45 protein-coding genes are annotated in these 49457 nt (G+C 61.0%); 24 read left to right on the top strand and 21 right to left on the bottom strand.

What is annotated here, in order from left to right; genetic code table 11:
* The coding region (locus PLU72_09660; GenBank protein HOT28445.1) for a hypothetical protein at window positions 1–228 on the top strand (228 nt) is incomplete at its 5' end.
* Between the two features lie 64 nt (window positions 229–292).
* On the opposite strand, the gene speA is transcribed toward PLU72_09660, so the two are convergent.
* The 6 genes from speA to PLU72_09690 form a co-directional block, all read right to left on the bottom strand.
* Window positions 293–2200 carry a biosynthetic arginine decarboxylase gene (gene speA / locus PLU72_09665; protein HOT28446.1) on the bottom strand — a complete coding sequence of 636 codons (1908 nt, stop codon included), beginning with the start codon at window positions 2198–2200 and terminating at the stop codon, window positions 293–295.
* A 309-nt stretch (window positions 2201–2509) separates the two neighbouring features.
* The gene (locus PLU72_09670) at window positions 2510–2914 is read right to left on the bottom strand and encodes a hypothetical protein (GenBank protein HOT28447.1); all 405 of its coding nucleotides are present in this window, start codon (window positions 2912–2914) and stop codon (window positions 2510–2512) included.
* 43 nt (window positions 2915–2957) lie between these two features.
* Entirely contained in the window at window positions 2958–4010 is a 1053-nt protein-coding gene (locus PLU72_09675) for a YitT family protein (protein HOT28448.1), read from the bottom strand.
* 14 nt (window positions 4011–4024) lie between these two features.
* Window positions 4025–6511: an AAA family ATPase gene (locus tag PLU72_09680; GenBank protein ID HOT28449.1), complete on the bottom strand. Its 2487-nt coding sequence runs from the start codon at window positions 6509–6511 to the stop codon at window positions 4025–4027.
* A 97-nt stretch (window positions 6512–6608) separates the two neighbouring features.
* Entirely contained in the window at window positions 6609–6821 is a 213-nt protein-coding gene (locus tag PLU72_09685; protein ID HOT28450.1) for a hypothetical protein, read from the bottom strand.
* 1 nt (window position 6822) lies between these two features.
* On the bottom strand, window positions 6823–10239 hold the full coding sequence (locus tag PLU72_09690; protein ID HOT28451.1) for a protein kinase: 3417 nt from the start codon (window positions 10237–10239) through the stop codon (window positions 6823–6825).
* A gap of 184 nt (window positions 10240–10423) precedes the next feature.
* Between PLU72_09690 and PLU72_09695 the strand changes: the two genes are divergently transcribed.
* Entirely contained in the window at window positions 10424–11050 is a 627-nt protein-coding gene (locus PLU72_09695) for a hypothetical protein (GenBank protein ID HOT28452.1), read from the top strand.
* A 15-nt stretch (window positions 11051–11065) separates the two neighbouring features.
* Here the strand turns inward: PLU72_09695 and PLU72_09700 are convergent, their stop codons facing one another.
* Genes PLU72_09700 through PLU72_09710 form a run of 3 tightly spaced genes read right to left on the bottom strand, consistent with a single transcriptional unit; the run spans window position 11066 to window position 13978 of the window.
* Complete coding sequence (locus PLU72_09700; protein HOT28453.1) at window positions 11066–12244, bottom strand: ankyrin repeat domain-containing protein; 1179 nt, start codon at window positions 12242–12244, stop codon at window positions 11066–11068.
* Window positions 12245–12274: 30 nt separating this feature from the next.
* The gene (locus PLU72_09705) at window positions 12275–13066 is read right to left on the bottom strand and encodes a hypothetical protein (protein HOT28454.1); all 792 of its coding nucleotides are present in this window, start codon (window positions 13064–13066) and stop codon (window positions 12275–12277) included.
* Between the two features lie 6 nt (window positions 13067–13072).
* Window positions 13073–13978: a hypothetical protein gene (locus tag PLU72_09710; protein ID HOT28455.1), complete on the bottom strand. Its 906-nt coding sequence runs from the start codon at window positions 13976–13978 to the stop codon at window positions 13073–13075.
* Window positions 13979–14482: 504 nt separating this feature from the next.
* Between PLU72_09710 and PLU72_09715 the strand changes: the two genes are divergently transcribed.
* Window positions 14483–15748 (top strand): hypothetical protein, encoded by a 1266-nt coding sequence (locus tag PLU72_09715; GenBank protein ID HOT28456.1) that lies wholly within the window; start codon window positions 14483–14485, stop codon window positions 15746–15748.
* Window positions 15749–16124: 376 nt separating this feature from the next.
* Window positions 16125–17048: a reverse transcriptase family protein gene (locus PLU72_09720; GenBank protein ID HOT28457.1), complete on the top strand. Its 924-nt coding sequence runs from the start codon at window positions 16125–16127 to the stop codon at window positions 17046–17048.
* Here the strand turns inward: PLU72_09720 and PLU72_09725 are convergent.
* Together PLU72_09725 and PLU72_09730 are read right to left on the bottom strand one after the other, a co-directional pair.
* Window positions 17045–17878, bottom strand: coding sequence for a creatininase family protein (locus tag PLU72_09725; protein ID HOT28458.1), 834 nt, complete (start codon window positions 17876–17878; stop codon window positions 17045–17047). The genes PLU72_09720 and PLU72_09725 overlap by 4 nt on opposite strands.
* The gene (locus PLU72_09730) at window positions 17875–18213 is read right to left on the bottom strand and encodes a hypothetical protein (protein HOT28459.1); all 339 of its coding nucleotides are present in this window, start codon (window positions 18211–18213) and stop codon (window positions 17875–17877) included. The genes PLU72_09725 and PLU72_09730 overlap by 4 nt, the downstream gene beginning before the upstream one ends.
* Before the next feature lie 296 nt (window positions 18214–18509).
* Between PLU72_09730 and thrC the strand changes: the two genes are divergently transcribed.
* The 16 genes from thrC (at window position 18510) to PLU72_09810 (ending at window position 37286) form a co-directional block, all read left to right on the top strand.
* Window positions 18510–19736 carry a threonine synthase gene (gene thrC, locus PLU72_09735; protein ID HOT28460.1) on the top strand — a complete coding sequence of 409 codons (1227 nt, stop codon included), beginning with the start codon at window positions 18510–18512 and terminating at the stop codon, window positions 19734–19736.
* A gap of 85 nt (window positions 19737–19821) precedes the next feature.
* Entirely contained in the window at window positions 19822–20421 is a 600-nt protein-coding gene (locus tag PLU72_09740) for an ankyrin repeat domain-containing protein (protein HOT28461.1), read from the top strand.
* A gap of 183 nt (window positions 20422–20604) precedes the next feature.
* The gene (gene folD, locus PLU72_09745) at window positions 20605–21516 is read left to right on the top strand and encodes a bifunctional methylenetetrahydrofolate dehydrogenase/methenyltetrahydrofolate cyclohydrolase FolD (protein ID HOT28462.1); all 912 of its coding nucleotides are present in this window, start codon (window positions 20605–20607) and stop codon (window positions 21514–21516) included.
* A 79-nt stretch (window positions 21517–21595) separates the two neighbouring features.
* A complete protein-coding gene (locus PLU72_09750; protein ID HOT28463.1) occupies window positions 21596–22750 on the top strand; it encodes an alanine--glyoxylate aminotransferase family protein in 1155 nt (384 codons plus the stop codon).
* A 17-nt stretch (window positions 22751–22767) separates the two neighbouring features.
* The gene (locus tag PLU72_09755; protein HOT28464.1) at window positions 22768–24432 is read left to right on the top strand and encodes a formate--tetrahydrofolate ligase; all 1665 of its coding nucleotides are present in this window, start codon (window positions 22768–22770) and stop codon (window positions 24430–24432) included.
* An 18-nt stretch (window positions 24433–24450) separates the two neighbouring features.
* Window positions 24451–25539, top strand: a complete 1089-nt coding sequence (gcvT, locus tag PLU72_09760; GenBank protein ID HOT28465.1) for a glycine cleavage system aminomethyltransferase GcvT — start codon at window positions 24451–24453, stop codon at window positions 25537–25539.
* Window positions 25540–25562: 23 nt separating this feature from the next.
* Window positions 25563–26801, top strand: coding sequence for a serine hydroxymethyltransferase (gene glyA / locus PLU72_09765; GenBank protein HOT28466.1), 1239 nt, complete (start codon window positions 25563–25565; stop codon window positions 26799–26801).
* Window positions 26802–26961: 160 nt separating this feature from the next.
* Entirely contained in the window at window positions 26962–27348 is a 387-nt protein-coding gene (gene gcvH / locus PLU72_09770) for a glycine cleavage system protein GcvH (protein ID HOT28467.1), read from the top strand.
* A 62-nt stretch (window positions 27349–27410) separates the two neighbouring features.
* Window positions 27411–28757 carry an aminomethyl-transferring glycine dehydrogenase subunit GcvPA gene (gene gcvPA / locus PLU72_09775; GenBank protein HOT28468.1) on the top strand — a complete coding sequence of 449 codons (1347 nt, stop codon included), beginning with the start codon at window positions 27411–27413 and terminating at the stop codon, window positions 28755–28757.
* A complete protein-coding gene (gene gcvPB / locus PLU72_09780; GenBank protein ID HOT28469.1) occupies window positions 28754–30211 on the top strand; it encodes an aminomethyl-transferring glycine dehydrogenase subunit GcvPB in 1458 nt (485 codons plus the stop codon). Before gcvPA ends, gcvPB begins: the two co-directional genes overlap by 4 nt.
* Window position 30212: 1 nt before the next feature.
* On the top strand, window positions 30213–31688 hold the full coding sequence (locus PLU72_09785) for an HD domain-containing protein (protein HOT28470.1): 1476 nt from the start codon (window positions 30213–30215) through the stop codon (window positions 31686–31688).
* 88 nt (window positions 31689–31776) lie between these two features.
* Window positions 31777–32361: a hypothetical protein gene (locus tag PLU72_09790; protein ID HOT28471.1), complete on the top strand. Its 585-nt coding sequence runs from the start codon at window positions 31777–31779 to the stop codon at window positions 32359–32361.
* A gap of 13 nt (window positions 32362–32374) precedes the next feature.
* A complete protein-coding gene (locus PLU72_09795) occupies window positions 32375–33673 on the top strand; it encodes a 1-acylglycerol-3-phosphate O-acyltransferase (protein ID HOT28472.1) in 1299 nt (432 codons plus the stop codon).
* Between the two features lie 4 nt (window positions 33674–33677).
* A complete protein-coding gene (locus PLU72_09800) occupies window positions 33678–34760 on the top strand; it encodes a hypothetical protein (GenBank protein HOT28473.1) in 1083 nt (360 codons plus the stop codon).
* Window positions 34761–35016: 256 nt separating this feature from the next.
* Window positions 35017–35712: a hypothetical protein gene (locus PLU72_09805; GenBank protein ID HOT28474.1), complete on the top strand. Its 696-nt coding sequence runs from the start codon at window positions 35017–35019 to the stop codon at window positions 35710–35712.
* Window positions 35709–37286 (top strand): PcfJ domain-containing protein, encoded by a 1578-nt coding sequence (locus PLU72_09810; GenBank protein ID HOT28475.1) that lies wholly within the window; start codon window positions 35709–35711, stop codon window positions 37284–37286. The genes PLU72_09805 and PLU72_09810 overlap by 4 nt, the downstream gene beginning before the upstream one ends.
* Window positions 37287–37383: 97 nt before the next feature.
* Here the strand turns inward: PLU72_09810 and PLU72_09815 are convergent, their stop codons facing one another.
* From PLU72_09815 to PLU72_09825, 3 genes are read right to left on the bottom strand one after another with little or no spacing between them, the layout of a single operon-like run.
* Window positions 37384–38364 carry a zinc ribbon domain-containing protein gene (locus tag PLU72_09815; protein ID HOT28476.1) on the bottom strand — a complete coding sequence of 327 codons (981 nt, stop codon included), beginning with the start codon at window positions 38362–38364 and terminating at the stop codon, window positions 37384–37386.
* Window positions 38361–39044, bottom strand: coding sequence for a hypothetical protein (locus PLU72_09820; protein ID HOT28477.1), 684 nt, complete (start codon window positions 39042–39044; stop codon window positions 38361–38363). The genes PLU72_09815 and PLU72_09820 overlap by 4 nt, the downstream gene beginning before the upstream one ends.
* 1 nt (window position 39045) lies before the next feature.
* Window positions 39046–39522: a chemotaxis protein CheW gene (locus PLU72_09825; GenBank protein HOT28478.1), complete on the bottom strand. Its 477-nt coding sequence runs from the start codon at window positions 39520–39522 to the stop codon at window positions 39046–39048.
* A gap of 105 nt (window positions 39523–39627) precedes the next feature.
* Here PLU72_09825 and PLU72_09830 point away from each other — a divergent pair, with 105 nt between their 5' ends.
* The 4 genes from PLU72_09830 to PLU72_09845 all read left to right on the top strand — a co-directional run bounded on the left by PLU72_09830 (window position 39628) and on the right by PLU72_09845 (window position 43126).
* Window positions 39628–40518, top strand: coding sequence for an Hsp33 family molecular chaperone HslO (locus tag PLU72_09830; protein ID HOT28479.1), 891 nt, complete (start codon window positions 39628–39630; stop codon window positions 40516–40518).
* The gene (locus tag PLU72_09835; protein ID HOT28480.1) at window positions 40515–40913 is read left to right on the top strand and encodes a hypothetical protein; all 399 of its coding nucleotides are present in this window, start codon (window positions 40515–40517) and stop codon (window positions 40911–40913) included. Before PLU72_09830 ends, PLU72_09835 begins: the two co-directional genes overlap by 4 nt.
* A 321-nt stretch (window positions 40914–41234) precedes the next feature.
* The gene (locus tag PLU72_09840; protein HOT28481.1) at window positions 41235–41630 is read left to right on the top strand and encodes a hypothetical protein; all 396 of its coding nucleotides are present in this window, start codon (window positions 41235–41237) and stop codon (window positions 41628–41630) included.
* Window positions 41631–42037: 407 nt separating this feature from the next.
* Window positions 42038–43126 carry an alpha/beta fold hydrolase gene (locus PLU72_09845; GenBank protein ID HOT28482.1) on the top strand — a complete coding sequence of 363 codons (1089 nt, stop codon included), beginning with the start codon at window positions 42038–42040 and terminating at the stop codon, window positions 43124–43126.
* 169 nt (window positions 43127–43295) lie between these two features.
* On the opposite strand, the gene PLU72_09850 is transcribed toward PLU72_09845, so the two are convergent.
* The 7 genes from PLU72_09850 to PLU72_09880 form a co-directional block, all read right to left on the bottom strand.
* A complete protein-coding gene (locus tag PLU72_09850; protein HOT28483.1) occupies window positions 43296–45704 on the bottom strand; it encodes a PAS domain S-box protein in 2409 nt (802 codons plus the stop codon).
* 38 nt (window positions 45705–45742) lie between these two features.
* Window positions 45743–46162 carry a cytidine deaminase gene (locus tag PLU72_09855; GenBank protein HOT28484.1) on the bottom strand — a complete coding sequence of 140 codons (420 nt, stop codon included), beginning with the start codon at window positions 46160–46162 and terminating at the stop codon, window positions 45743–45745.
* 127 nt (window positions 46163–46289) lie between these two features.
* Window positions 46290–46682 carry a 30S ribosomal protein S9 gene (gene rpsI, locus PLU72_09860; GenBank protein ID HOT28485.1) on the bottom strand — a complete coding sequence of 131 codons (393 nt, stop codon included), beginning with the start codon at window positions 46680–46682 and terminating at the stop codon, window positions 46290–46292.
* A 14-nt stretch (window positions 46683–46696) separates the two neighbouring features.
* Window positions 46697–47134 (bottom strand): 50S ribosomal protein L13, encoded by a 438-nt coding sequence (rplM, locus tag PLU72_09865; protein HOT28486.1) that lies wholly within the window; start codon window positions 47132–47134, stop codon window positions 46697–46699.
* Window positions 47135–47162: 28 nt separating this feature from the next.
* Window positions 47163–47897, bottom strand: coding sequence for a tRNA pseudouridine(38-40) synthase TruA (gene truA, locus PLU72_09870; protein ID HOT28487.1), 735 nt, complete (start codon window positions 47895–47897; stop codon window positions 47163–47165).
* A 335-nt stretch (window positions 47898–48232) separates the two neighbouring features.
* On the bottom strand, window positions 48233–48502 hold the full coding sequence (locus PLU72_09875; GenBank protein HOT28488.1) for a hypothetical protein: 270 nt from the start codon (window positions 48500–48502) through the stop codon (window positions 48233–48235).
* Window positions 48503–48616: 114 nt separating this feature from the next.
* Complete coding sequence (locus PLU72_09880; protein ID HOT28489.1) at window positions 48617–49390, bottom strand: AraC family transcriptional regulator; 774 nt, start codon at window positions 49388–49390, stop codon at window positions 48617–48619.
* Window positions 49391–49457 lie beyond the last annotated feature (67 nt).

Here is a 49457-nt window from a genome sequence, read left to right on the forward strand (position 1 = left end):
TTCCAATACCGCGAAACCTGGCTCAAGCGCAAGACCCCCTGGGGCAAAACCTACTTCTGGACCTCCATCAAACGCCCTGCGGCCGTTCCGGTCGAGGGTTCCGACTTCTGGGCCATGGAGGAAAACTACATCTCCGTCACCCCCGTTCCTCTCATCCAGAGCGACCGCCGCGACATGCGCGACCTCTCCCGCCTCAAACTGACCTTCGACGGCAAACTCATGAAATGATCCTCTGAAAGAAGACCGGGCCTGGAAAATCTCCGGGCCCGGTCTTCTTTTTATACGGGATGATTTATTCGGGGGCTTCGAGGTAGGTGTAGCCGTAGAGGCCGGAGCGGTAGATGGCCAGGAACTCCTTGCCTTCCTTCACGGTGATCTTGCCCTCCTTGACGGAAGCGCTGACCCAGCTTTCCATCGTGCGGACAAGCTTCTTGGGCACGAACTGGACGTAGTCGAGAACGTCGGCGACGAGCTCGCCGTCGATGACCTTTTCGATCTCGTAGCCGCCGTCGGGGTTGATGACGACGTGGGCGACGTTCGTGTCGCCGAACAGGTTGTGCAGGTCGCCGAGAATCTCCTGGTAGGCGCCGATCATGAAGACGCCGAGATAGTAGGGGTGGCCTTCCTTGATCTGGTGGACCGGCAGGGTGGAGGAGAAGGTGCGGGTGCCGATGAAATGGTCGATCTTGCCGTCAGAGTCGCAGGTGATGTCCTGCAGGGTGGCTTCCTTGGTAGGCTTTTCGTTCAATCGCTGGATCGGCATGATCGGGAACAGTTGATCGATAGCCCAGGCATCCGGCAGCGACTGGAACAGCGAGAAGTTGCAGAAATACTTGTCGGCCAGCATCTTCGGCAGCGGCTTCAGTTCGTCGGGGAGGTGCTTGAGGTCTTTCGACAGCTCCATGACCTCGTAGGCGATGGACCAGTAGAGCCGCTCGACGAGGGCGCGCGTGCGCAGGTCGACCATGCCGAGGCTGAACAGGTCGAGGGCTTCTTCCCGGAGCTGCTGGGCGTCGTGCCACGCCTCGTGCATGTTGCGCTGGTTCAGGTGCTTGTACAGCTCGTGGAGTTCGCGCACGAGCTCGTGGTCCTTCGCGGTGATCTTGTGCGTGTTGCCCTCGAAGGTCGGCGGGCTGCTCGTCTCGAGGACGTTGAACACCAGCACCGAGTGATACGCCGTCAGGGCCCGGCCGGATTCGGTGATCAGCGAAGGGTGGGGGAGGCCGTTCTTGTCGGCGGCGTCCTGCAGAAGGGAAACGGCGTCGTTCGCGTATTCCTGGAGCGCGTAGTTGACGCTGCTGGAGATCGTCGTGTGCGAGCCGTCGTAGTCGACCCCGAGGCCGCCGCCGATGTCGACGAACTCGATATTGCACCCGAGCTTGCGCATCTGGACGTAGAACTGCGCGACCTCGCGGAGGCCTGCCTTGATCTTGCGGATGTTGGTGATCTGGCTGCCGAGGTGGAAATGCAGGAGCTTTGCGCAGTCGAGAAGTTCGGCTTCGGTCAGCAGGGCCAGGGCATCGAGCAGGTCGCTGGGGTAGAGGCCGAACTTGCTCTGGTCGCCGCCCGACTCTTCCCATTTGCCCGAGCCGCTTGAGGAAAGCTTGATCCGGAGGCCGATGTTCGGCTTCAGCTTGAGACGCTTGGCGACGCTGATGATCAGCCTGAGCTCGTTCAGCTTCTCGACGACGATGAAGACCTGCTTGCCCATCTTCTGCGCCAGGAGGGCGAGTTCGATGAAATCCTCGTCCTTGTACCCGTTGCAGACGATCAGCGCGTCCGGGTTGTCCATGATCGCGAGGACGGCGTGGAGTTCGGGCTTCGAGCCCGCCTCGAGGCCGATGCGGAACTTGCGGCCGTGGCGGACGATCTCTTCGACCACCGGTCGCATCTGGTTCACCTTGATAGGGTAAACGGTATAATACTGGCCTTTATAATCATACTCGTTCGCGGCGCGCGAGAAGCAGTTCGAGATGTTCTCGATGCGGTCGTCGAGGATGTCCGGGAAGCGGAGCAGCACCGGCATCGCGACGTCGCGCAGGGACAGTTCGTCGATCACTTCCTTCAGGTCGATCGACGGCCCCTTTTTCTGGCGGGGCGTGACGACGACGTGTCCTTTCGAGTTGATACTGAAATAATTGATCCCCCACCCGTTGATGTTATACAGTTCTGCCGAGTCTTCCGGACGCCATTTGCGCATGGTCTGCCACCTCGTTCGGGAATGGGCCGGCGGACGGATGCCGCCGATTACAGCATGGTATGCGGAAACGGCATCCGCCGCAACGATTTTCGTGAAAAAAACAAAATTCAGGGAGCCCGGAGCGAAGGGGTCGACCGGCAGAATATTGAGTCCTGCATATCAAAAACCAGCTTCGAGTCTCCGTTCGTGCTGAGCTTGTCGAAGGACGAGCAGCCACTTGCCGATGATTCCTCATTTCGCCCTTCGACAGGCTCAGGGCGAACGGGTGGCTTTCATTCTGCAGGAATCGATAATGTGATGAAATCTATATTATTTTCGGGGCGTCTGCGCGCGCTCCGCGAGACCGGTATACGCGCGGATGGCCTTGAAATAGCGGGTGCCGGTGACGCCGCCGATCGTATAGGTCATTTCGACCTGGTCGCCCTTCGAAAACCTGTCGTAATCCGACTTGCCCACGGCCTGGTGGAGAAAGCCCGAGGTGGACGTGTCGACGTCGAGATAGTAGGTGGTCTTCGTCTGGTTCCGGTTGTTCTTCCGGACGGTCGATGTCTTGAACGTCTTGTTCGTGACGAAGCCGCGTTCGACGGCGGATTTCCCGACCATCCGGTCGAACACGAAAAACAGCATGACGCACGAGGCGAGTGCGATCATGATCAGCGCGACGATGGGGGAGGTTTTGGCCCGCCCGGCCCGTGGGTTGTTTCCGTCGTTCAAGAGGGTCTCCTCTGTCCGCGCCGTCGAAGGCGGGGCGGACGCGTCAGGTCGAAGGCTGTCTTCCCTCGCCGATCGATTTTTCATACAGCACCTTCTTCACAAGGCCGCCGTGAACGTCGCTGATGGGGAAGACGATGACGAACGCGTTGTCATCGTGCTCCTCGATGAGTTTTCGGAGATTGCTTATTTCGAGGCGCGTCACGACGCAGAGCAGGACCTCCTGATCCTTTTCGGAGTAGCCGCCACGGCTCTTGATGATCGTCACGCCGCGCTGAAAATCGTTGACGATATTGAACCGGATCTGCTGGGACTTGGCGGACATGATCATCACGCCGTTGTAGGACTCGATGCCGTGCATCATGAAATCGACGGTTTTCGATGCGGAAAGATACGCGATGATCGAGTAGAAGACGTGTTCCGGGCTCAACATCGTCAGTGCCGTCGAGAAGATGATGATGTTGAAGAACAGGATCGAATCGCCGACGGTTGCCGGAAACCGGCGGCTGATGATCAGCGCCATGATTTCGGTCCCGTCGAGGACGCCGCCCCCGCGGATCGAAAATGCGATGCCGGCGCCGAGAAAAAAACCGCCGAAGATCGCGTCCAGGAGTTTGTCACTCGTGATGATCGGGATTTGGATGAGGGGCAGGAGAATGGAGAGCAGAAGAATGGAGAACGCTGCCCGGTAGGCGAACTCCCGGTTGAAATTGTGATAGGCGGCGAAAATGAACGGGATGTTGATGAGGAAGATGAACAGCGCGAGTTCGATGCCGGTCAGATGCGAGAGGAGCATCGAGATGCCGGTCACGCCGCCGTCGATCAGACCGTTCGGAATCAGGAAACCCTTGAGCCCGACGATGGCGAGAAGCGGGCCGGCAAGCATGAAAAACGCTTCGTAGACCATCGCCTGCGAAAGACGGAACGGGACGGGCTTTGTCGAGAGAAGCGCCGCAACGCTGTAATGGCATTTGTTGCAGACGAATCGTTCGCCGCTTCTGGGCGCCTGTTTATGTCCGCAGTTCGGGCAGGTCATTTCAAAGGGCGGCTTGGGTTTCCGGTTGAAGAGAAGGGTTCCGACGGTGTGAATGATGCTCATGGTGTGCTCGGGTGTCAGTCCTTGGGCTGCCGGGAGGGGGATGTCGGGGGGGGCGGCATCAGTTGCGCGATTTCGCGCGAGATGCGTTCGGGTTCGTGTGGCCAGTAGCATTCGAGAAGGGGCCGGATCTGCATCGTGATGATCTCCCGATGCCATGCGTTCCAGTCGGAAACACCGTCGGGAGGCGGCATGAAGTAGCCGTGACCGATCCGGTACCCGGGGCCGAGATGCTCCGTATCGGACGAAATGCGCGAGTTGAGCGCGATGAAGCCATCGCAGATCTGCCGGACGAGGGCGGGCGGGGCTTTTTGATCGAGCAGATGCTGGGTGAATCTCGGGGAATCGAATGCCGGATCCAGTTGGGCAAAGGAAAACATTCTGCGGAAACTGAAATCCGATATGCCCCGCCCGGGTTCGGCCGCGTTGATGGTCCCGAGGATATACAGATTTGGAGGAATATAGAAATCCGGGTCGCCGCGGCGCTGGAACGAAAGGGAAATCGAGCAGTCCTGGTGGCGCTTTTCCGCGTCGATCAGCTGAATCAGTTCGCCGAACACCTGTTCCGGCGAACCGCGGTTGATCTCTTCGACGATGAGGACGTAGTTGCGTGCGGAATCCTGCTGGGCCTGTCTGCAGAGCTCGAAGAAGGGGCCGGTGTTGCGGCGCCCCGCATGTCCGGGGAGTTCCTGGGGGCCGAGCACGAAGTCCAGGAAGGAATACGAGGGGTGGAACTGGACGATCCGGACGCGGGCGTCGTTCCGCTCGCAGAGCAGGAGCCAGGCGAGGCGACGGGCGAGGAAAGTCTTGCCGACGCCTGACGGTCCCTGCAGGATGAGGTTCTTCCGCAAGCGCCAGCAGGCGAGGATGTCGTGGGCCCGCTGGAGGTCGAGGAAACATTCGGCGGAAAACTCCTCTTCGCCATACGCATCCGTGCGCAGGGCAGGGACGGCGAACAGCGACTGGATGTCGCGATACTCCGATTCGGTGACGCGGATGAGCGGGGAGTCGACGTTCCTGATGATATCCGAATGGGCGAGTCCCGGGTGCTTTTTCACCTCGGAAAACGCGATCGGGCGTTCGAGCATGCGGGTCTTGCGGATGCGGACGACGGGGCCGGACGGGGTCTGCGTGAGAGGCGTCGTTACCTGGCCGAGGCAGACGATGGCGTTCACGGGGGAGCCGGTATAGCCGAGGACGAGATCGCCCTGGGACATGTCGAGAAAGGGGCCCGGATTGGAAAGCGGCTGGTTGTTGATGTCCACCGTGGGGAGGAGAAGTTCGCTTCCGACGTCGACGTTGCCGAAACCGGTCTGGTCGGATCTCGTCTGGACCCACCAGATGCGCCGCTCGGGATTTTCGAGCTCGTTCCGGGAAACCTTCATCACGTCGAGAAGTTCCGAGACGAGTTGCGGATATCGCGTCAACCGCACGAGCGGCGCGACGGTCGCGGTGAGATGCTCGGGAAAGCGCCAGCCGCCGCATTTGAGCCACGTGACGGATCGCATCAGGTAGGACGTTCCAGCGTCCTTCACGAGGACGCCGGGACCTTCGACGCGAGCGACGCCGGACAGGCGGCCGGTTCCATGCCGCGCGAAGACGAGGTCCCCCTCGCGCATGATCATCAGAAAATCCCAGGCGTTCTGGTGCGCCGTTGGCCGTTCGGGCGAGCCGGCAGGGGAGGGGGCCTCGTCGGGAATGCGGTTCATGTCGCGGACCAGAAGTTGCTCGGCGATTTCGAGGCTGATGAACCCTTCGGTCAGGCAGCGCTGCTCGTCGGGCTTCCGGCCGAAGGTGATGAGCCATGTGTCGTTTTCCTGACGCGATTCCTCCTGGTGGGAGCGGGTGTAGATCTGCGGAAAGGATTCGTCGACGCGGCGCGAGACGAGCAGGAGCCACTCGCGATAGGACCGGGCGTCGCGATCAGGCCCGGCGATGCCGAACTGCTCGAGATAGCGCTTCACCGGCTGGTTCGCGGGAAGGAAGAGTTTCGGATTCAGCCAGAACAGGCCGATGGTCAGACGTTCGAAGATCGAACCGTCGAGGGAAAGGCACTTGTCGAAAGCCGCCGCAGCTTCCGCAACGCCCGTCTGCGAACTAATGGCGAGTTCCCACAGATTGTGGACCTCGTTGAACAGACGGTCGCCGGACGAGTTGAAAAACCAGGGGCGCACGTCGTTGAAGGCGGGAACCGGCGGAAGGCGGTCGAGCGCCGACGCGCGCGGGTCGAACCGCTTCGAAATCTCGGAGAAGATGCGCAGGCGTTTTTCCGGCATGATGTTCCGGTTGAAGGTCGAAAAGAAGGTGAACGGGTCGAACACCTTGAGCGGCCGGCGGCGGTCGGTCGAGTCGGTTTCCGTGAGGGGAATCATGGGGAGCCCCAGCAATTCGAGTTCGCGCAGAATCTCGACGAGATCACCCTGCCTGTTGCTGAAGGGAATGAGCTGTTCGGCGAGTCGCCGATAGGCGTCAGCCCAGGGCGTTGTCTGGGAAGATGCTCTCATGAAAGTGTCCCCTCGGGGGTTCCGGAATGGCACAGCGATGCCGAAGACGCGGGTCTTCCAGAAATAATATGTGTTATGCTATATATAGCCATGGATTCTATAGGGATTTGATGCGGTGCAGGGCGAAAAGGGTGACGATCGATATGACCGACATCCAGAGCGTCGTTTCACAGAAATAGGACGCGAGAAGGAGAATGCCTCCGGCGCCCAGGAACGCTGGAGCCGTCTCTTTGCGGCCGTACATGACCAGTCCGACCCCGATCGATCCCCAGACGATCGACGAGAACATCCACCATGCGTCGAGTTGCATGCTATTCGCCCCCTTCCCCGGACGAGCCGTCGTCGGGCTGGGCGTCGATATACGGTTCGGGCGCCTCGCCGGAAGACGGACTCGGAGTGGCCCCGCCTTTTTTTGTCAGGTTTTCGATGATGCGCTTTCCTGCGAGGGCTCCGGCGTGATTCGGAAGGATTTTCAACGCCTTGTTGTAGTCGGCGATCGCCGCGTCGAAGGCCCCGTTCGCGCTGTTTTCCTCGGCATTGTCGACGAGATTCTCCACCGCCTGCAGCCGGTAGGCCGCAGCCTCATCCTTTCTCCGCTTCTTTTCGAGGTCCCGGCAGAGCTGGATGATCTTCTCGACGTTATGTCCGACGACTTCGGGCTGGGTGATCTGCGAGAGCAGGGCGCCTGCTTCGGTTGTGGGAACGGGCGCGGTGCCCGCTTCCTCTGCCGGCTGTTCCTGGGCTTCACCGGAGCCGCCCGTTTCGGAATCGGGAGCCGGCTTGGCCGGCTTTGCGACGGCGGGCTCGGCGCTTTTCGCTTTCGAGGAAATCTCGTCGAGAAGGGATTTCACGTCGCCGTCGTTCTTGAGGCCGGGAAAGCCGGTCGCCTGCTTGAGAAGGCGCAGAGCTCCCGCGGGGTCCTTTTCCGCGCGCGTTTTTGCGGCCTTCAGGTATCTATCGCGGATCTCGGCCGTCAGCTCCGAGACGCGGTTCTTTTCCCCGAGGGCATCGAGGGATTTCAGTTTCCCGATGAGCGGCCTGGGCGCCGAGAAGCCGGGCTTGAAGGACCTGACATCCTTTTCGGCGGAGGCGAGGAGCCCGGCGCGATCCTTCTCTTTCGCCTGCTCCGTCTTTCGGGCAGAAGCGGCTTTTTCGCTTTCGAGGGCCTCGCGCGCAAGGCCGAGTTTCGCTTTCGTCGTGGGTTGGTCGGGATCGATCGCGAGCGCACGTTCATACAACGCCATCGCGGCGTTCTTGTCGGAGATGAGTTTCATGTCGCCGGCGAGCGCGATCTTGGAGGCCAGCAGACGTTTCAGAGGGGCGACCTGGTCCGAGCCGGCAAGAACGCCGAGCGCATCGAGTTTTCCCTGGATCTTCGATGGATCTTCATCGCCGGTGAACTCGTCGATCTCCTTGCGGACCGCCTCGAAATGGGTGTCGAGGGTGCCGCGCCCCGGATCGGCGGCGGGCGGCTGCGGCGGCTGGACGGCAGGCGGAGAACCGGCAGGAGAGGCGGTGATGACTTCCACGGAGGCCGCTTCCGGCGCGGCGACCGAGGCGGAGGCGGCGACGGAAGGCGATGCGACGAGTTCGACCGTTTTCGTGGCCGGAGGCGCGACGACGATCGTTTCGGACGTTTCGACGGGAACGGGTGGCGTCATGACGGGGGGGGGGACGACGGCCGGTTCCGTTGCCGGGAGCGGCTCGGGCTCGGATGCCGGAACACGGGGTTCGGAGACGGAAGCGGCGGGCGTCGCCACGCTCGTGGCATCGATCGCGGGAGAAGCGGGAAGAGGTATATCGTTTCGTATATATAGTGCAAGCGATGCGATCCGGCCGGCGCGGTCGTCCTGCTGGACGATCGAACCCCGCGTTCGGGAATACTGCCAGATGAGAAGGCCCGCGACGAGCAGGACGACGGCGGAAACGGCGAACGCCGACTTCGACGAAAAGCCGGTTTCCGCGAACAACCCTTCCGCGGCGGAGCGCCTCAGGCTGTCACGGCGTTTCGTCAGGTCCATCCGCACCCCGTCGACGGGATACTTCTGCAGATGCTCGTCGAGCAGGGAAATGATCTCGTCCGTCGTCGGCCGCTGGCCGGGCTGTTTGTCGAGCATGCGGCGGATCATCGGTACGAGAGCGGCCAAGGCAGGATCGGTCGGGAGGGATGGCATGGGCAGGGTTCCCTGCACCTGCTTGAGAGCGATCGAGAGCTCGGGGTTCGAATCGCCGTCGGCGGTGAAGGGGGGCGAGCCGAAGATCAGCTCCCAGAGGACGATGCCGATCGAGTAGACGTCAGAGGCGGGCGTGAGGGCCGACCCGCTGGTGCATTGCTCGGGCGACATGTATTGGGGCGTGCCGAGAGTCATGCCGACCCGGGTCATGGCCGCTTCCGTCTTCGCAATGCCGAAATCGAAGATTTTCAAGGTGCCGTCGCGCGTCACCATGAGATTGCTGGGCTTGAGATCTCGATGAATGAAGCCCTTCGCGTGGCAGGCGCGGATCCCGTCCAGCAGCTGGAGCATCAGGGGGACGATGCGCCGGTGCTCGGGAACGCCGGATTTCTTGATGTCGCTGAGGAGCATCCCGTCGATGAATTCCATGACGAGGAACGGCCGGCCGGTCGCCTTGTCGCGGGAAGAGGCGTAGATGGCCAGCACGTTGGGGTGGCCGACCGTCGCGAGAAGCTGGCCTTCCTTGATGAACCGGTCGACGACCGTCTCGTCCGTCGAGATGCTGGCGTTCAGCACCTTGATCGCGACGGGGCGATTCAGGGCCGTGTCGAGGGCCTTGTAGACGGTTCCCATGCCGCCCTGGCCGAGAACGCGTTCGAGCCGGTAGATGTCGCCGATCATCGCCGGATCGGAGGCGGTCGTCGCCGTTCCGGGGGCCGGCGCCTTCATCCGCTTCTTCAGCGCTTCGATGATATCGGGGACCGTCGGCCGGTCCTCTGGCTTCTTGGCCAGCATCTTGTGCAGAAGGTCCGAGAACGGCGCTGTGCGCGGATCTTCGTTGATGCGATCGATCGGCACGGGCTCGTTGAGATGCTTGAGCGCGATCGAGAGAGCGGGGTCCGTCGCTTGTGAATCGATGTCGAACGGCACCTTGCCGGCCAGCATCTCCCAGAACATGATGCCGATCGAGTAGATGTCGGCGGCGGCGGTAATGTCGGCTTTACCGAGGCACTGCTCGGGCGCCATGTAATGCGGAGTTCCCAGCGTCACGCCCGTGCGGGTCACCTTGCGGGCCGTCTTCGCGACGCCGAAATCGACGATTTTCAGCTGGCCAGACCGGTTGATCAACACGTTGGCGGGCTTGAGGTCGCGGTGGATGATGCCCTTCTGGTGGCAGGCGTGAATGCCTTCGAGAAGTTCGATGAACAGCTGCAGCAGCCGGGGAAGATCGCTGCGGAGCGTGTGCTCGGCCGCTTCGAGCGTGAGACCGTCGACGAGTTCCATGACGAGGAAGGGGGCCTTTGTTGCCTCGTCGGTGTCGGACGCGTAGACGTCGATGACGGCCCGGTGTTTTATTGTCGCCAGGATCCTTCCCTCGTTGAGGAATCGCTGGACCAGATCCTTTTCGCCGACCGACTCGGGATGCAGGAACTTGAGGGCAACCTCGCGGCCGAGGTTGACGTCGACGGCTCTGTAGACCTGGCTCATGCCGCCCGATCCCAGCTGGGAAACGATGCGGTAATGCCGGCCTACGATGGTGTTCGGTTCAAACATGCGGTTTTTGTCCTCTTCGGGCGACGACCGTTGCGATATTCGTCGCGCAGGTTGTCTTCCCGTATTCTACCCGCGCCCCCCCTCATCATTCAAGATTTCCGGCGGAGGGGAACGTCGCCGGAGTCGACGGGTGTTCAAAGAAGTCCGGATGAGGTATGTTCGTTCGCATGTGTGGAGAAACCCCATGCCGCTGACCATCGTCGGAACGGTCCATCTCGATCCCGCCGGCTACGACCGGCTTCTTTGCGCCCTTGCGACCATCGGGCCGGATCTCGTCACCGTCGACGTCAGCCGGTTCGCCGTCGAGTTCCGGCGGTCGCGCGGCCCCGGCTTTCTCGGCCGCCTCGCCACCTTCAGGCGAGCCGACGGAACCCTGCCGCCCGCCCTCGAGGCCGTCGAAGCCCAGATCGCCGTCCCGTACGAACTGCGAGCCGCGGAGGATTGGTGCAGATCCTCTTCCGCCAGGCTCACCCAGGTCGGGAATGATGATGAATCCAGGGAGCTTCTCGAACTCTTCGAAACCGAGCTGATGTCCCCGGAAAACCTTGCGCGGCTTGCCGTTGAACCCGTACCGTCGCTTGCCGTCCAGGTGCGAAGTCAATGGGAAACGGCCCGACGCAGGATGCGGAGCCGCGGCGGAGTGACCCCCGCTGACGAGCGTATCGCCTCCCGTCTCGAAGAGGAACTGGCGTCTGCGCGGGGGCATCTTTGCCATATCACCGGCTGGACGCATTGTGCGCCGTTGGCGAAGCTCCTCGAAAATTGGTCGCCCGAACTCCTGCTGCTCGCCGCTTTCCCGGAGAAACGCTGAAGGGGATGACGCGGATCACCCGAGGGGATCCGAGGGCGGCGGGGCGTCTTCTGCGCCTTTCGAGAGAAGCAGTTCGGCCGTTTCTGCATGCCCCTGCGCTCTCGCAACATGCAGCGGCGTAAGATCGTAGTCCCCGCGGGCGTCGATCTCCGCCCCGCGGTCGATGAGCAGGGCCGCCGTCGCGGTGCTCCCGCGGGCCGCAGCCTGGTGAAGCGGCGTCATGCCGTCGTTGGCGCGGGCGTTGACGTTCGCCCCGCGGTCGAGCAGCAGTTTCGCGATGTCGGTCCGAGAATGATATGCTGCACTATGTAAAGCTGTTCCCCAGGTCGACGTTCGCGCGTCAACCTGCGCTCCGCGTTCGAGCAGGAAGGCGACGAATTCGCCCTGTCCCTCGCGAGCTGCGTAATGAAGCGGCGTTTCTCCGATGTCGTTGCGGCTATGGATGTCCGTTCCCCGGTCGAGCAGGATGCGGGCCGCATCGCAACGGCCAAGAGCGGCCGCGAGATGAAGAGCGGTGCCGCCGTTCGGGCCTCGGGCTTCCGGATTGGCCCCCGCATCCAGCAGAAGCATTACGATCTCAGGGGAATCCGAGAGCAGGGCGAGATGAATGGGCGGCGCGGTTTCCGGGCCGTGAAGGTTCGGATCGGCGCCGCGCTCGAGAAGATGCTTCACCAGGTCGGGACGGCCGGTAATGATCGCGATGTGCAACGGCGGAGCGCCGTCGTTCATCTGGACGTTCGGACGGGCTCCGGCGTCCAGCAGCATATCGACCAGGTCGGCCTGGCCGGTCGCAACCGCCAGATGCAGCGGCGTCGACCCCGGCCAGTTGCCGGATGCGCCGGGAACGTTCGGATCAGCTTTTCCGGAGAGCAGGATCCGGATCGTTTCCCGGTGGCCCATGCTGACGGCGATGTGAAGGGGGGTGAGACCCCAGATATCGAGGCGGTCTGGGTCGGCCCCCTGTCCCAGGAGAAGGGCGGTCCGCCCGGAATTGCCCGCGCGGGCGCACTGGTGAAGGGAATGATAGGGGAGATACCAGGCCAGGAACAGAACGGCGATCAGAAGCGCCAGGGCCGCGGCCGGAACATACGCGGGCAGGTCCGAGAGCGCGAGACGAGTGACGGCGACGAAGCCGCATCCGGCGCCCCCGAGAAGCGCCGCACGGCCGGCGAATGTTTCCGGAAAATTGATCAAGATGTGGTGTTTCCTCGTTTCCAGTATACCCTACCTGGTTCCGAGGAGAAAGGCGATGGCGTTTCCGACGGCGGCATTGTTGAAGACATGGGCCCAGGGATGGGGCACCGTGAGTAGGGTTTCGCCGCGCTTCCAGCCGTGATCGACGAGAAAGGCCTCCAGTTCTCTCGTATATGATGCGTTATAGATATCCCGTTCGCCCCAGGTGAGAAAGACGGGCCGCCGTTTGACGTCGGGCCTGAACCCGTAGGGATACCCGCCGCCGTCGAGCCAGAAGCCGGTGAACGGGGTGTCCGTCCTGACGGTGAGTTCGGTCGAGGCGAAATAGGCGCCGTTGGAAAAGCCGGCGAGAATGATCCGGCCTTCGTCGACGGGGTACGAACGCCGAAGCTCCGAGACGAGCCGCACGAGAAACGCCCGGTTCTCGTGAAAGTGCTCGGGGCACCATGCCCTGACGCCGGGAACGTCGGGATACGAGCCGGTCATGCCGCGCGGAAAGACGGCGATGAACCGATGCAGACGGGCCGCATCGGCAATCTGCCGGTACAGCGATCGGGTTGCGCCCGACGGCGCATCGGGCGCGTCGAAACCCTGGAGCATGAAAAGGAGCGGAACGGCCTGCGATGCCGGAAGCTCCTCCGGGACGAACAGGTAGTATTCACGCTCTTGACCGTCGGAAACGATGGTCTTCAGGACCCCCGGCGGGGGGAAAAACTGGAGAAACCAGGGGACCCAGAGCTCGATGCAAGTTATGAACAGGACCAGGAGCAGGAGGCATTGGGCCCACGCCGGAAACGACGGGCGGGAGGAAAGAAACCTCACGGCGGCTCAGGAGGCCGGCCCGGCCGATCCTGACGGAATGAGATCCAGGACCACGATCTCGGGAGGACAGAGAAGACGGATTCTGGGCGCGTGTTTCCGTTCGAGGCCGGCGCCGCGGGTTACGAACAGGCGGCGCCCGTCGGGAAATATCGATTCTCCGTCGCAGGCTTGGCGCGGCAGTTTGCTTGAGGTGACGAGCGGGCCGAACCAAGGAAGCCTGACCTGTCCCCCGTGAGTGTGCCCAGCGAGCATCAGGTCGGCCGAAACCCGGCCGAGCGCGTAATCGGGCGCATGCCCGACGACGAGGTGAAATCCCTCGGTGGGCGGGATCTTCAGCCGGGAGTCGAACGATTCCCGCATGCCGAGGAGCGTCACGGCGAGTCCGCCTTCGAACCGGAGCGCCGAGCGGCTCGACACGGTTTCGACGCCCGTTCCTGAAAACATCTCGGTCCAGGGCAGGGTGTCGACGTTCCCCTGGATCGCCAGCACGCCGAGCGGGGCCTTGAATCCGATGTTCAACAGATACTCGCGAGTCGCGAGGCGGACGTTCTGCCGGACGGACTCGGACCAGTCGTGGGTGTAATCGCCGCCGAGGAGGATGAGGTCGGGTTTCTCGGCGAGAAGCGACCGCCAGACCCGCCGCTCGTTTTCGCCGAACGTATCGCTTTGAATATCACTCATGAAAGCGATGCGGATCTTCGAACGGATCTTGGGTGTGGCGATCTGAAGACGCCGCACCGTCAGTTGGCCTGGCTCGACGAAGAATCCCTGCCAGGCGACGGCCAAGAGCAGTCCCGCAAGCAGGGTGGCCGTGAACGCGCGCGCCCATTCGCGGCTTCGGGCCAGAAACAAGGCCGACACGGCAAGCGTCGCCGGAAGATACCCGAACGCGAGCCAGGCCATATCCCGCATGAAAAGGAAGGAGTCCCGGGATCTGTACGATGATGCAACTGCACAACCGCTGACAAAAACGAGAGGGATGAATAGCATGGCGAATCTCATCCGGCTTCTCGAGAGAAGAGCGACCGTAACGAGAGAAAGGGCGCCGAACAGCAGATGCGTCGCGCAGATGTGGAGATCAAGGGTATTCATGGGGCCCATGATACGAAAAAAATCGCACTGTTGCCATACCCCAGGTTCAGCTCATTCCGTCAGCGATCGAATGAACACGAGATCTGCGGCGGACTGTGGAAACAATCGGGGGCTTCAGAAAAATGGGTCTGGAGAAAATAGAATATGTAAACTCATGCGAGAGGTCGATATGATTTTTTACTGTTTTGCATGGATGATCCTTTGGTATACTTGATCGGTGCTGCGCCGGTCAGCAGAAAGAGGAGAAGGATGCATTGAAAGGTCGATGCGGACTCGCCGCTGATCCGGAGGTTTGGCCTGAACTTGCTCTTAGAGGAGAATGTCATGAAGGGATATTTTCGAAGGCTCGCGATTGTTCACCTTCTCTGCTTCGGCTTCCTGGCAATGCTCGCGACTGCGTCTCAGGCCTCCATCACATGGACGGAAGGGCGGGACGGCGTTCGGATTTATTATCCATCGACCGGATGGACCTGGACCGAAGGAAAAGATGGTCGCCGTGTCGTGTATCCTGCCAACGGGTGGACCTGGACGGAAAGCCGGAATGGCCGCAGAATCATTTATCCGAGCAACGGCTGGACGTGGACGGAGGATCGTAACGGCAACAGGACCGTCTATCCGACCAACGACTGGACCTGGACGGAAGGACGCGACGGGCAGCGAGCCGTCTATCCGACCAACGGCTGGACGTGGACGGAAGGCCGCGACGGGCACCGCGTCGTATACCCGACCACTGGCTGGTCATGGTGGGAGGATCAATCCGGCAGGAGAATTCCCTACCGAACGGATGGAGGCCCCGCCACCGACCTAAATGAAATACTGATCGACATGCTTATCCAGAAAATACCGCTCGATGACTCGCTGAGGGCGAGCCTCAATCTCCTGCTCGATCAGATGGGGTGGAGAGCGACCTACAAAACCGTCAACGGTGTCCTTGCCGAGGCGCATGCGATGATGAATATGGGCTACGTTTCCGAGGCGCGGGAGCATTTCCGCTACTATGCCCGGAATGGCGGCCACGACGAGGTTCGCCGTGAAGCCGCGTATTTCACTGGCTACTGCAGCGTCGTTCTTGGAGACATGAACCAGGCCGCGTCCGAATACCGTGACTTCCTTCAGATGTATGAAAACTCCTGGAACACGGCGCTCGTTCCCGATGCGATGTACGTTCTGGGAGTCGTGTACGAGTATCTGAACGAATTCTCCCAGGCATACGACATGTATCGCACGTGCATCCGGCGATTCCCCGGTTCCGAGATGGCCCAGAAATCGAAAGAGCGGCTCAAGGCTCACGGCCAGAGCGAACGCATCGCGCCTTCCCGCGGGAACGTCCCTTCTGACGCGGTTTCGGGCGGAAGGGGAGGGGGCGCGCTGGGCACGATCCCGTTCGGATGCCTGAAACGCGACCGTGAAAGTCAGCTCCGCGTTCGCGAATTCATCAAATCCGTCGAACGGGACAGTGGTGTCGCACCGTCTTTCCTGAAGCTCACGGATGACGACAAGATGCTCGATTCCGTCAGGAATGCCCTCCTGCTCTGGGGGGAAAAGGTGAAATTCACCGACCTTCACGAGAACGGATCCACCGAACGCTGACGGGCGTATTCCAAGACGTTCGAAAAACACAGGAATCCCGGCGACGGACGAACGACCGTCGCCGGGATTCTCTTGAATGGCAATAATCAATATCATATTATATAACGTACGATGTAAAAGACATCAAGCGAACGAGTCGTGAGAACATACAATATGTAAACTGTTTTGTTTCTGACGTTCAAGCGGGTTGACTCATGAATGGCGATCGGGTATGGTTGATTCATGCCTTGGCGCGCGAAAGCGCCGCCGGTGTTTCGCCGGCACTGGAACGCTAAAAGCGGGATCAGATTCGGTGTCAGATTGCTACGCAATCTGCGCAAGGCAGAGGCAGGCGCGGTGAGAACCGCGCCTGTCTTCACGAAAGGATCAGCATCGTATGAGTATCCTCGATTGGATTTCCGGGCTCCTGGGAGAAGGTATCGGAGGCGCGGGGCATTCCCGGCGAAACGAGGGCAAGGATGTACGCGAGCTTGCCGGGCGGCTGGGCGTCACCGAGGAAGAGCTGATGTCGATTCGTCCGGCGTATCGTGAAATCCGTGTCAAGAAACGCTCAGGCGGCACACGAGTTTTGCTCGAACCAACGCCGGAACTGAAGAAGCTCCAGCGATGCATCCTTCATAAGCTTTTGAGACGGCTTTCCGCGCACGAATCGGTCCACGGTTTCGAACGAGGCCGCTCGATTGTGACGAACGCGCAGCAGCACATCAACAAAGACCTCGTCATCAGCGTCGATCTGAAGGATTTTTTCCCGAAAACACAGGCCAGGAGAATCAAGGAGTATTTCACGTTCATCGGGTGGAATAACGACGCGGCCGATATGCTGATGCGGTTGACCGTCTGGAACGGCGGGTTGCCTCAGGGGGCCCCGACGAGCCCCCGGCTTGCGAATCTCGTCAACCACGCGATGGACGCGCGGCTGGAAGGTCTGGCGAAACATTATGGCGGCATCTATTCGCGATATGCCGACGATCTCACGTTTTCATTCCCGACGAGGAAAGAACTTCCGAAAAAAGAAACCTGCTCGTTTCTCAAAATGGTCTCGAGGATCGTCAAGGAACATGGCTACATCATGCACGAGAAGGAGAAACTTCGCGTCATGACGTATGCCCGGTGCCAAACCGTCACCGGTCTCGTCGTGAACCAGAAGGTCGACTTGCCGCGGCGCACAAGAAAATGGCTTCGCGCCGTCGAACATCACCGGGCGACCGGAAAGCCGGCTACACTTTCCGTGGAGCAGTTGAACGGCTGGAGATCGTTGCGGCAGATGATCGTCGATCAGCGGCGAGTGCGCGGCGGTTAGAGATCGTCCAGGCTGACGAGTTTGAGGAAGAGGCGGGCGCTGAGCGGGAGAGTCGGTGCCTGGCCGCCGTTGAACACGGAAACGATCGATTCCGCGCCGATACGTCCGAGTTCTTCGAGGAAGAGTTGGCCGAGTTTGGGCGTCGCGGCGGCCGGGGAGCCTGCATACCCGTCGACGGCGCCGCGGTCTTTCCAGGAGAAATTCCCCTTGAGGGATTCCCATGGGAGGTTGATGATCCGCGGGGGGAGAATCGCCGAGCAGTCGGTCTTGACGAGATCGGGATCGAGATACAGCATCGCCCCTGTTTCCCGGGCATCGCCGTGGAGTTCGGACAAGGGGTCGGTTCCTTGCTGTTTGAGGGCGGCAGATATTTCGGGCGGGTTGGTGAAGCGGACGGCGGCAAGCGGATCGATGGTGGTCATGCCGTTGAGTTGGGAAAGCTCGTCGCAGGCCGTCATGATTGCTTTCGTCGCATCGGGCGAGGTGCTGAGGTGGATGAAGGCGAGGTTGCGGAACCCGTCTCGGTGGAAGGCGGCCCCGATTTCATACAGGATTTCGCAGGCGGTGCGGGGGCTGATCGTGAGGGCTCCTTCGATGCCGAGACTGGCTTGGCACGGCAGATACGGGAAGACCGGCGCCACGAGATACTTGAGGCCGGCGTCCTTCAGGTGCTGTCCGATTTCAAACGCGAGGGCTTCGGCAAGATAGGCTTTGGTTCCGAGCGGGAGGTGGGGGCCGTGCGGCTCGGTGGAACCGGCTGGAACCAGGACGAGCGTCTGGGCGCGGTCGAACGAAGCGAGTTCAGCGGCTGTCAGGGTGTTGAGGTTCATTGAGCCGCTTTGATCTGATCGCGATCGACGTTGTTCATTTCGACGAGCAGCTGTCGCTGGAGTTCGGACAGGAGCGGCAGGTCGGGGATCGTGCGGAGGTTGTTCAGGATCGACGAGCAGAGCGAGGCGATGTTTTCGAGGCGGAGATTGATGGCGGCCGACCGGATGCGCTGGGTGAGCGCCATGACTTCGTTGAACGCCTTTCGGTTCGTCGCGGCCTGAAGCATCGGGATTTTCGAGCGGAGGTCGATGATGAAGGCCTTGACTTGGGTGTCGTATTCGGCTTCGGTCATGGTGGGAAGTTCGGCGAGAATTTCCGCCTTTGTCTTGATCATAATGATTGCATCCTCACAAGGTTATCTTCGAAAGGCTTTGCGGGGTTCCGATTTTCTGGGTTGGGACCGCCGTGCGTGCCGCCGGATTCCAGTATGCCGCAGGTTTCCGTCAAATTGCAAGGCGGGTCGGGAAAAACCGAAAAAGGCCGATAATATATATTATGTAAACATATAAGAAACGTCGGGGGGTGATGTTTCGGAACTGGAAAATCTGGGTTGACGGTGTTATAGGTTTCCATACGTTTCGCGGTGGCCGACAGAAAAGCCATCATCATCAAGGCAACGGAGAAATGAAGATGAACATCGTCAGTATGAAATGCATGTTGTGCGGAGCCGAGTTTCCGCCCGCCCCGGACCGGTATGTGTGTGACAAATGCGGGACGGACGGCATCCTGGATATCATCTACGAGTATCCGAAGATGCCTGATTACGCCACCCGCCTGAAGGGAAACAGCACGCAGAGTCTCTGGCGGTATCGCGACCTTCTGCCGCTCGAGCCGAGCACGCCGGTTTCCCCCCTCGAAGTCGGAATGACCCCGCTGTATCGTTCCGGAAAACTCGAACAGCAGTTCGCCCTTTCAAAGGTTTACATAAAAGATGACGGTCGGAATCCCACCGCATCCCTGAAGGACCGCGCGAGCGCGATCGGCGTTTCCAAGGCCATCGAGGCCGGGGCGAAGGCGATCTGCGCAGCTTCGACCGGGAACGCGGCCAGCTCGCTTGCCGGGTTTGCCGCTTCCCTCGGGATCAAGACCTTCATTTTCGTGCCGAAGCGCGCGCCAAAGGCAAAGGTGACGCAGCTGCTCGTCTACGGGGCGAACACGATCATCGTCGACGACTCGTACGACAAGGCCTTCGAGCTCTCGGTCGAGGCCACGAAACGGTTCGGCTTCTACAGCCGCAACTGCGCCTACAACCCCTACCTCGTCGAGGGCAAGAAGACGGTTGCCTACGAAATCTGGGAACAGAACGGCTACCAGATACCCGACCGAGTTTACGTTTCGATCGGCGACGGATGTATCACGTCTGGTATATATAAGGGGTTTTACGATCTGAAGATGATCGGAGCGATCGAGAAGCTGCCGCGCATCATCGGCGTCCAGGCCGCCGGATGCAACCCGGTCGAAGTCGCGCTGAAAACCGGAAAATTCACCCCACAGAACGGGAATACGATCGCTGATTCCATCGCCGTCGGCGTTCCGAGAAACCGCCTCAAGGCGCTGCGCGGGCTGAAAGAGTCGAACGGGGACTGCATTTCCGTGACGGACGACGAGATCAGGGCTGCCCTCGTTGAGCTTCCACGAAATACCGCCGTGTTCGGCGAACCAGCGGCGGTCACGGCATACGCCGGCTTCAAAAAACACGCTTCGGCAGGAAACATCGGATCGAAGGAAACCGTCGTCGTTCTCATCACGGGAAACGGGCTCAAGGATATCGAGTCGGCGATCTCCGTCTGCCAGCTGCCGAACCCGGTGGCTCCGAACATGCAGGCCGTCGAATCAGCCATCAAATCTCTTTCATGATTGTTCCGTCGGTGCCATGAGAAGCGTCGCGATTTTCACGGCGCTTCTCATGTGCCTGGCAGGATCCAGCTCAGGAGACGGCCAAGTGCTCGATGACATCATCGGGAACGTCATCGACGGCGTCATGAGGGACATCTCCGGTTCCGTCGGAGAATCAAGTGACTCGAAACCTGAATCAAAGGCGGCAACAGGGAAACAGGACGAGATCACCGCAGGCCTGTTCCATGCGATTGAAACCGGGGATGTTGCGCAAGTTCGGAAGCTGCTTGCCCGGAGTCCAGACCTGAGCGCCCGGCATTCTTCGGGAATGCCACTGATGGTATATGCCGCAGGCTGGGGAAAGCTCGAGATCATGAAACATCTTGCCGTGCGGGGCTGCCGTGCAGACGTCGCCGATGACCGCGGAAACACCGCTCTTCATCTTTCTGCCGTACGGGGTTATGACGGGATCGTATGCTGGCTTCTCAGGAAGGGCGTCCCGGTAGACGTCACGAATCAGGCCGGCCAGACTCCCCTGCTCTGGGCTGTCGACGATGGGCATGCCTCGACCGTGAAGCTTCTCCTCGACAACGGCGCCCGGCCCGATCACCGCGACCGCGACGGCGAAACCCCGGAACGGGTCGCCCGAAGGAAGGGATATGCGGAGATCCTCAAATATCTGGCTGAAGCACGAAAAATGCGTTGATCCGGAATCGGGCCAGGCAGGGGCGCATCGCGATGATCCCTTTCGCGTCAAACGAAATAATGCAAGCGTGTGTTATACACTCTCGTCTCAGGGAATGTCGTTCCGGTTTCTTGCCAATGCCGGCGGGGGGGAGTATACTCCCCCCTGTTTTGTCTCCTTCATTTGCATCAGAAAGAGGTCTGCGTGGCTACGATCATCGACGGTGCCGGGATTTCGAGAACGATCCGTGAAGAGATACGACAGGACGTTCAGGCGCTCGCCTTCAGGCAGGAACGGCTTCCCGGGCTGGCCGTCATTCTTGTCGGCCAGGACCCCGCTTCGGAAGTGTACGTTAGCCAGAAGCGCAAGGCCTGCGAAGCCGTCGGGTTTGTGTCCCGGGAAATCAAGATGCCTGAGACGACCAGCCAGGGCGAACTGATCGGACAAATCCGGGAACTGAATGACGATATCCGCATTCACGGCATTCTCGTGCAGCTTCCTCTGCCGAAACAGATCGACGAATACGCCGCCATCGAGGCGATCGACCCGACGAAGGACGTCGACGGCTTCCATCCCGTGAACGTCGGCCGCCTCTCGATCGGAACCGAGTGTTTCGCCCCCTGCACCCCCCTCGGCGTGATCGAGATGATCAGGCGCACCGGAATCGACATCGCCGGAAAGAGGGCGCTCGTCGTCGGCAGGAGCAACATCGTCGGCAAGCCCCTCGCGGTCATGCTGATGAAGATGAACGCGACGGTCACGGTTGCACACTCCAGAACGCAGAACCTCCAGGAGGAGGTCAGCCGGGCCGATATCGTCTGCGCCGCCGTCGGAAAGCCGCGCTGCATTCCCGGCGCATGGATCAAGCCGGGAGCTGTCGTCATCGATGTGGGAACCAACTCGGTGCCGAACCCTGACAAGCCCGGCGCGATGAAACTCGTCGGCGACGTCGAGTTCGAGACGGCCGCGGAACGCGCGTCGTACATCACGCCCGTTCCCGGCGGGGTCGGCCCGATGACGATCGCCATGCTTCTGTCGAACACGCTCAAGGCCCGCAACGCGCTTTTCGCGACTCCGCATGCGCATCCGGCGGTGCCCGTGGCAAAAGAACGGTAACCAATCGACCGCGGGGCGGTTCTCGCGCCTCTTTATGTAGAATAATATATATAAATAACAATATAGGATGGGAATGAGTATGACGATGGACCAGGATGTTCTTCTGATGACCCCGGGGCCGGTGGAGCTGGATTCAGAAATACTGCTCGCCGGGGCACGCCCCCTTCGCCATCACCGCACGACGGATTTCTCGCCGCTCTACACCGACTGCGTCGACCGGCTGAAGAAGATCTTCAAAACGAAAGGCGAGCTGTATCTCACCCTTTCGTCCGGCACCGGCGTGATGGAAACGGCGATCGCCAATATGTTCAACCAGGGCGAAACGGTCCTGACCGTCGAGACCGGCTCGTTCGGCGAGCGGTTCACCCAGATCGCGAAGGCGTTCAAGCTGAACGCCATCCCGCTGAAATACCAGTGGGGGCATCGCGCGAAGGTCGAGGACATCCGCCAGATGCTCGACGCGCATCCGTCGATCTCCGGCGTCACGGTCACGTTCAACGAGACCTCCACCGGCGTCCACAACGACCTGAAGGCGATCGGCGAGCTGCTGCACGAGCGGGGCAAGCTGTTCATCACCGACGGCGTTTCTGGCATCGGCGCCCTTCCCTTCGACATGGACGGCTGGCACGTCGACGTGGCCGTCTCGGCGTCCCAGAAGGGCCTGCTGACGCCGCCCGGCGTCGGCATGATCGCCCTGTCGACGCGCGCCATGGCGAAGCTCGAGAAGGTCGACTGCCACGGCTTCTATTTCGATCTCAAGCAGTATAAAAAGAACCAGGAGCTCGCGATTCCCGCGTTTCCCTGGACGCCCGCCATCTCGGTCATGTACCAGCTCCAGGCGGCCCTGCACAAGATCGACCGGATCGGCTTCGAAAACGTGCTGAAACATTATCACCGGCTGGCCGAAGGCCTCCGGACCGCCCTCAAGGCGATGGGCCTGACGATCTTCACGCAGCCCGACGCCCGTTCCGACGTGCTGACGGTCATCAACGCGCCGGCCGGCATTCACCCGAAGAAGATCGTGAGCGAGATCCGCGACAACTTCGGCGTGCTGATCGCTGGAGGCCAGGGCGAGATCGCCGACAAGGCGTTCCGCATCACGACGATCGGCGCGATCTCCGAACGCGAAATCATCGCGACGGTCGGCCTGCTCGAGATCGCCCTCGTTCGCCTCGGCTTCCAGAAAGAGCCGGGCGCCGGCATGAAAGCGCTTCTCGGCTACTTCGCACAATGAATCCCGTTTCCAGGAGCGTGTCGAAGCGGTCGGCGACGGGCCCCCACCCTCGCCCGATCGGGCTGCTGGCGGCCGACATCGGGCTGAAGCCGGACGAGATCGAGTTGTACGGTCCGCACAAGGCGAAGATCGCCCACGGCGTTCTCGAGCGGCTGTCTGGCGAGCCCGACGCGAAGCTGGTTCTCGTGACGGCGATGACCCCGACGCCCGCGGGCGAAGGGAAAACGACGATGACGATCGGTCTCGGCGACGCCCTCCGCATCATCGGCCGGCGATCGATCATCTGTCTTCGCGAACCCTCGATGGGACCTGTCTTCGGCGTCAAGGGCGGGGCCGCGGGCGGCGGCCGGGCCCAGGTCGTCCCGATGGAGGACATCAACCTCCATTTCACGGGCGACATTCATGCCGTCTCGACAGCGCACAACCTGCTGGCGGCGCTGATCGACAATCACCTCATGCAAGGCAATGCGCTGGGCCTCGACCCGCGCCGCATCCAGTTCCGCCGCGTCATGGACATGAACGACCGGGCGCTGCGCACGATCGTGTGCGGCCTCGGCGGCCCGGCGAACGGCTGGGTGCGCGAGACGGGCTTCGACATCACCGCCGCCTCGGAGGTGATGGCGGTCCTTTCTCTCGCATCGGATATCGCCGACCTGAAAAAGCGACTCGGCTGCATCCTGGTCGGGTTCACGACGTCGGGCGCCCCCGTGTTCGCCCGCGATCTGCATGCTCAGGGCGCGATGGCGGCCGTTCTTCGCGACGCATTCAAGCCGAATCTCGTTCAGACCGCCGAAGGCACGCCTGCCTTCATTCACGGCGGGCCGTTCGCGAACATCGCCCACGGCTGCAACAGCCTCGCGGCCACGCGGCTCGCGCACAAGCTCGGCGACGTGGTTCTTACCGAGGCGGGCTTCGCCACCGAGCTGGGCGCGGAAAAATTCTTCGACATCAAGTGCCGTATCGCGGGACTCAACCCGCAGGTCGTCGTGATCGTCGCGACCATGAGGGCCCTGAAATACCACGGCGGCGTCGCGAAAGCCGACCTGGCGCGCGAACACATGGTGGAACTCAGCCGCGGCTTCGAGAACCTCGCGAAGCATATCGAGAACATCCGGATGTTCAACCTGCCGTCGATCGTCGCGATCAACCGGTTCCCCGACGACACCGACGCAGAGATCGCGATGGTGAAGAACGCCGTCGAGGAGGCGGGGGGCGTGGCGGCCGTTTCCACGGCGTGGGCGAACGGCGGAGAAGGCAGTCTGGAGCTGGCCCGCAAGGTCGACGAGCTGCTCCGAAGCCGGGAACACGCGTTCCAGCCGTTGTATTCGCTCGATATCCCCTTGATCGAGAAGATCAATGTGATCGCCCGGAGCTGCTACGGCGCGGCGGCGGTCGATATCCTCGAGCCTGCGAAAAAGGCGTTGGCGCAGTTCGAACAGATGGGCTGCGGCGACCTGCCGGTCTGCATGGCGAAGACGCAGCACTCGCTCACAGACGTGCCGTCGATGATCGGGCGGCCGCGTGGCTTCAAGGTGACCGTGCGCGAGGCGCGGCTCTCCTCAGGGGCCGGCTTCGTCGTCGCGCTTGCCGGGGAGATCATGACGATGCCGGGGCTGCCGAAGGCGCCCGCGGCGGAACGAATCGATGTGGATAACGCGGGCCGGATCACCGGCCTGTTTTGAACCCGCAAGGAGGGAACGATGAACAAGACCCCGTTGTGTTCCGTTCACGAGGCGCTTGGCGCGCGGATGATCGATTTCGGCGGCTGGTATATGCCGGTGCAGTATACGTCGATCATCGAAGAGCACGAGACCGTGCGCACCAAGGCCGGGCTTTTCGACCTGTTCCACATGGGCGAATTCTGGCTCTCCGGCCCCGACGCGATGGCGAACGTCCAGCGCATCGTCTGCCAGGACGCGGAGTTCATCTCCGACCGGCAGATCGCCTATACTCCGATGTGCCGGCCCGACGGCTCGATCGTCGACGACCTGCTCGTGTACCGGTGGAACCCCGAGAAGTTTCTGCTCGTCGTGAACGCGGCGAATATCGATAAGGATTTTGCCTGGATCAGCTCCCAGTTGTCGGGAGACGTGCAATTCGAGAACCATTCGGACATCACCGGCCTGATCGCGATCCAGGGCCCGAAGGCGCAGGAGATCCTGCAGAAGCTGACCCGCCAGAACCTCAAGGCGATCAAGTTCTACTGGTTCACCGACGGGAAGGTGAACGGCATCCCGACGATCATCAGCCGCACCGGCTATACGGGCGAAGACGGCTTTGAGCTGTATTTCCCCGCCGAAAAATGCGTCGAGATGTGGAACGCCCTGATGGAAGCCGGGAAATCTTTCGGCATCAAGCCCATCGGCCTCGGCGCCCGCGATACCCTGCGTCTCGAAGCCAGACTGATGCTGTACGGCAACGACATTCACGACGGCACCACCCCAATCGAGGCGAATCTCGACTGGACCGTGAAGCTCGGCAAGGGCGACTTCAACGGCAGCGACGTCATCAGACAGCAGAAGCAGAAGGGCACCCAGAAAACGCTGGTCGGCTTCGAGATGGGAAAGGGGCCGGCCCCGCGCCACGGGTATCCCGTCCTGTACAAGGGGAAAAAGGTCGGAGAAGTCACCTCCGGCACCATGTCCCCCACCCTGAAAAAGAACATCGGCCTCGCCTACGTGCCGCCCTCGCTGAAGGAGATCGGCTCGACGTTCGACATCGAAGTGCGTGGCAAGCCGGTTCCCGCCACCGTCATCTCCACCCCGTTCTACGTGCGCCCCAAGGCGTGAGTCATCAATAGAAGGAGATATATATGGGTTTGCTTGAAAAGATCGATCCCGCGATCCACGAGATCATCGGGAAGGAGCGCCGGCGCCAGATGAGCCAGATCGAGCTGATCGCCTCCGAGAACTTCGTGTCGGAAGCCGTCATCGAGGCTTTGGGCTCGGTCCTGACGAACAAATACGCCGAGGGGTATCCGGGCAAGCGGTATTACGGCGGCTGCGAGGTCGTCGACGAGGCCGAGAATCTCGCGCGTGAGCGCGCCTGCAAGCTGTTCGGCGCCGAGCATGCGAACGTTCAGCCCCATTCGGGCAGCCAGGCCAACATGGCGGTGTACCTGACCGTCATGAAGCCGGGCGAGACCTACCTGGGCATGAACCTCCAGAACGGCGGTCACCTCACGCACGGCAGCCCCGTCAACTTCAGCGGCCTGATCTACAACGTCGTGCCCTACGGCGTCGATGACAAGACCGAGACGATCGATTACGACGCGCTCGAGAAGCTGGCGCTGCAGCACAAGCCGAAGATGATCATGGCGGGCGCCTCGGCGTATCCGCGCGTCATCGATTTCGCGAAGTTCCGCGCCATCTGCGACAAAGTCGATGCCGTGCTGTGCGTCGACATGGCCCATATCGCCGGCCTCGTCGCCGCCGGTCTGCATCCGAGCCCGGTTCCGTACGCCGATTTCGTGACCACCACGACGCACAAGACCCTGCGCGGCCCGCGCGGCGGGATGGTTCTGTGCAGGGAAAAGTGGGCGAAGGCGCTCGACAAGTCGATCTTCCCCGGCCTGCAGGGAGGCCCGCTCATGCACGCGGTGGCGGCCAAGGCCGTCTCGTTTCAGGAAGCCCTCGACCCGTCGTTCAGGGTGTATCAGCAGAAGATCCTCGACAACGCCCAGGCGCTCGCGAAGGGCCTCCAGTCGCACGGTTTCCGGCTCGTTTCGGGCGGGACCGACAACCACCTGATGCTCGTCGACGTGCGAAACAAGAACGTGACCGGCAAGCTCGCCGAGAAGGCCCTCGACATCGCCGGCATCACCGTCAACAAGAACACGATCCCGAATGACCCGCAGTCGCCCTTCGTGACTTCTGGCATCCGGATCGGCACCCCCGCCGTCACGACCCGCGGCATGACCCCCGAGGTCATGAGCGATATCGCGGCTCTGATCGATCAGGTCCTGTCGAAACCGGAAGACGCGACGAACCTGAAGGACGTCCGCGCGAAGGTTCAGAACATCTGCGACCGGTTCCCCTATTATCGGTTGTGAGCGGGCAGCGATTTCGTCGCGGAGCCGCGGAAACGCCTTGTCCCGTTCGCGGGGGAGGCGGAAGCGTGAAGGTATATGGTAGAATCCCGGCGGCGGGCTGCCGCTTTCCGCCGGGTGTTCATACGACATTGCGTTGAAAAACATTTACAGGAGCAGAGACATGAATCCTCCAAACCTGAAGTACACCAAGGAACACGAGTGGGCGAGAATCGAAGGAAAGACCGCCGTCATCGGCATCACCGAGTATGCCGCGCATCAGCTCGGCGACGTCGTGTTCGTCGACATGCCGCACGTGGGCACCAAGCTCGAGAAGGGCAAGACCTTCGGGGTCGTCGAGTCGGTCAAAACCGTCTCCGACATATTCGCCCCCCTCAGCGGCAAGGTCGTCAAGAAGAACGACGAGCTCGACACGGATCCCGCGCACGTCAACACCGACCCGTACGGCAAGGGATGGATCCTCGAGATCGAATTGAGCAACCCGGCCGAAGCGGATGAGATGATCGACGCGGCCGCCTACGAGAAACATTGCGAGACCTGCGGCCACTGATCGGGCTGCAGACCAGGAACTGCTGACGAGTAAGACTCAGGTCTTCAGGAGAATCCGGAAACATGGGTAGCTATCTGCCTCACACCCAGGCGGAGGTCAAGGCGATGCTCGAGGCGATCGGCGTCAAGAGCATCGATGACCTGTTCGCGGAAATACCGGCCGAGCTCCGGCTCAACCGGCCCCTCAACTTGCCGGCCGGCTTGAGCGAGTCCGAGACGGTCGACGAGATGTGCGAAATGGCGGACGGGAATTACGGCACCACCGAGATGCTCAGCTTCCTCGGCGCCGGGATCTACGATCATTATATTCCTGCCGCTATAAATCACCTGCTGTTGCGCGGCGACTTTTTCACCGCCTACACGCCCTATCAGGCCGAGATCTCGCAGGGAACCCTCCAGGCGATCTACGAGTATCAGAGCCTGATCTGCGGCTTGACGGGCATGGATGTGTCGAACGCCTCGATGTACGAGGCCGGCACCGCCCTCGTCGAGGCGATCAACATGGCGAAGGCCCAGACGGGCCGGAGCCGCGTGATCCTTCCCGAGACGGTCCACCCCGAGTACCGCCGCGTCGCGAAGACGATCAACACGCAGATGGGCATCGAGCTCGTCGCCGCCCCGTGCGAGGACGGCGTTACCGACCTGGCGAAGCTGTCGGAGCTGGTCAACGACTCGACGGCCGCCGTCGTCGCCGGGTATCCGAACTTCTTCGGCTCGGTCGAGGATCTCGAGGCGCTTGCCAACATGGCGCACAACGTCGGCGCCCTGCTCATCGTCACGGCTGATCCGATAGCGCTCGGTATGCTGACGGCCCCCGGCGATCTCGGCGCGGACATCGTCTGCGGCGAAGGCCAGTCGCTCGGCATCCCGATGAGCTTCGGCGGCCCGTCGCTCGGCTTCATGGCCTGTAAGGAAGCCCTGCTCCGCAAGGTGCCGGGACGGATCACCGGGGCGACCTGCGACAAGAACGGCCGCCGCGGCTTCGTCCTGACCCTCCAGGCGCGCGAGCAGCACATCCGGCGCGAGAAGGCCGGCAGCAACATCTGCTCGAACCAGGCGCTGATGGCCCTGAACGCGACGATCTACATGAGTCTCCTCGGCCGGGAGGGCATCCGCGACGTCGCGAACCAGGGGTTCCAGAAGGCGCATCACCTCAAAAAGGAACTGGCCGCGAGGGTTCCGGCCGTTTCCTTCCCGTTCGCGGCCCCGTTCCTGCACGAGTTCGTCATCAAGGTGCCGAACGCGAAAAAACTGCTCGGCAAAATGGCGAAACAGGGCGTGCTCGGCGGCGTTCTGCTCGAACGCTGGTATCCGAACCTGAAGGATCATCTGCTCGTGGCCGTCACCGAAAAGCGCACGGCTGAGGAACTCGACCATTACTGCGAACTGCTCGGAGGGCTGACGGAATGACGGAACCCCTGTTGTTCGAGCTGTCCGTCGACGGACGGCGTGGCTATACACTTCCGAAACTCGATGTGCCCGAGATCGATCCGACGGACCACATCCCTGCGAAGATGCTCCGGAAGGAGCTTCCTCTCCCCTCGTTGTCGGAAATCGACGTGGTGCGTCACTTCACGCGGCTGTCACGGTTGAACCATGCGGTCGATGTAGGTTTCTATCCGCTCGGTTCCTGCACGATGAAATACAATCCGAAGGTAAACGAGGATGTGGCGCGGCTTCAGGGACATGCCGACCTGCATCCCTACCAGCCCGAGGAGACGATCCAGGGCGCCCTCGAACTGCTCCACCGGCTCGAGCTCGCGCTGGGCGAGATCTGCGGCATGGACGCCTTCACCCTGCAGCCGGCCGCCGGCGCGCATGGTGAACTGACCGGCCTGCTCATCATCAAGGCATATCACCGCAAGAAGAAAAACGCGAAGACCAAGACGAAGATCCTCATCCCCGACGCGGGTCACGGCACGAACCCGGCCTCGGCGGCGATGCTGGGCTTCGAGGTAGTCAACGTCAAGACCTCGGAACGCGGCGGCATCGACCTCGACGACCTGCGGGCCAAGACGACGCCGGACGTCGCGGGCCTGATGCTGACGAACCCGAACACACTCGGCCTCTTCGACGAGAACCTCACCGAGATCGCAAAAATAGTGCATGGTGTAGATGGCCTGCTCTACTACGACGGCGCCAACCTCAACGCCATCATGGGCTGGTCGCGGCCGGGCGATATGGGCTTCGACATCGTCCACGTGAACCTGCACAAGACCTTCTCGACCCCGCACGGAGGCGGCGGCCCCGGCGCGGGCCCGGTCGGCGTGAAGGCGCACCTTGCCGGTTTCCTCCCGAGTCCCCGCGTTCTCTTCGACGGCAAGAAGTTCAAGATCTCGGACAAGCACTCCGATTCGATCGGCCCGGTGCGCACGTTCCTGGGCAGTTTCGGCGTTTTGGTGCGGGCGTATGCCTACATACTCACCCTCGGGGCGGAAGGCTTGAAAAACGCGAGTTCGTACGCCGTCCTGAACGCGAACTACATGATGCGGCGGCTCCAAAAACGGTTCAAGCTGGCCTACGACCGCACCTGCAAGCACGAGTTCGTCCTGACGGGCAAGCCGTTCGCCGAGAAAGGCGTCAAGACGCTCGACATCGCCAAGCGCCTGCTCGACTACGGCTACCACGCGCCGACCGTCTACTTCCCGCTCATCGTCGAGGAGGCCATCATGATCGAGCCGACCGAGACCGAAAGCAAGCAGACGATGGACGAGTTCATCGCCGTCATGGAAAAAATCGCCGACGAGGCGATGAACGATCCCGAGAAGGTCAAGGGCGCGCCCTACACGACGCCGGTGACCCGACTCGACGAGGCGCTCGCGGCGCGCAAGCCGGACATCAATTTCTTCAAACGGCGTCCGTGACGTGAGTTCCGACATCCAGACCGTAACCCTCCCGCAGACGGCCCTCGGCCTCCTGCGGGAGGTTTTGTACGAGCTGAAAAACGCTCCCGGCGCCGAGATCTGGCTCGTGGGCGGCGCTGTGCGCGACCTGATGCTCGGAGCCACGGAGATCGCCGATTGCGATCTGGCCGTATCGGTGCCGTTCGTCGCCCAGGCGAACACCTACGCCCGAAACAAGAAGAGCGGTTTCGTCATGCTCGACGAGGAGCACGAAGTCGCCCGCATCGTGCGGACGTTCGAGGGAAAGACGTTCACCGTCGATATTGCCCGCTTCCGTGCGCCGGGCATCGAAGGTGACCTTCGGGGCCGCGATTTCACGATCAACGCGATCGCCGTTCGCGTCGCGTGGCCGCTGCTCGAAGCCGTCCTGCCGGCGTTCGATCCCCTCGAGGGCGCGAGGCATCTCGCCGAGAAGCGCCTGAAAATGTGTGCCCCGACGGCATTCACCGACGATCCCCTGCGGGTGATGCGGGCTTTCCGGTTCGGGGCCGTCCTGGACATGACGTTCGACGATGAATTGACAGATGCCATTCGCCGCGACGCGCCGCTACTGGCGGGGGTTTCTGGCGAACGCATCCGCGACGAACTGTTCAAGGTGCTCGATGCCCCCGACAGCGCCGCCTGGATCGACCGCATGTCTCGGCTCGGGGTGCTCGGGCAGATCCTGCCCGAACTCGAGGCGACGCGGGGCGTCGTCCAGAACGGGTGGCATCACCTCGACGTGTACGATCACACGATCGAGGCGCTCCGGTGCTTCGAAAAACTGCTTTCGCGAACGGACGCGCCTGTCGAGGGGTGGAAGAAGCTCAGGAAGTTCCTGGACGAGCATGTCTCAGGAAACCGCACCTATCGACAGTTGTTCAAGTTCGCCTGCCTGCTCCACGATGTCGGCAAGCTCGCCTGCCGGAAGGAACGGGAAGACGACGGCCGCATCGTGTTTCACGGCCATGAGATGGAAGGCGTGAGAATCTGCAGAGAAGTCGCCGAGCGACTGAAGCTATCGACAGCGGAGCTTCAGTTCCTGATGCTCGTCGTCAAGAACCACATGCGCCCAGGTGTGATTCTCCAGGAAGGTCTTTCCGACCGCCGCCTGTTCCGGTACTACTCGGAAACGGGCCGCGAAGGCGTCGGCATCGCGATGATGTCGCTGGCCGACCGCCAGGCGGCCCAAGGCCCCGAGAGCCGGGATGACATGGAACAGTTCGAAAAAGGCATCGAGAGCATCATGTCCGACTTCTATCGGCAGATGGAATACGCGAAACAGGCGCCGCTGATCAACGGGACGGACCTGATGACCGCCTTCGGGATGAAACCCGGTCCCAAGTTTCGCGAGATTCTCGAAGCCGTGAAAGAGGCCCAGCATCTCGGCCAGCTCAAAGACAAGGCGTCAGCGATGAACTTCGTCTCAGCCCTTCTGAGCGGGCGTCAGCCGGAGTGACCTATTGCATTTTTCTGGTGAAATATGATTTTTTTGCGGGCGGGTCTATCATACAATTCGGGTATAGTGATCTCAAAAGGAGTGCAGGATGAAAACGACAGGTTGCTTGAAACACCCCATTTTGAGCGTTGTTCTTGCCGGCATGATTGCGATCGCCGGAGCATCGATCGCCGAAGCGGGTTGCGGGTCCTGTGACGCGTGCGACACGTGCGGCCCCGAAAAGGCCGAAAGCGTCGTCGTCATTCCGGACGCGACGATATGCGACGTTTCCGGTGACGCCGTTACCGGCGCGGCGATCGAGCTGGCGAAGCGCGGCATGACCATGGAGGCCGTCAGGGTCATCGACGAGGCGGCAGAGATCCAGCGAAGACAGCATGCCGGCACCCCCTACTCCGTCGGTCCTCTCGTCTGGGCGGCCAGGTCGCTGCGCGACATGGACCGGCCGATGTCGGCGCTGGTGCGGTATCAATCGATCCTCGGGCGGCTCGTTGCCACGCCTGATCCCGCGTGGGAGGCCATCGTGCATGAGGATATCGCGGGCGTCCAGGCGCTTCTAGGGATGAACGAAAAAGCCTATGCGTCGTATGCCAAAGCCATGCGATTGTTCGAGTCGACGGGCAACAAGGAAGCCGTTCGCCGGATTTCGCTGAAGATGCCCGAACTGGTGAAGTAAGGAGCTTTGCTCCATGGGCGTCGAATACGTCATTCCCGTGGTGGCGGGCGTCTGTCTGTCCGCATGCACCGGTTTCAGGGCGTTTCTTCCCCCCCTGCTGATCGGGATCGTCTACCGGTTCTTCCCCGCCTGGCTCCACATCGGGTCGGGCCTGGAGTTTCTCGCCTCGACGCCGGTTCTCGCGGCGCTCGCCGTCGCGACCGTCGTTGAGTTCCTCGGCGACAAGATCCCGGCGGTCGACCATCTGCTCGACATGATCCAGCTGCCGGTCAAGATGGCTCTCTCGGCCGTGCTGACCATGATGATCATTCCGGACGGCGACCTGAAGTCCGTCTTCATGATGATCGCCCTCGTCCTCGGCCAGGGGGCGACGGTCTCGATGCACGCCGGAAAGGCCGGGATGCGCGCCGTCTCCACCGCCGCGACCGGCGGAATCGCGAATCCCTTGATCAGCCTGGTCGAAGAGATCATCGTCGGCGTCGGAACGGTTCTTTCCCTTGTCGTGCCCGTGCTCGCGGCGATCGCCCTCGCCTGGATGCTCTGGCGCACGACGAAGTTCCTCTTCGGAACGCACGGCGGAAACGAGGGCAAGCTTGCGAAGACGGCTCCGTCCCACACGTTCTACCGTCTCGTCAAATTCATCGGAAGCGTCTTCTTCCGCATCTACAACCGATGGACCGTCACGGGGCTCGAGCACGTTCCGGCGAAGCCTCCGTATCTCGTCGTCGCGAACCATGCTTCTATATATGACGGTATTATACTTGGTTCTTCACTTCCCCACCCGACCTATATCATGGTCAAGAAAGAAGCGTTCGACAACCCGATGACGGGCTGGTTCCTGCGGAAGGCGCTCGCGTTCCCGGTCGACCGAGCGAAACCCGATCCCACGACGATCAAGACGGCCCTTCGCGTGCTCGCCGACGGGCACGTTCTCGGCATTTTCCCGGAAGGGACCCGGAACCTCCGGGGGTTGATACGCCCGTTCAAGCCAGGCGCCATCAAGTTCGCGATCCGGCAGAAGGTTCCGATTCTTCCGGCCTACATCGCCAACAACCATCTGCTGAATCCGAACGGAACGTCGATTCCGCGTCCCGTGGCGCTGAAGATCGGGTTCGGCGAGCCGGTCGACGTTCCAGGCATGCTTCAGGCGGGACGCACCGAACAGGAGATCCAGGATTTGGCCTACGAGCGCGTCTGCGCCATCGGCGAAGCGCTGATGGGACATCCGGTCCGTGACGACTCGGTCGAAGAACCCGATCCGAATTTCTCCATGCAGGCCGATTCGCCGAAGACGAACGGAACGGCCGCCTGAGACGATGACGCAGGCCGTGTCGTTCACCCCGGGAATCCCGCCATGGGACGCCCCCTGCTGGCTGACGCTCGACCTGCCGGCCCTTCTCGGAAACGTTCCACCCTCGGGTGCGATCGAATGGTCGGTCGATCTCCGGTCGCCAATTCTGGCACGCGCCTGGCGCCACATCGCCCCTGAACTGAAGCGCCGCGCGGCGTGGGGATACGCCAGCCGCGGTTTCCGACTGACCGGCAGCGACGCCGTTTCCGAGGAAGGCTGGGTTCGCGTCCTGGCTCCGCCCGCTTCGGCAGGAGTCATCGCCGAGGCCGTCAGGAACGGCTTCACCGTGACCATTGGCCAGACGTCCGAGGCGATCGTCGCCTCGAATGCGGCCCAGGCCTACGGCAGACGGGCCCCGATTCTCATTCGTGTCCGGACCGGCGAACTCATGGCCGATCCCGGCGCGACCGGCTGCATCTCGATGCTCGAGGCGGTGCCGGGCCTGGCCGCCCTCGATGTGGCGGGGTTCTGGCTCGACGATCCTTTCACGAACCGCCAGGAGTGCGACCAGTTCATGAGGGCCGTCGGCAGGCTGCTCGGCGACGTCCGCTCGCTCATTCTCGTCGGGGCGGGAACGGGCCCCGTGCCGCCGCGCATGAAGCCCGTCGCCCTCATCGGACGCGAGCTCTTCGGATACTCCCGAAAGTCTCTCTCCCCGGCGATCGTGACGGCGACCCTGACGCTCGAAGCCTGGGCATACCCCTTCCGGACCCGCGGCCGCAGCATGCTCGTCGGGATCGATATCGGCTCCCTGCAGGGAATCTCCCGCGAGGCCCGCCCGCCCGTCATCGTGGGCTCCGAAATCGGGCGCGTCATCGCCGTCGAAGACCGCAGGACCGTTGTCGAGCTCGCCCAGAGGCCCGCATCCGGCGGCCCGTGGCGCGCCCTCCTGATGGGCAGTCATGACACCCAGACGGTCTCGGTCGAGGAATGGCCCGACCACGCGGGGCTTCTTTCCGCCCTCGAACACCTGGGCCGCGACTACCCCCTCTACGTCAGAAACGGCGCCGAACTGACCGGCGCGGAATCCCTCCCGGCGGGAGTCTAGGCGCTCTTTTCCCCCGCGACACCCTCTGTCGTCGTGCATCGGTATGCTGAGGGTGATGGCATACGATTTCAATCAACCCATTGCGGATACCGCCGAAATCCGGGTCGTGGGAGTCGGAAATGGCGGTGTGAAGGTTGTACGGCGCATCGCTGAGGCGCAGGTGCCCGGCGCACGGTTCGTCACTATCCTTCCTCATGAGAACAACGCAGAGGATGGAATCGGGCCCGATATATTCGCATCGATATTCCCAGCCCACATGATCCTGCTCGTCGTGCTGATCGACGACCCGACCGGGATCAGGATGACGACGACGCTCGCCGGGCAGGGCCGGAGGCAGGGGGTTCTGACGCTGGTGATCGCGGCTCAACCCTCTTCCGTCGAACAGGGGCGGGCGCTTCCCGATCTGGAAAACGTCCTGCGCGGGTTTGAAGCAGCTGCCGACAGTGTCATTCTCCTCGACCGCGATCGGCTGATCAATTCTGACCGGGCTGGCGACGTCAGTCCCGAAGAGGCTTGCCTGCGGCTCGAGCAAGCCTTCCTGATGGCCGTCCGGACCTGCGTGGAACCCATCACCGATCCTGGATTCATCGGGACGGATTATTCGGATGTCAGAGCCATTCTCTCCGGCGGAGGTCTGTCGAGCATCAGGTTTGGCTACGGCCATGGCGACTGTGCTGCTGAAGATGCTGTCGAGATGGCTCTGGGAACCTCCGTCCAGCGGGCTTCGCTCCTCGATTACACCTCCTTCCTGGTCTCGATTTCCGCAGCCCATACCATCTCACTGCAGACGATCAATCGGGCCACATCATGGTTCCAGAAGAGTGTCTCGGAAGACTGCAATATCGTCCTTGCCTCGATCATCGATCCTGCTTTTGGCAGAGGCGAGCTGATGTTCAATTTTATCGCGACAGGAAAGAGGCGGACGAACGCTGAGGGGAAAACGCCGACATGAAGAGTTTCAACACCCTGCTTTTCCGGATAGATGACGAACGCGCGGCCACGGAGAAGGGTTCTGTCTCGATCGGGGAAGATGTGGCCCTCGAGGTCGAATCTCACGAAGGCGGTGCTGCTGCCCGACTCTTCCGGCATATTCCAATGCATGGCGATCGGGTCGAGCGACTGTTGCTCTGGGCTTTGGCGGTGCAGGTCAGACCACCCGTTTCCTTCCGGGCAGGCTTCATCACTCCCCGGTTGGACCTCATCTTCGAACCGGGGGCCGGAAGTGCCGACGGGTCCGATCCTTTTTTCGATGTGAGTTTTGAGAAGGCGTGCGCCGACGATCGCCTTCTCAGAAAAGCGAACCTGCCGAAGCGAAAAGACGTTACCGATTCGCTCCGGGCATTCCAACGGCACCTGGTCCGTTGTCTCATCCCTGAAGCCGCCCAGATTGCCGGACTCTTTCCTGCCGACGGGTCCATGCGCTGGTGGATCTATGGCCAGATCGCCAACGACCGGACGGGCCGGATTGCCCAGATGGCGAAGGTCTGCCCGGGGGTGCTGATCATGGCCCGAAAGATGGATTCTCTCGGCGATCACCGGCTCAACATCCTGCTCGAAAGCATCGTCAGGGGTGAACGGCTCGGGAAGGTCCTGGACACCACCGTCGAGTTCTGGCGGTTGATCACGGGAAACCGAGAGCCTGCGGAGAGGTGCCGGGACCAGCGCAGGCGCATCTCGGGGGCCGGTATCCGCATCTCGCCTTCCCTGCTCTGGCGCCTGCCGCATGGGGCCGTCGTTCCCGAGGACATCCCTTCCGATCCGATGGACAATCAGGCCTGGTATGACATCCAGTGCGAGTCATCGTTGAAAGCCGTAGAGCATCTCTCGCTCTCCGCGCGCACCTCCTTTCTCGCCTTCACCTCACGGCATGCCATCGACATTGCCAGGCTGGCCCGCGAGAAATGGCCGGAAGGAAATCAGGGGTATGCGCAGGAACGATTTCTGGGGAGTCTCACGGATTTCATACAGGCGACGGGGCGACAACCTGCCCGCTCCACCCGCCTGGATAAACTCGTCGAGGAGTGTGACCGGTGGCACCGGCGGATGGCCCATGAACTACCAGATTTCCTCCGTCGAGGCCGGGGTGAAGAGCCTCCCCTTCCGCCCGAATCCCCTCTCGATCCGGGGCTTTTCGCTGATTTGCTGGTCTGGCGGCAGGGCCCGGACGTCATCCGGTTCCTCCGGACGGCCGGAGACCTCGTCGAGGAGTCGCAGCGCATGCAGCATTGCGTGCGCTCCTACGCCCGAAAGGCAGCCGCGGGGAACTGCCAGCTCTTCCATGGTGAACTCGCCGGCGAGCCCGTCACGATCGAGATTGCCGACGGGAATGGCCGCCCGGTACTGCGCCAGGTGTCGGGTCTCAGGAACAAGCGGCCGGGAGAGCCCACCTACCGTCAGGTCATGACCTGGTTTGGCGATCTCACCGCTGCCATACAGGCCGGATCGAGCGGCGTTCCTCCGAAACTGGTCGGAAGCTTCGAGAAAGACGCTTCTGCGATCCCTGTCCCACGATCGATTCCAGCATGACAACATCCAGGTTGGCGTTTCCGTTCATGCTGAGCCTGTCAATGCACGAAAAGATCTCACCCTTCGACAATATCAGGGCGAACGGGTTCATTCGGGGTTATTTGCCGATCGAGATGAAGAACAGCAGGGCGCCCACGCCGATGATGAAGTAGAAGAGCTGGACGATGCAGCCGGAGGCGTCTTCCGACTGTGACGCCTCGCTGCTCGAATAGCCGTAGTCGGGCGATTTGCCGACTTTTCGCGAGGGCGCATTTCTGCGCGAACCGAGTTCGTTGCCGCATCCGAGACAGTAAATATAGTCTGATTTGTTTTTCTTCTGGCATTTCGGGCATCGGATCGTGTTCGAGTCGGCTTCCGGGGCTGGCGTCTCTTTCGGAATGAGGTTCGTCTGTGAGGCTTTGAACCTCTTCTTCTTGATCGCCTCTGCAGCCGCCTGGCGTTCGCGCGCCACGGGTTTTTCCGGAAGATCCGGCATGGCGTCGCTCCGGACGTCGGTGATCGTGAAGGAACTCTCGTTCGCCACCTCGACGTTGATCTGGTCCGCGAGTCCGTCCATGGTCGTGTCGAGAACCGACTGCATGGTCGATACGTCGACCTTCACCCCGGAAATCGGCTGGAAGAGGACGGTGGAGTCTTCGAGGGCGGTGCCGATGGGCGCGGAAGCGGCGAAGGCGTCGCTTCCGAGAGACGCGTCCTCCATGTCGGGATGGAACGTGTCTTCAAATATACTTTGTAATATATCGCTAAGTATATCCCAGTCGTGGGACAGAAGGCTGGGGATGACGAAGACGAACGGCTGGGGTTCGGACCGGAGGCCGAATTCCAGCCTGATGTCTCCGAGGATGCTCTTCGAGCATTTCAGGGAGGAAACGCCCTGGACCATGAACTTTTTGATCAGTTGGGGGACGTCGAGCGGGAGGGCCGACACGATGTGGACCTGGGACCGGTGAACGACTAGCCAGGAGGCGCCTGTCGACCCGTCGAAGGCGGAGGTCGATTCGTAGGCAAGCCGCACTTCGTCGGCATTGCTGATCGAGAGAAGCGAACAGATTTTGTCTGGGAGCCTGTCGAGAATCACCGGCCTTCTCCTGTGGGCGAAGTTCGAAGCCAGGGGAACGGACCTGTCAGGGTGATGATATCGGAAGCGATCGAGAGCCCGTATTCCGTCTGGGCGTTCAAATCGACGGGGACGCCAGCCGCTCCGTAGAGCCAGCGCTCGAGCCACGGAACGCCCACGCGCCGGAGGAACGGCTCCGGAACATCATACCCGACGAAGCGCATTCCTGCAATTCGGAATCCCCGGGCGGCGGATTCGAGCTGAAGAACCACGTTCAGTTTGCGCATCCAGAAGCCCGAGCCGTCAAGGACGATCGAGAGCGTGTCGGAGGAGAGAAACGCCCACGCCCTGTTCAGGACAAATCCGGCCGCCGGCTTCACATCGATCTTCGCCAGGAGCAGGTTCAGTTCGGGAAGCGTCAGATCGAGCTTCATGACGGTGCCTTGCGCGGACGCCGCGGCGAGCTTGTCCTGGAGGCTCCAGCGGTCTTCACGGGTGATCTCGACGGGCCTGGGAAGATGCGCGTCGCGGGACGAGCTCCCGGAAAACTGCGGAAGGAAAAAGATCGCTGCGGCTACGAGGAGGGCGAGACAGGCAAGAGGAATCACGCATCCGCAGCCGACGCAGGAAAGGCAGCCCCGCCACGTCGTGCCGGAGTCGCTGCTCCTGACGATCAACGCTTTTCCCGGAGAAGGATTCATGTCAGCTTTTCAGGCCGGCAAGCTGGTTCTGCTCGTCGAACGAGAGCAGTTTCTCAATGTCGAGGAGAACGATAAGACGTTCTTCCAGCTTCGCCACGCCCTGAACATACTGGGAACCGATATTGTACGAAAAAACGTCGGGTGCGCGTTCGATCTGGTCGGAAAACAGGCGGATGACCTCCGAAACGTTGTCCACGACCATGCCGACGAGGTTGCGGTTGAAATCGACGATGAGGATCTTGGACTGGTGCTGGTCGGTCAGGGGGGGCAGATCGAACCGCTTCCTGAGATCGATGATGGGCACGATATGCCCGCGGAGATTGATGACGCCTTCGACGAAACTCGGCGCCTTCGGCATTTTCCTGATGTCGGTCATCGCCTGGATTTCGCGGACCTTGGCGATGTTGAGCGCATACTCGTCGGTGCCGATGTAGAAACCGACGACCTGGATCTCCTGGCGGGTCTGTACCTTTTTCATGATGCCGATTCTAGCATGCGGACGCAGGTGGCGCAAATCTTCCATCTCCAAATGGCGGCCCGTTTCTGCTATACTGAAAGACAATTTTCCGAACCCGGGGTGTCAATGGATTATCTGCTGCATGCATACTCGCCGCGATACAAGATATTCCTCTCGATCGCGGACGTCACGGAAACCGCGAAACAGCTCGAAAAAATGCATCTTTCCGGGCCGACGGCGGGCCGATTCCTGGCCGAGGGGCTCGTCGCGGCGGCGCTTCTCTCGACGGAAATCTCCCAGACGGACGAACGGATTTCCTTCCAGCTCCAGGTCGACGGCCCTGTCGGCGGCTGCATGTTCGACGTCTCCACGAGCGGAAACATGCGGGGCTATACGCACAAGAAGCTGTTCGACGAGTTCGACGGGGAAGACACGAGCGACATCCGCGGCATCATGGGCTCCTACGGCCGGCTGACGGTCATCAGGTCGAATCGACGGGGAGCCATCGACCAGCAACAGGTCCAGAACTGCCCGGCCGACGTGCGCTCGGCGCTGGCAAGCTATTACAACCTGATTCTGCGCCGGCCGGCGGCCGTCGAACTCATTTCTCTCTCCAGAAATTCGATGGTGCATCGTGCCCTTGGCGCGCGTATCGAGCGCTCTTCGGATGGCAGCGTGGAAGAATTCATCCCTTTGCTCGAGAAGTTCAACGACCGGTCTGTTCGCGATCTGCTCGTCAACTCAGCGGATATCGCCGCCTACCAGAAGCTTCTCGGTCTCGACGACCTCCGCACGGTCATGACGCGCGAACTCCGCTTCGGCTGCGGCTGCTCGTATGAAAAGGTCGTGGCCTCGGTCGGCATGCTCGGTGTCGTGGAACTTCGCGACATCGTCGAGAAGAAGGAAACCCAGACCGTCACCTGCCATTTCTGCGGGAATACCTACATCGTTACCCCCGAGGCGATCGCCGGCCTGATCGTCCAACTCTCGCGGAAAGACGACGAGCCGACCCCGTGACCGACAAACTTCGCTCCTGGAAAAACGGCGATCGCCCCGACCTCCCCTGGGAGCGCTGTCGCCGTGATGAGCGCGGCGAGCTGAACCAGCTTCTCAGCGGCCCCGTCTGCCGCCACATCGGCGCCCTGACGCTTCGTGCGATCGACGGGGCCTGGCGCGGCAGGCACGTTCATCGGGTCAAGCGCGAAGAGTTCTTCGTCCTCTCCGGGCGAATAGAATTTATATGGCATGATACGGAAACCGGCGAGCGCGGCGGCGAATCGTTCGGCCCGGGAACCCGGCTGACGATTCTTCCCGGCCTCGCCCACGCCCTCCGCGCCCTCGAAGACGCCGTCATGATCGAGTTTTCCGAAACTCCCTACGACGAAGCAGACTCGGTCCCCTTCGATCTCTGAGGTTCCGCTGACGAGGAATCCTGCATGAGAGACAGGTATTGATTCTTGCGCAACAAAAGAGAATGGCGTATTCCCGTTCGTGCGCCGCGTGTCGATGCACGAAAGCCTCTCGTCCTTCGACGAGATCGGGGCCGTCCAGGACGTGCATGAAACTGAAAAGCCCCTGCTTCCGACCTCTGGGGGATCGCCTCGAGCGACGAATCAGGAAGGTGCTGAACCGATGCGAACGAGATCATGAGCAGAGAGAGGTCTGATATGGAGAAGACGTCCCGAAATGACATCCCGATTTCACATCTTCTGCTGGCTGTGATGCAAAAATGGGTGAATAAAGCCATTCCCTTTCTCCTTGTGATGGCGATGGCCTGCGTCTGTATATATGCAGATATAGACCGCGAATCGACGAAGGTCAGGGCCGTGACGAATGGCGGAGTGGTTTTGTACAGACTGCGCGATCACGGGCCATGCGACAAAGCCAGGGAATACCTCCTCTCCCAGGGGGTCGTATTCCGGGAATTTGTCTTCGATGGCCAGCCCCTGCCCCTCATTGGCGCTCCCTCATGCCCGGCCTGTTTCCCCGTGATCCTCGTGGATGGCATCCGCATCAACGGATTCAGACCGAAAGCCATCAGAGCCGCCCTGGATGCGCAGAAGAGCCCCAGCGCCGCCGGGACGTTCTACGCCCAAAGCCTGTCTCTGATGGAGCAACTCGGACTGTGAGGAATGTTCTGCGCAATAATACCGTGGCGGTGGTTCTTCCCCTCCTGTTTGCATTCGTAGGAATATTCATTCGGGAAATGCTGCCGAAGTCCCCGTTTCACACATTTCTGCCGGGACCGTCCAGTTCCTGGGGAACGAGGCCCGGAAGCCCCGCTCATCCTTTGTTTTTGCATATTCAGGTGTCGGATGCCGATGCAGCGCCGCGACTGCACGTCGTCACCTTCAGACCCGAGCCGGGCGGACGGCCCCGGCCGGAATACGCCGGCCCCGCGGATCATGTCCGGACGAGCGGGAATCGTCTGAACTTCAGGATAAGCACGGAAGGAGTTTCGTTTTCCGGAACCATTTCATCGGGAACCCTTTCGGGAACATGGACCAATGCTGATTCATCGTCTTTCCCGGTGATCATGGATGTCGTTGCTCCTCCTCCGTTCCTTTACACGCACCAGCAGCCCCGGCCCCCGTTTCCGTATATCGCCGAAGAAGTGACGGTTTCCGGAGGGTTGTTCCGTCCTCGCCTGTCAGGAACCCTCACCCGCCCTGCCGCGCCCGGGTCTTTTCCTGCCGTTCTGCTTCTTTCCGGGCAGGGACCCGAGGGACGGGATGCGGAAAATCAGTTTCATCGTCCGTTCCTCGTCTGGGCGGATCATCTGACCCGGATGGGCATGGTGGTTCTCCGATGTGATGATCGCGGCGTGGGTCTTTCGGAAGGCGACTTCAATGCCGCCACGACCGCCGACTTTGCGGCTGATGCCAGGATGTGCCTGGATTTTCTGAAAGCGCGACCCGAAGTTCATTCCGGGCGAATCGGAATGCTCGGCCACAGTGAAGGAGGTCTTGTCGCTGCCACGGTAGCTGCCGAAAGCCCGGATGTCGGTTTCATCGTGCTGCTCGCCCCGCCGGTTTGTCCGATGAAGGAGATATGGAAGCACCAGTTTGGAGTGATGGCCCGCCGAAACGGCCTGGACGCGCGGACGGAGAAGCTGGGCGAAGAATTCATCGAAGGGGCCTGGCGGAATCTTGCGGCTAATTCCGCGACCTATTGGGGGCGGAACTCCTTCCGTAACTATTTTATTGAATATATGAACGGCATTCCGGAAAAAGACCGTCGTCTCCTCGGGTTTCCCGCGAACGAACAGGATGAGGCAGCCATAGAAAAGGAATTGAACGTCTGGTGCACGCCCTGGAAGTATTTCATAACGAGGTTCGATGCCGCCGATGCCTACAACAGGGTTGCCTGTCCCGTGCTCGGCGTTTTTGCCGGGCTCGACGAGCAGATTCTTCCGAAGCCGAACGCCGAACTTCTCGAAACCCTCCTGAAAACGGGACGAAATCCGCCGCTCCGGCTTCACGTCTTCCCGGACCTGGAGCACGGGATGCGCAGGCCGATCAACTATAACGCGGCTTCATATCCCCTTTCGGAAACAGTGGCGATAGAAGTTCTCGAACTCGTTTCCTCCTGGATAACGTCTCTGCCGGAGAAGGCGCAATATTGATTCCTGCAGACTGAAAGCCACCCGTACGCCCTGAGCCTGTCGAAGGGCGAAATGAGGAAACATCTGCAAGTGGCTGTTCCTGCTTCGACGAACTCAGCACGAACGGAGACACGAAGCTGGTTTTTGATATGCAGGACTCACGAAGACGGGAAGAATCTGGCTTCGCGCGTCATGCGTCGAGCGTTTCCCTGACTTTGTCTGCCAGTTCCTTGAGGGAAAACGGCTTCGAAATGAACTTCACGCCTTCGTCCAAGATGGCCTGGCGCGCGATGACGTCGGAGGTATAGCCTGACATATAGATATGTTTCAGCCCGGGCATGAATTCGAGAATCCGTTCCGACAGCTCTTTCCCGTTCGTGCCCGGCATGACGACGTCGGTGAGGAGAAGATCGATGTTCCTGTCATACTCCCTGGCGAGCTTCATCGCCTGTTCGGGATTTTCGGCCGATAACACACGGTAGCCGAGGTTTTCGAGCATCTTCCTGGTGAGATGCAGGACCGTGGCCTCGTCTTCCACGACCAGGATCGTCTCGCGGCCTCCGACCGGCCGTGCTTCCTCGACGATCCCCGGAGATTCCTTCGCCTCGATCCTGTGGCGGGGAAGATGAATCCTGAACGTGGAGCCGATTCCCGGATCGCTGCAGACATTGATGAAACCGCCGTTCTGCTTGACGATACCGTAGACGGTGGAGAGGCCGAGGCCGGTTCCCCTGCCCTCTTTCTTGGTCGTGAAGAACGGGTCGAATATTTTGGGCAGGAGATCATGCGCTATTCCACAGCCATTGTCTGCCACTGACAGCTGGACGTAGTCCCCCGGCACGCATTCCGGTGAATCGGCGCAATACGCTTCATCGCACCGGACGTTCAACGTCTCGATGGTGATCGTCCCTGTCCTGCTGATCGCATCGCGGGCGTTCACCGTGAGATTCGCGAGAATCTGATCGATCTGGGACGGGTCGATCCGGACCATCCAGAGCTCGTGTCCCGGCCTCCAGACGAGATTGATGTTCTCTCCGATGAGCCGCTGAAGCATGCTGAGAACGCCGGCGACGGCATCGTTCAGGCCGAGAACCCTGGGGTTGATGTTCTGTTTGCGGGCAAACGCAAGCAATTGCCGGGTCAGATTGGCCGAGCGCCTTCCGGCGGCGAGGATGTCCTGAAGGGGTTGCCGCAGGGGAGCGTCGGGGCCGAGTTCGCGAAGCGCAAGATCGGTGTTGCCGATGATGACGCTCAGCATGTTGTTGAAGTCGTGAGCGACACCGCCGGCAAGCTGGCCGACGGCGTCAAGTTTCTGGGAATGGAACAACTGCTCCTGTAGTTTCTGGCGTTCCAGCGCCTCGATCTTGGTGCCGGTGATGTCGCGCGCGATGCCCATGAAACCGCTGATTTTTCCCTGAGAGTCGCGCAGGGCGGACATTCTGCAGGAATACCAGAGCGTTGCCCCGTCCTTGCGCATGACCCGTAGCTCAGGGCTTTCCACGGATGTTCCCGTCGTCGGAATCCGATTGAGCATATCACGGTATGGGACGATGTCGTCCGGATGAAGATACCGTTCGAGGGGCTTACCGACGGCTTGGGATGGCGGTTCCCCCATGTGATCCCGCCAGTTCGGCGAAAGATAGGTCACCACTCCTTCCGGCGTCAGGGCGAATATCAGATCGGTAGCGTTCTCGACCAATCCGCGAAAACGTTGTTCGCTCTGCCGGAGGGCTTCTTCCGCCTTCTTGCGGGCCGTGATATCAGTGTGCAGGCCTACCAGGCCGATGACGCGGCCTTCCGGACTCAGAATGGAATAGGCCCGTACGAAAACATCGAGAATCGACCCATCCCTTCCGAGCATTTTGGTTTCTTCCTGGATGCTTCCGCCCGCCATAATCGTCTCGAAAACCCGGTTTCCCATGTCTTTATCCAGGTAAACGGTTTCGGGCGGATGTTCCCCGACGTTCCCGAGCAGGCGGTCCAGCGCCTCGTTCTGGTAATAATGAGTGCCGTCGGGCCTGGAAATGCCGATGGCGTCCGTAGAGTGTTCCACCAAATTTCGGAACAGGTGGAGTTCCTCCTCCGTTTTCTTTCGCTGTCTTATATCAAGTGATATATTCGCGAGATACCGCTGTCCAGCCTCGGGCCCGCTGATGACGAACGTCACGGCATGCACGTCGATCAGGTCGCGGGTTTTCAGGTTGAGATACTGCAGCTCCCCCTCCCAGCACCCGTTTTCAAGGGTGGACGGAATGATTTCTTTCGCCGCCAGATCTTTCAGGTGATCTGGAATCACCTGCATGAAGTTCGTGGTCGCCACGGCCTCGGGATCGATACCCAGCATGTTCGCCCCGGCGTCGTTGAGGAAGACCATCGTCCCGTCGGGAAGTGCGAGATTGATGAGTTCGCTGCTGTGCCTGACGATTTCCGCCAGCAACCCTTCATCGCATTGCTGATACCCATTCCTGCCGTCCTGTCCCCCGGAAGCCGGCGGTTGCGTGGCGCCTCCGGATTCCACGCGTTCAAGCTCCCGGATGCGCTGCTTCAGCCGGATGTTTTCCTGAAGCAGCTCCTGGATCGTTTCGGATGGTGTTGTCACGCGATCCTCCCGTTCTGAAATAGACGGGCGCCGAACGTTCAGTGGCCTTCGGCGTGGTGCTTGAGGTCTTCGGAGCCGAAGGCGAGGGGGAGAAGCGCCTTCACGGTGGTTTTCTTCACCTTGCGGTGGCGGTTGATCAGGAGGACGTCGGCGTTCGGGGCGAGCTCGGCGAGCACCTGGCGGCAGGCGCCGCACGGCGAGATGAAATCGTCGGTATCGACGAAAATGGCGATGCGCTTGAATTCGTGCTTTCCCCGGGCGATTGCGGCAAACAGCGCGGTTCTCTCGGCGCAGTTGGTCAGGCCGTAGCTGGCGTTCTCGACGTTGCAGCCGAGGATGATCTCGCCGTCGGCGCACTCGAGGGCCGCCCCGACCTGAAACTTCGAATAGGGCGCATACGCCTTCTTGCTCGCCTCGATCGCCTTCTCGACCAGGACCGCATCATGCTGGCTCTTCATTCAATATCTCCCATGAAAATTCTTGTATCAGGCATAGTATCATATACCCCGCAAGGACACGAAGTTCCAAAGGGGGCAAAAAGGGGGGCCGAGAACCGACCCCCCTTTTGGAAACGCCGAGAAATGATCAGCGCTTGGAGAACTGCGGCCGTTTGCGGGCTTTCTTGAGGCCGTATTTCTTGCGCTCGCGCATGCGCGGGTCGCGGGTCAGGAGGCCGTTCTTGCGCAGCGGGCTGCGGAACTCCTCGTTGAACTTCACGAGCGCGCGGGCGATGCCGTGGCGAAGCGCGCCGGCCTGGCCGGAGCTGCCGCCGCCGCGGATGTTGGCGATGACGTTGAATCTGCCCTGGGTTTCGGTGACCGTCATGGGCTGCATGATGATCTTGCGGGTCAGGGGCAGCGGGAAGTAGGACTCGAACGGGCGGGCGTTGACGACGATCTTGCCGTCGCCCTTCACGATGCGAACGCGGGCCGTGGCGGTCTTGCGGCGGCCGGTTCCCCAGAAATTGGCTTCAGCCATTGGTCAATTCCTCCTCATTCCTTCGGCAGAGCAGTCGCTTTGGGCTGCTGCGCGGCGTGCGGATGCTCTGACCCGCCGTACACCTTGAGCTTGCGCAGGTAGACCTTGCGAAGCTTGTTGCGGGGAAGCATGTTCTTGACGGCGATCCAGAGCATGCGGCTCGGATCGGTCTCACGCAACTGGCCGTAGGAAACGGACTTGATGCCGCCCGGGTACCCGGTGTGCCAGAAGTACTTCTTCTCGACAGCCTTGGAACCGGTCAGCTGGATCTCGCCGGCGTTCACAACGACGACGAAATCGCCCATGTCCACATTGGGGGTGAACGTAGGCTTGTTTTTACCGCGGAGCATGGCAGCGATCTGGGACGCGAGGCGACCCAGCACCTTCCCCTTGGCATCCACGAGGACCCACTCCCGTTTGATTTGGGAGGGCTTGGGGATGAACGTCTTCACCGAATGTTCCTCCTTTATTGGGTTTCGGTTAGTACATGACCTTCATCAGATAGAGCCCAGACGCCGGCGCCGGCGGACCGAGTCGTCGTCTGTCCTGATTACGGTACAGTTCTACGATTTCTTGCGGCTCCATTTCGTGCCGGCCGATCAACAGCAGAGCCCGGGCCATGTTCCGCACCATGTTGTGCAAAAACCCGTTGCCGGTGACGTCGAAGACGATCTCATCGCCATTCTCGGTCACATCGGCGCTCATGATCTTCCGGACGGGGTTTTCCTTCGTGTCGGGCGATCGCGTGAACGAGGAAAAATCGTGTTCGCCGACGAACAACGCCGCCCCTTCCCGCATTCTGCCGATGTCGAGGTCTCCTTCGACCTGGCAGGTATACCGCTCGTGGAAGGGGGATCTTTCCCGCACCCGTCGAAACAGGTAGCGATAGGATTTTCCCACGGCCGAGAAGCGCGGATGGAACTCCGCTGGCGCCTCTTCCACGCTTGCGACATGGATGGCCGGGGGCAACACCCCGTTGAGAGCCTTGATAAACTTGTCAACCGGTATGCGACATGCCGTGCGTATCATCACGACCTGACCCAGGGCATGAACCCCCGTGTCTGTCCTGCCGGACCCATGGACGCGAACCGTTTCGCTTAGAACGATACCGAGTGCTTTCTCCAGGTCGCCCTGGATGGTGGGCACATCCGGCTGCAGTTGAAAGCCGAAATATCCGCTTCCGTCGTAGGTGACGATCAGTTTAAGCTGTCGCAAGGAATTTGTCAAGAGGAAAACCGTTCACCACAGAGTCACAAGGGGCTAGAGATTTCTTGCTGGCCGCATCACGTTGTGCCTCACACGCTATAGCCCGTTATTGATTCCTGCAGAATGAAAGCCACCCGTTCGCCCTGAGCCTGTCGAAGGGCGAAATGAGGAATCATCGGCAAGTGGCTGTTCGTGCTTCGACAAGCTCAGCACGAACGGAGACACGAAGCTGGTTTTTGATATGCAGGACTCAATAGATCGGATGTGAACCACGCTCCCAATATTCCGTAGGAGCGGGTTTGAAACCCGCCCTCTGCCTGGATTGTATCTCAAGTTTCTCTGATTCACTTCGTTTCTGATTCGAGCTGGAGGCGGACGAGCTTGGCGTTGACGCCCTTCAGCAGGGAAAGTTTGCGCAGGAGTTCGTCGTGCTTCTCCGTCTCGCCGACCAGTTCGAGCATGATCAGCCCGCTCTGCGTGCAGCCGTCGAGTACCCCGTCATGAATCCCGAGACGCGTCTTGATGAGACACCCCCACCCCGTCAGGATCTTCTGAACGTTGCCCGCCGTCTCGTTCCTGTTGTCGATCATGATCAGCATCACGGTTCGTTTCATGTCTGCAAGTCCTCCTGAGGGAATATCCGTCGTGCGGAAACACCCGGCTAGAATACAACGGCCGGATCGTTTCCGTCCAGCCGCTGTTCATGCCGATATGGCAGGTGTTGCGGGTCAGGCTTCTTCGAGAGGAAGCTGGATCTCGATCCGGAGATCCTGCGGCGCCGTCGTCGACGGGTCGTTGAGATAGATCTCGAGGTTCGGCGCGTGCTTCGCCTCGTACCCGCTCTGGGGAAGCCATTCGCCACAGAGTTTCACATAGGTCTTGATGAGATTCTCCATGGGGCCGATGTGGATCGTGGTGGCAAAGAGGCCGCCTGGGATTGTCTGGAGGGCGACGCCTGCGGCGAGCTGGGGTTGTCCGGTGACGGTGATGCAGGCGTCATACCTGATCTTGTCCGGCGGCGTGACGTCGGGGTCGTCGTAGCACAGGCCGATGTATGCCGTGTCGGGTTCGAGGAGCCCGAGCGGCCCGGCCCATCGGCACAGCGTCTCCCAGGCGGCGCCGCAGTTTTTATACGGGCCGATATGTCGGACGCATGCCACGGTACGGGATTCCTGGCGGATGATATGGACGTTCATGATGCCTCCTGTTGATGATGATATCGAGCCCGGTGGAACATCCCGGGTGTGAAGTCTTCGCAACTGCTCGTCCCGCTGTTTCCGGAACTGAGACGGGGAAACCGAGAACCGCTGTTTGAACGCGCGGATGAACGACTCGAGATTCTGGTATCCCGCTTCGAACGCGATATCCGTGACCGGTCGGCGGCTCTGAATAAGCCGCAAACCCGCCCGTTCGAGGCGAAGCCGACGGACATACTCGGCCACGGGCTCTCCGACCATTCCCCGAAAGATCCGGTGGAATTGATACGGGGAAAAACACGCCACCTGTGCGAGTTCCGTAAGCGGATAATTAACCCCATCTTTTGTTGAGGGTTGGCGGGTGTCATCATGA

It is taken from the genome of Candidatus Ozemobacteraceae bacterium (assembly GCA_035373905.1).
Lineage (GTDB): Bacteria > Muiribacteriota > Ozemobacteria > Ozemobacterales > Ozemobacteraceae > MWAR01.

What these genes read in the sequence shown, in the direction of transcription:
- thrC (HOT28460.1), top strand. Translation starts at nt 18,510, where the DNA reads ATGAACATCGTCAGTATGAAATGCATGTTGTGCGGAGCCGAGTTTCCG.
- speA (HOT28446.1), bottom strand. Translation starts at nt 2,200, where the DNA reads ATGCGCAAATGGCGTCCGGAAGACTCGGCAGAACTGTATAACATCAAC.
- PLU72_09675 (HOT28448.1), bottom strand. Translation starts at nt 4,010, where the DNA reads ATGAGCATCATTCACACCGTCGGAACCCTTCTCTTCAACCGGAAACCC.
- gcvH (HOT28467.1), top strand. Translation starts at nt 26,962, where the DNA reads ATGAATCCTCCAAACCTGAAGTACACCAAGGAACACGAGTGGGCGAGA.
- PLU72_09795 (HOT28472.1), top strand. Translation starts at nt 32,375, where the DNA reads ATGGGCGTCGAATACGTCATTCCCGTGGTGGCGGGCGTCTGTCTGTCC.
- PLU72_09730 (HOT28459.1), bottom strand. Translation starts at nt 18,213, where the DNA reads ATGATCAAGACAAAGGCGGAAATTCTCGCCGAACTTCCCACCATGACC.
- glyA (HOT28466.1), top strand. Translation starts at nt 25,563, where the DNA reads ATGGGTTTGCTTGAAAAGATCGATCCCGCGATCCACGAGATCATCGGG.
- PLU72_09790 (HOT28471.1), top strand. Translation starts at nt 31,777, where the DNA reads ATGAAAACGACAGGTTGCTTGAAACACCCCATTTTGAGCGTTGTTCTT.
- PLU72_09805 (HOT28474.1), top strand. Translation starts at nt 35,017, where the DNA reads ATGATCCTGCTCGTCGTGCTGATCGACGACCCGACCGGGATCAGGATG.
- PLU72_09810 (HOT28475.1), top strand. Translation starts at nt 35,709, where the DNA reads ATGAAGAGTTTCAACACCCTGCTTTTCCGGATAGATGACGAACGCGCG.
- PLU72_09845 (HOT28482.1), top strand. Translation starts at nt 42,038, where the DNA reads ATGGATGTCGTTGCTCCTCCTCCGTTCCTTTACACGCACCAGCAGCCC.
- gcvPA (HOT28468.1), top strand. Translation starts at nt 27,411, where the DNA reads ATGGGTAGCTATCTGCCTCACACCCAGGCGGAGGTCAAGGCGATGCTC.
- PLU72_09750 (HOT28463.1), top strand. Translation starts at nt 21,596, where the DNA reads ATGACGATGGACCAGGATGTTCTTCTGATGACCCCGGGGCCGGTGGAG.
- rpsI (HOT28485.1), bottom strand. Translation starts at nt 46,682, where the DNA reads ATGGCTGAAGCCAATTTCTGGGGAACCGGCCGCCGCAAGACCGCCACG.
- PLU72_09695 (HOT28452.1), top strand. Translation starts at nt 10,424, where the DNA reads ATGCCGCTGACCATCGTCGGAACGGTCCATCTCGATCCCGCCGGCTAC.
- PLU72_09710 (HOT28455.1), bottom strand. Translation starts at nt 13,978, where the DNA reads ATGCGGGATATGGCCTGGCTCGCGTTCGGGTATCTTCCGGCGACGCTT.
- PLU72_09685 (HOT28450.1), bottom strand. Translation starts at nt 6,821, where the DNA reads ATGCAACTCGACGCATGGTGGATGTTCTCGTCGATCGTCTGGGGATCG.
- PLU72_09690 (HOT28451.1), bottom strand. Translation starts at nt 10,239, where the DNA reads ATGTTTGAACCGAACACCATCGTAGGCCGGCATTACCGCATCGTTTCC.
- PLU72_09715 (HOT28456.1), top strand. Translation starts at nt 14,483, where the DNA reads ATGAAGGGATATTTTCGAAGGCTCGCGATTGTTCACCTTCTCTGCTTC.
- PLU72_09830 (HOT28479.1), top strand. Translation starts at nt 39,628, where the DNA reads ATGGATTATCTGCTGCATGCATACTCGCCGCGATACAAGATATTCCTC.
- PLU72_09720 (HOT28457.1), top strand. Translation starts at nt 16,125, where the DNA reads ATGAGTATCCTCGATTGGATTTCCGGGCTCCTGGGAGAAGGTATCGGA.
- PLU72_09725 (HOT28458.1), bottom strand. Translation starts at nt 17,878, where the DNA reads ATGAACCTCAACACCCTGACAGCCGCTGAACTCGCTTCGTTCGACCGC.
- PLU72_09825 (HOT28478.1), bottom strand. Translation starts at nt 39,522, where the DNA reads ATGAAAAAGGTACAGACCCGCCAGGAGATCCAGGTCGTCGGTTTCTAC.
- gcvPB (HOT28469.1), top strand. Translation starts at nt 28,754, where the DNA reads ATGACGGAACCCCTGTTGTTCGAGCTGTCCGTCGACGGACGGCGTGGC.
- PLU72_09800 (HOT28473.1), top strand. Translation starts at nt 33,678, where the DNA reads ATGACGCAGGCCGTGTCGTTCACCCCGGGAATCCCGCCATGGGACGCC.
- PLU72_09680 (HOT28449.1), bottom strand. Translation starts at nt 6,511, where the DNA reads ATGAGAGCATCTTCCCAGACAACGCCCTGGGCTGACGCCTATCGGCGA.
- PLU72_09875 (HOT28488.1), bottom strand. Translation starts at nt 48,502, where the DNA reads ATGAAACGAACCGTGATGCTGATCATGATCGACAACAGGAACGAGACG.
- gcvT (HOT28465.1), top strand. Translation starts at nt 24,451, where the DNA reads ATGAACAAGACCCCGTTGTGTTCCGTTCACGAGGCGCTTGGCGCGCGG.
- PLU72_09820 (HOT28477.1), bottom strand. Translation starts at nt 39,044, where the DNA reads ATGAATCCTTCTCCGGGAAAAGCGTTGATCGTCAGGAGCAGCGACTCC.
- PLU72_09855 (HOT28484.1), bottom strand. Translation starts at nt 46,162, where the DNA reads ATGAAGAGCCAGCATGATGCGGTCCTGGTCGAGAAGGCGATCGAGGCG.